Annotated in this window: 51 protein-coding genes (1 of these 51 running past the window's edge); 29 read left to right on the top strand and 22 right to left on the bottom strand. The window is 48.7% G+C overall.

The window, feature by feature from the left end:
- The 13 genes from ACSHX2_RS00255 to ACSHX2_RS00195 all read left to right on the top strand — a co-directional run.
- A protein-coding gene (locus tag ACSHX2_RS00255; RefSeq protein ID WP_435689426.1) for a hypothetical protein crosses the window boundary here: on the top strand, positions 1 to 480 show its final stretch. 699 nt of this gene lie to the left of the window's left edge; 480 of the gene's 1,179 nt are visible here — the last part of the coding sequence; its start codon lies off the left edge, out of view; the stop codon is at positions 478 to 480.
- A gap of 234 nt (positions 481 to 714) precedes the next feature.
- Positions 715 to 1,920: a hypothetical protein gene (locus ACSHX2_RS00250; protein WP_435689424.1), complete on the top strand. Its 1,206-nt coding sequence runs from the start codon at positions 715 to 717 to the stop codon at positions 1,918 to 1,920.
- 124 nt (positions 1,921 to 2,044) lie between these two features.
- Entirely contained in the window at positions 2,045 to 3,346 is a 1,302-nt protein-coding gene (hflX, locus tag ACSHX2_RS00245; RefSeq protein WP_435689422.1) for a GTPase HflX, read from the top strand.
- A 60-nt stretch (positions 3,347 to 3,406) separates the two neighbouring features.
- Positions 3,407 to 4,633, top strand: a complete 1,227-nt coding sequence (locus tag ACSHX2_RS00240) for a L,D-transpeptidase family protein (RefSeq protein WP_435689420.1) — start codon at positions 3,407 to 3,409, stop codon at positions 4,631 to 4,633.
- A 364-nt stretch (positions 4,634 to 4,997) separates the two neighbouring features.
- Complete coding sequence (locus tag ACSHX2_RS00235; protein ID WP_435689418.1) at positions 4,998 to 8,645, top strand: hypothetical protein; 3,648 nt, start codon at positions 4,998 to 5,000, stop codon at positions 8,643 to 8,645.
- Positions 8,642 to 9,358, top strand: coding sequence for a hypothetical protein (locus ACSHX2_RS00230; protein ID WP_435689416.1), 717 nt, complete (start codon positions 8,642 to 8,644; stop codon positions 9,356 to 9,358). The genes ACSHX2_RS00235 and ACSHX2_RS00230 overlap by 4 nt, the downstream gene beginning before the upstream one ends.
- Positions 9,359 to 9,437: 79 nt before the next feature.
- A complete protein-coding gene (locus tag ACSHX2_RS00225) occupies positions 9,438 to 10,205 on the top strand; it encodes a 7-carboxy-7-deazaguanine synthase QueE (RefSeq protein WP_435689414.1) in 768 nt (255 codons plus the stop codon).
- A 79-nt stretch (positions 10,206 to 10,284) separates the two neighbouring features.
- Complete coding sequence (locus tag ACSHX2_RS00220; protein WP_435689412.1) at positions 10,285 to 10,689, top strand: hypothetical protein; 405 nt, start codon at positions 10,285 to 10,287, stop codon at positions 10,687 to 10,689.
- 111 nt (positions 10,690 to 10,800) lie between these two features.
- A complete protein-coding gene (locus ACSHX2_RS00215) occupies positions 10,801 to 11,388 on the top strand; it encodes an N-acetylmuramoyl-L-alanine amidase family protein (protein WP_435689410.1) in 588 nt (195 codons plus the stop codon).
- A gap of 44 nt (positions 11,389 to 11,432) precedes the next feature.
- Positions 11,433 to 12,866 carry a glycoside hydrolase family 10 protein gene (locus tag ACSHX2_RS00210; RefSeq protein WP_435689408.1) on the top strand — a complete coding sequence of 478 codons (1,434 nt, stop codon included), beginning with the start codon at positions 11,433 to 11,435 and terminating at the stop codon, positions 12,864 to 12,866.
- 159 nt (positions 12,867 to 13,025) lie between these two features.
- Entirely contained in the window at positions 13,026 to 13,223 is a 198-nt protein-coding gene (locus ACSHX2_RS00205; RefSeq protein ID WP_435689406.1) for a hypothetical protein, read from the top strand.
- Between the two features lie 230 nt (positions 13,224 to 13,453).
- Positions 13,454 to 14,464 (top strand): PEP-CTERM sorting domain-containing protein, encoded by a 1,011-nt coding sequence (locus ACSHX2_RS00200; RefSeq protein ID WP_435689404.1) that lies wholly within the window; start codon positions 13,454 to 13,456, stop codon positions 14,462 to 14,464.
- Between the two features lie 244 nt (positions 14,465 to 14,708).
- Entirely contained in the window at positions 14,709 to 15,602 is an 894-nt protein-coding gene (locus ACSHX2_RS00195) for a PEP-CTERM sorting domain-containing protein (RefSeq protein WP_435689402.1), read from the top strand.
- Between the two features lie 87 nt (positions 15,603 to 15,689).
- Here the strand turns inward: ACSHX2_RS00195 and pyrE are convergent, their stop codons facing one another.
- The 19 genes from pyrE to ACSHX2_RS00100 all read right to left on the bottom strand — a co-directional run bounded on the left by pyrE (position 15,690) and on the right by ACSHX2_RS00100 (position 36,044).
- A complete protein-coding gene (pyrE, locus tag ACSHX2_RS00190; protein ID WP_435689400.1) occupies positions 15,690 to 16,256 on the bottom strand; it encodes an orotate phosphoribosyltransferase in 567 nt (188 codons plus the stop codon).
- Positions 16,257 to 16,294: 38 nt separating this feature from the next.
- A complete protein-coding gene (locus tag ACSHX2_RS00185) occupies positions 16,295 to 17,209 on the bottom strand; it encodes an SPFH domain-containing protein (RefSeq protein WP_435689398.1) in 915 nt (304 codons plus the stop codon).
- A gap of 126 nt (positions 17,210 to 17,335) precedes the next feature.
- Positions 17,336 to 18,184 carry a cytochrome c oxidase subunit II gene (locus tag ACSHX2_RS00180; RefSeq protein WP_435689396.1) on the bottom strand — a complete coding sequence of 283 codons (849 nt, stop codon included), beginning with the start codon at positions 18,182 to 18,184 and terminating at the stop codon, positions 17,336 to 17,338.
- A gap of 34 nt (positions 18,185 to 18,218) precedes the next feature.
- A complete protein-coding gene (locus ACSHX2_RS00175; protein ID WP_435689394.1) occupies positions 18,219 to 18,422 on the bottom strand; it encodes a hypothetical protein in 204 nt (67 codons plus the stop codon).
- Positions 18,423 to 18,431: 9 nt separating this feature from the next.
- Positions 18,432 to 18,635 (bottom strand): hypothetical protein, encoded by a 204-nt coding sequence (locus ACSHX2_RS00170; protein WP_435689392.1) that lies wholly within the window; start codon positions 18,633 to 18,635, stop codon positions 18,432 to 18,434.
- Positions 18,636 to 18,654: 19 nt separating this feature from the next.
- Positions 18,655 to 19,020: a cytochrome C oxidase subunit IV family protein gene (locus ACSHX2_RS00165; RefSeq protein WP_435689390.1), complete on the bottom strand. Its 366-nt coding sequence runs from the start codon at positions 19,018 to 19,020 to the stop codon at positions 18,655 to 18,657.
- A 32-nt stretch (positions 19,021 to 19,052) separates the two neighbouring features.
- On the bottom strand, positions 19,053 to 20,744 hold the full coding sequence (locus ACSHX2_RS00160; RefSeq protein WP_435689388.1) for a cytochrome c oxidase subunit 3: 1,692 nt from the start codon (positions 20,742 to 20,744) through the stop codon (positions 19,053 to 19,055).
- Positions 20,745 to 20,789: 45 nt separating this feature from the next.
- Positions 20,790 to 22,634, bottom strand: coding sequence for a cytochrome c oxidase subunit I (locus ACSHX2_RS00155; RefSeq protein ID WP_435689386.1), 1,845 nt, complete (start codon positions 22,632 to 22,634; stop codon positions 20,790 to 20,792).
- 46 nt (positions 22,635 to 22,680) lie between these two features.
- Positions 22,681 to 23,457 (bottom strand): c-type cytochrome, encoded by a 777-nt coding sequence (locus ACSHX2_RS00150; RefSeq protein ID WP_435689384.1) that lies wholly within the window; start codon positions 23,455 to 23,457, stop codon positions 22,681 to 22,683.
- 72 nt (positions 23,458 to 23,529) lie between these two features.
- A complete protein-coding gene (locus tag ACSHX2_RS00145; RefSeq protein WP_435689382.1) occupies positions 23,530 to 24,288 on the bottom strand; it encodes a hypothetical protein in 759 nt (252 codons plus the stop codon).
- Between the two features lie 35 nt (positions 24,289 to 24,323).
- Positions 24,324 to 25,784 carry a cbb3-type cytochrome c oxidase subunit I gene (locus ACSHX2_RS00140; RefSeq protein ID WP_435689380.1) on the bottom strand — a complete coding sequence of 487 codons (1,461 nt, stop codon included), beginning with the start codon at positions 25,782 to 25,784 and terminating at the stop codon, positions 24,324 to 24,326.
- Positions 25,785 to 25,803: 19 nt separating this feature from the next.
- Positions 25,804 to 26,250, bottom strand: a complete 447-nt coding sequence (locus ACSHX2_RS00135) for a hypothetical protein (RefSeq protein ID WP_435689378.1) — start codon at positions 26,248 to 26,250, stop codon at positions 25,804 to 25,806.
- A gap of 35 nt (positions 26,251 to 26,285) precedes the next feature.
- A complete protein-coding gene (locus ACSHX2_RS00130; RefSeq protein ID WP_435689376.1) occupies positions 26,286 to 27,725 on the bottom strand; it encodes a hypothetical protein in 1,440 nt (479 codons plus the stop codon).
- A gap of 41 nt (positions 27,726 to 27,766) precedes the next feature.
- Complete coding sequence (locus tag ACSHX2_RS00125; RefSeq protein ID WP_435689374.1) at positions 27,767 to 28,438, bottom strand: c-type cytochrome; 672 nt, start codon at positions 28,436 to 28,438, stop codon at positions 27,767 to 27,769.
- Between the two features lie 22 nt (positions 28,439 to 28,460).
- Positions 28,461 to 29,015, bottom strand: a complete 555-nt coding sequence (locus tag ACSHX2_RS00120; RefSeq protein WP_435689372.1) for a DUF3341 domain-containing protein — start codon at positions 29,013 to 29,015, stop codon at positions 28,461 to 28,463.
- Positions 29,016 to 29,058: 43 nt separating this feature from the next.
- Complete coding sequence (gene nrfD, locus ACSHX2_RS00115) at positions 29,059 to 30,543, bottom strand: NrfD/PsrC family molybdoenzyme membrane anchor subunit (RefSeq protein WP_435689370.1); 1,485 nt, start codon at positions 30,541 to 30,543, stop codon at positions 29,059 to 29,061.
- Positions 30,544 to 30,590: 47 nt separating this feature from the next.
- Positions 30,591 to 34,013, bottom strand: coding sequence for a TAT-variant-translocated molybdopterin oxidoreductase (locus ACSHX2_RS00110; RefSeq protein ID WP_435689368.1), 3,423 nt, complete (start codon positions 34,011 to 34,013; stop codon positions 30,591 to 30,593).
- A gap of 35 nt (positions 34,014 to 34,048) precedes the next feature.
- Entirely contained in the window at positions 34,049 to 34,789 is a 741-nt protein-coding gene (locus ACSHX2_RS00105) for a cytochrome c3 family protein (RefSeq protein ID WP_435689366.1), read from the bottom strand.
- Between the two features lie 277 nt (positions 34,790 to 35,066).
- Positions 35,067 to 36,044, bottom strand: coding sequence for a 2-hydroxyacid dehydrogenase (locus ACSHX2_RS00100; protein WP_435689364.1), 978 nt, complete (start codon positions 36,042 to 36,044; stop codon positions 35,067 to 35,069).
- Between the two features lie 203 nt (positions 36,045 to 36,247).
- Here ACSHX2_RS00100 and ACSHX2_RS00095 point away from each other — a divergent pair, with 203 nt between their 5' ends.
- The 7 genes from ACSHX2_RS00095 (at position 36,248) to ACSHX2_RS00065 (ending at position 43,431) form a co-directional block, all read left to right on the top strand.
- Positions 36,248 to 37,339: an alpha-hydroxy acid oxidase gene (locus tag ACSHX2_RS00095; protein ID WP_435689362.1), complete on the top strand. Its 1,092-nt coding sequence runs from the start codon at positions 36,248 to 36,250 to the stop codon at positions 37,337 to 37,339.
- Positions 37,340 to 37,352: 13 nt separating this feature from the next.
- Positions 37,353 to 39,530, top strand: coding sequence for a TonB-dependent receptor (locus ACSHX2_RS00090; RefSeq protein WP_435689360.1), 2,178 nt, complete (start codon positions 37,353 to 37,355; stop codon positions 39,528 to 39,530).
- A gap of 111 nt (positions 39,531 to 39,641) precedes the next feature.
- The gene (locus ACSHX2_RS00085; protein WP_435689358.1) at positions 39,642 to 40,334 is read left to right on the top strand and encodes a Fe2+-dependent dioxygenase; all 693 of its coding nucleotides are present in this window, start codon (positions 39,642 to 39,644) and stop codon (positions 40,332 to 40,334) included.
- A 62-nt stretch (positions 40,335 to 40,396) separates the two neighbouring features.
- Positions 40,397 to 41,056 carry a PepSY-associated TM helix domain-containing protein gene (locus ACSHX2_RS00080; protein ID WP_435690212.1) on the top strand — a complete coding sequence of 220 codons (660 nt, stop codon included), beginning with the start codon at positions 40,397 to 40,399 and terminating at the stop codon, positions 41,054 to 41,056.
- Between the two features lie 7 nt (positions 41,057 to 41,063).
- Complete coding sequence (locus ACSHX2_RS00075) at positions 41,064 to 41,567, top strand: DUF2271 domain-containing protein (protein WP_435689356.1); 504 nt, start codon at positions 41,064 to 41,066, stop codon at positions 41,565 to 41,567.
- A 20-nt stretch (positions 41,568 to 41,587) separates the two neighbouring features.
- Entirely contained in the window at positions 41,588 to 42,409 is an 822-nt protein-coding gene (locus tag ACSHX2_RS00070; protein ID WP_435689354.1) for a DUF4198 domain-containing protein, read from the top strand.
- Positions 42,406 to 43,431: an FAD:protein FMN transferase gene (locus tag ACSHX2_RS00065; protein ID WP_435689352.1), complete on the top strand. Its 1,026-nt coding sequence runs from the start codon at positions 42,406 to 42,408 to the stop codon at positions 43,429 to 43,431. The genes ACSHX2_RS00070 and ACSHX2_RS00065 overlap by 4 nt, the downstream gene beginning before the upstream one ends.
- Before the next feature lie 14 nt (positions 43,432 to 43,445).
- Here ACSHX2_RS00065 and ACSHX2_RS00060 read toward each other — a convergent pair whose 3' ends face one another.
- Positions 43,446 to 45,485 carry a hypothetical protein gene (locus ACSHX2_RS00060; protein WP_435689350.1) on the bottom strand — a complete coding sequence of 680 codons (2,040 nt, stop codon included), beginning with the start codon at positions 45,483 to 45,485 and terminating at the stop codon, positions 43,446 to 43,448.
- A gap of 171 nt (positions 45,486 to 45,656) precedes the next feature.
- Here ACSHX2_RS00060 and pyrB point away from each other — a divergent pair, with 171 nt between their 5' ends.
- From pyrB to ACSHX2_RS00040, 4 genes are all read left to right on the top strand, one after another.
- Complete coding sequence (gene pyrB / locus ACSHX2_RS00055; protein ID WP_435689348.1) at positions 45,657 to 46,556, top strand: aspartate carbamoyltransferase; 900 nt, start codon at positions 45,657 to 45,659, stop codon at positions 46,554 to 46,556.
- 31 nt (positions 46,557 to 46,587) lie between these two features.
- On the top strand, positions 46,588 to 47,406 hold the full coding sequence (locus tag ACSHX2_RS00050) for a D-alanyl-D-alanine carboxypeptidase family protein (protein ID WP_435689346.1): 819 nt from the start codon (positions 46,588 to 46,590) through the stop codon (positions 47,404 to 47,406).
- Between the two features lie 92 nt (positions 47,407 to 47,498).
- Positions 47,499 to 48,650 carry an aminotransferase class I/II-fold pyridoxal phosphate-dependent enzyme gene (locus ACSHX2_RS00045; RefSeq protein ID WP_435689344.1) on the top strand — a complete coding sequence of 384 codons (1,152 nt, stop codon included), beginning with the start codon at positions 47,499 to 47,501 and terminating at the stop codon, positions 48,648 to 48,650.
- A gap of 58 nt (positions 48,651 to 48,708) precedes the next feature.
- Entirely contained in the window at positions 48,709 to 49,473 is a 765-nt protein-coding gene (locus ACSHX2_RS00040) for a dienelactone hydrolase family protein (RefSeq protein WP_435689342.1), read from the top strand.
- Here ACSHX2_RS00040 and lnt read toward each other — a convergent pair.
- Positions 49,466 to 51,325 (bottom strand): apolipoprotein N-acyltransferase, encoded by a 1,860-nt coding sequence (gene lnt / locus ACSHX2_RS00035; RefSeq protein WP_435689340.1) that lies wholly within the window; start codon positions 51,323 to 51,325, stop codon positions 49,466 to 49,468. The genes ACSHX2_RS00040 and lnt overlap by 8 nt on opposite strands.
- 321 nt (positions 51,326 to 51,646) lie before the next feature.
- The gene (locus tag ACSHX2_RS00030) at positions 51,647 to 53,602 is read right to left on the bottom strand and encodes a phospho-sugar mutase (RefSeq protein WP_435689338.1); all 1,956 of its coding nucleotides are present in this window, start codon (positions 53,600 to 53,602) and stop codon (positions 51,647 to 51,649) included.
- 79 nt (positions 53,603 to 53,681) lie between these two features.
- On the opposite strand from ACSHX2_RS00030, the gene ACSHX2_RS00025 reads away from it, so the two are divergent.
- The 5 genes from ACSHX2_RS00025 (at position 53,682) to ACSHX2_RS00005 (ending at position 57,533) form a co-directional block, all read left to right on the top strand.
- Positions 53,682 to 54,581, top strand: coding sequence for a class I SAM-dependent rRNA methyltransferase (locus tag ACSHX2_RS00025; RefSeq protein WP_435689336.1), 900 nt, complete (start codon positions 53,682 to 53,684; stop codon positions 54,579 to 54,581).
- A 62-nt stretch (positions 54,582 to 54,643) separates the two neighbouring features.
- A complete protein-coding gene (locus tag ACSHX2_RS00020; protein ID WP_435689334.1) occupies positions 54,644 to 55,327 on the top strand; it encodes an ABC transporter ATP-binding protein in 684 nt (227 codons plus the stop codon).
- A 530-nt stretch (positions 55,328 to 55,857) separates the two neighbouring features.
- Entirely contained in the window at positions 55,858 to 56,268 is a 411-nt protein-coding gene (locus tag ACSHX2_RS00015; protein WP_435689333.1) for a hypothetical protein, read from the top strand.
- 147 nt (positions 56,269 to 56,415) lie between these two features.
- Entirely contained in the window at positions 56,416 to 56,904 is a 489-nt protein-coding gene (locus ACSHX2_RS00010; RefSeq protein ID WP_435689331.1) for a hypothetical protein, read from the top strand.
- Positions 56,905 to 57,026: 122 nt separating this feature from the next.
- Positions 57,027 to 57,533 carry a hypothetical protein gene (locus tag ACSHX2_RS00005; RefSeq protein ID WP_435689329.1) on the top strand — a complete coding sequence of 169 codons (507 nt, stop codon included), beginning with the start codon at positions 57,027 to 57,029 and terminating at the stop codon, positions 57,531 to 57,533.
- The last annotated feature ends 138 nt before the right edge of the window (positions 57,534 to 57,671 follow it).

Raw genomic sequence — 57,671 nt, 5'->3', positions numbered from 1 at the left:
CCAAGTGGCTGGTTAGTACACTACAGCGGTGAACTTAAAGCAGCAAAGACTGGTCGTTACCGACTCGTTGGCCATGGCGATGATTATGTTGGCGCCGCGATCAACGGCAAGCCAGCTCTAGTAGGAGCATGGACATCAATTGCTAGTGCAGTAAAAATAGATGGGGCGAATGCAGAGAGCCAACCAAACCACCGAGGACCATTTAAGCAAAACCTGATCTATGGCCGTTGGTTTGACCTCAAAGAAGGCGAAACATTCAAAGTTGATGTAGCCATTGGCGAAAACCCAGGTGGCTGGGTAGGGTTTGTACTCCTAGTAGAAGAAGAAGGCGAAAAATACAAAAAAGACAAGCAAGGCAATCCCATCCTCCCACCATTTACATTTGGAGACCTTGTCGCTGAAGACAAAGAGAGCTTTGAAAAATTCGAAGGTTGGGAGTTTGACCTAAAGAATATACCTAGCTTCCAGAGTATAGACTAATCTCGCTCTTTTGCTGAATAGCAAATGAACCATCTTTGATGGTTTGAACTACAGACTCATTTTTAATTTGCCGTTCCAGGAATTTCTTGGAACGGTCTTCCTTTTCCTAGGAATGTGGAATATACATATCCACACGTGCATCACACTAAGTTGTATTTAAACACCTTAGATGTTTATAATGCAACACACCTAATCTCAAACTGAGTTCATTGGGTAAACACACAGCATTTATTTATGAGCCTTCATGCCAATATTTCAGCCGAAGCACAACAAGCTTTAGCAAGCCAGAAGAAGAAATCGACCCTCTACTCGATCGTTGTTTCGCTACTCGTCTGCGCTCTACTTGTCATTATTTTAAGTATCCTCGTTATGGCAACTGTGAACAAGAAAACTCCCGAATTGGTATCCTACAATATGGGGATTTCTGAGACCGAAAACATTGAAAAGCCTGAAATCGTAAATGAGGTAGCTCGCACACCATCTGCCCCATCACAAATGGCTAGCGTAATCGCCAGCACCTCGGCCTCAAGTATGTCCGTTCCCACAGTAGATTTCAGTCTTAATGAAGCTTCTATAGATTTCGGAGCAGGTGACGACTTTGGCCTAGGATTCGAAGGTGACGACTGGGGAAGCGGAGGAGCCACTGGTGCTGCCGGAGGTTTTGGCTCCAGTACTAAGGTCTTGGGCACTATCGAAGGACGTTTCTACGATTTCAAACAAAACGCAAAAGGAGAACCTAACACACGTTATAAACCAATGAGCTTGGCTTCGATGCGCAGGAAAGACGGAGGCAGCTATGGTTCCGTAGTGAAAAAAATCCGTAATAGTAATTTTTCATCCAGCTCGCTAAGAGAATTTTATAAAGCGGAGCGTCCACTCTACGCTCGCTACATTGCTATCCCGCCAAGTAGTGCAAACCTTGCCCCAAAACAGTTTGGACAAGAAGGTAAAGTAGAACCCAGTAACTGGCTCATTCATTACCAAGGGAAAATTAAAGCTCCCAAAGATGGCACATTCAGATTTGCAGGGCATGGTGACGATCTCATAACTGTTGATCTCAATGGTGAATCAGTCTTCACCTCTGCTCTCATCAACAGCCCACTCCCAGACACAGTCAAGGAGAGCGGTAAGTCTACAGGACCAAAAGTTCCGACCTGGCGTAAAGGGGCCGATCTCGATTACGGATCTTGGTTTAATGTTCGAGAGGGTGAGACTCTTGATATCGACCTGGTAATATCGGAAGCTCCTGGTGGCTCTATGTATTTCGGTCTCATGATCGAAGAAAAAGGTGCGAAGTATCGTAAAGGTCAAGGTGGCCGAGACATCCTCCCTCCGTTCACTGTTGGCCATCTTGAAACCGAAGATAAGGCCACACTCAAGAAATTCCCAGGCTGGGAATGGGAATTAGAGAATGTCCCTGTCTTCATGGCTGTTGATTAACAACAAACCATATAAAATATACATGCAAAGCCCGTGTTACTCCATAACTCGGGCTTTACTATTTCAGCTCCTGCATAAAAAACTCTGTACCTCTGCACCGTCTACACCTTATCTCCATAGATACATGTTCGAAGTTAGGGAAAAACCAAACATGGTCGAGCGCGCCTTGCTCGTCCGACTCACATTCAATCGCCGTGATCAAGACGAAGATATCAGCCTGCTCCAGGAGCTGGAAGAACTCGTCGACACTCTTGGGATCGGTGTCGTAGAGCTACAGCTTGGCCACTCTCGCGCAATGCACAGGAAGTACCTATGCGGTACTGGCAAAGCTGCTGAAATTGTAGCGCTTGCACACGCCCACGAATGTGACTGTATTGTCTTTGACAACCAGCTCGCTCCCTCGCAGCAACGCGAATGGGAAGAACTCGCTCAGATCTGCGTCATTGATCGAGAAGAAGTGATCCTTGATATCTTCGCCCAGCGTGCTCAGACCAAAGAAGCACGCCTCCAGGTAGAACTCGCTCGCATGCAATACGCCCTACCTCGTATGGCCCGTATGTGGGGGCACCTTGACCGTGAAGGTGGTGGCGGTGCTGGTGGCGGTGCTGGTGGCGGTGGAGCTGCCCGTGGTATGGGTGAACAGCAAATCGAGGTTGATCGCCGTCTCGCCCGCAAGCGCATTGACCGAACCAAGCGCGAACTTGAAGCCGTACGCACTCAGCGCGCCACACGCCGTAAGGATCGTGAAAAAAACGACACTCCTCATGCAGCCATCGTAGGCTATACCAACGCAGGAAAATCGACACTCCTCAACACTTTGTCTGGTTCCGATATCATGGCGAAAGACATGCTCTTCGCCACACTCGACACCACCACTCGCTCCATTGAGCTACCAGACGGTCAAACACTCCTACTCACGGATACAGTAGGCTTCGTACGTAACCTCCCCCACCGTCTTGTTGAAGCCTTTAAAGCCACTCTAGAAGAGGCTGTACTCGCAGACTTTCTCATCCACGTGCTCGACTCCAACGACCCGCGCGCCATCGAGTTTTTTGAAACAACAATGGGCGTGCTCAATGAGCTCGGAGCTGAAGGCAAGCCGATGGTCACTGTACTCAATAAAATTGACGCCGTCGAAGACACTAGCATCTTAGCTAGTTTGAGTGACCGCTTCCCGAACACCATTTGTGTCTCAGCCCGGGACGGCATAGGTGTCGACGAACTATTACACAAATGTGCCGAGATGCTTGGCGACCGTGTACGCCGCCGAACCTACCGCATACCACAAAGCAGAGGTGATCTCAGCTCTCTGCTCCACACAGAAGCGAAGGTCATTTCTACTGAATATGAAGGTAATGACGTTCTAGTGACAGCTATAGTTCCAAGTATCATCTCTGGTCGACTCGAGCAATTCATCGCAGAATAGCCAGACATGCTTGATTGTTAGGTAAAAGAGTGGAACCTTCTCCGCGTACTCCACTATATTATGCGCTTTCTGCTTTTCCTGCTACCGCTAGCTACTCTTGCCGCGGAGATTCCAGCTCTCAATTACGACTCCGTTCTTGTCGAAAGACAAGAACCACCAAGAGCTCTTTTCATCGATGAGATCACTGGTGAAGAAATCCTTATTCCAAAGGAGATTGAAGACGGTACTCGCTTACAAATCTATCTCGACAAGCTGAACTTCGGCCCTGGTGTGATCGACGGAAAACCCGGCCAGTACACCAAAATGGCCATCGCCTCATTCAACAAGAAATACGGCAGAGATGAAGACGATATCAGCGTTGTCCAAGATCTTGCAAACCAAGAGGTAACTCAGCTATACGTCACCGCCATCGTACCAGAAGCGGCGAACAAATATGTCGACGTTAATTTCCGCTGGGGCAGCGATAGAGCTTATCAAGCCAGCCGAAAGGACATGCCATACCGCTCAGTAAGCGAATTCATGGCAGAGCGTTACCATTGTTCTGAGGATTTACTCAAACAGCTTAACGGGTCGAAAAAAATCAACCGTCTCAAACCGCGCGATAGTATCCGCGTTCCAAATGTGGAGCCCTTCCTCATTGAAAAAATGGGCCATGGACGCGGCTACAAAGAAGACCCACTCCTTAGTTCGCGCTGGGCAGTGATCGACACAGACATGCATCAGATCCGCATATACGAAGCGATCAATCCACCTACTATCGTAGAAACTGTAGAAAGCCAAAGCTACACCAGCAGCGAAACACTGGCTCCTGTGGAAACCAACCCTGAGCTGCCCATTCGTGTTGCCCTTGCAGACACGAACCCTGGCGAGCCAGCGCGTGCCATGATCATTGAAGAAGAAGGCCCCGCTGTAGAACTCAGCGATCATGACGAAGCGCGAGCTATCATCATCGCAGCCTTTCCGATCACTCCGGGTCGCCCACAATTCATCCGCCGTGGCACATGGAAAATGGTAAACTCTGTTGAATTCCCAACATGGCGTTATGACGATTCACTGCTCAAACAAGGCGTCTACAGTAAAGTAAGTCTCACCATTCCAGCAGGCCCAAACAGCCCTGTTGGAGTTCATTGGCAAGGTCTCAGCCGCAGAGGCATAGGCATCCACGGCACAAGCAACCCAGAGAGCATCGGTCGCGGCCTCAGCGCAGGCTGCATTCGTCTCGCCAACTGGGATGTCGTGAAAATGCCTAAACTCATCCGCCCTGGAGCCACCGTGATTATCAAGTAAGGTAAGTCACCTCACATCTATTTTCTAAAAGCTCTGTAGCACTTCGCTACAGAGCTTTTTTATTTCCACCGCGAGGCTCCAGTCATCATTGGAAACCGTAGACTCCAATCACTGGCTCCACATATTCATATTTCACACAACGTGTAACCTATTGCGCAATTTGTGAAAACTATTGTCGCACCATGTGAACCCTCAATGATTGCCCTCACCCGGTATCCTCTGTAATTCATTAATCTATGATAATAGCAAAAGCGTATACCCTTCTACCTTCAGTGGTTGTAGTCGGCAGCACTGAGCGTGATCATCATTTCCCCCATACCACATACTCCAGCTGTATAACTATCCTGACACGAACTACTGCCCTATGAATCACCCATACCAAATACGGGTGATCTCCCCCCCGCTCACCGTCAAATCATTCACTCAGCCTAACGAGCGAGCTTCAAGGGGCTTTGCTCTCATCGCCACAATCTCAGTGATGTCGCTATTGATCATGGTCGGGATCGGCATGCTATCACTCGCTTCTGTCTCAAGAAAAAATGCTGCCCACGAACGTCCACGTGCAGAAGCGATGGCAAATGCTCGCATGGCTCTGACCATTGCACTCGCCCAACTCCAAGAAAGCTCTGGCCACGATCAAAGGATCACAGCCACTGGAGATTCTGTCATGGCCCCCAGTGCTACTTCTTCCTCGAGCACCTCAAGAAAAAATTGGGTCGGCGTATGGGATAGTAGCACATTCAACCCAAACCCAAATAGCTCAGACAATGAAAAATCTACTCATTTCCTCAGGTGGCTCGTCTCTTCTAGTGATGAAACAAACATCACTGACGCGGACCCGACTCTAGTCAGCTTAAAGGACCCTCTTACCATTTTTGATGGAGCCGGAGTAGCAGATGATGTCGAAGTCGATAAAATCTCTATTCTTGGAGAAAATGGAGAAGCGAACGGCAGTTATGCATTCTGGGTGCAGGACAATGGAGTCAAAGCCAGCACCGTTTGGTCCCTCAACGAAACTGGAACAGATGAGGAACAGCAAGCAGCTAGATTAATGGCTGCTGCCGGCCCCGACATCACCTCTTTTACGTCCTCCGGCTCTCCAGTCAATGAGGCTAACTTAGACACCTACCATCAAGGCATAGAAAAGCTCACTTCGATCGATGACCTCTACTTAGCATTTGGCTCAGATCACTCCTATTCATGGGTGAAAGAAAACCACCACGACCTTACCGTCTTCAGCCAAGCTGTACTTTCCGACACCAAGCTCGGCGGTCTGCAACGCGATCTCAGCCTAGCCTTCGAAATGGACGCAAATGAGGAAGCAGAGTCCGCCGACAAATTTAACAAACAAGAAGGCGAATTCGTTGCTGGGGGTGATCGACTCGAAGAAGGTGAACAAACTCCAAGCATGCCTGTAAAAGCAAGGCTGCCGTACAGGGATACTGCTGATTCAAATAGTCCATTTGCATCAGACATTTCTGTCAATGGCTCTGTCATGCGCGGCCCAACATGGTGGGCTCTTAGAGACTACGCTAACCTCTACAAGCAAGTTCAAACGACTTCAGAGAATGCCAAGTTAACCGCTCGTGCTTATTACCCCAATAATCAACAAAATATAAATCTAAGCTCACGTGTAGGGGTCTTCGGTGGTAAATCCCTCTTCTTCCAAGAAAACGATCATAGGACGAATGCATATATCTATAAGCCTGCGAAGTCCAATTACGCTCCCATGCTAATCGGTTCTTCGACAATGATTAGCTACGGGGTCTCAAATACAAATAAGTTTCAAATTTTCTTAGATCAGCTAATGTTCTTATGGAACCCTTATAATTGCGATATTGAGTGCGAAAATCTCGTATTAAGTATGGGTGATGGCCTTCCTGGAGACCTCGGCATATGGGTCACTAAAAATGGTGCAGGCTCACCCGTAACATATCACCAAAACCTAGCGAACACCATTCGACTCAATGTTAGTAACACTGTCAGTAATGGAATCAACTACCTCATCAAAGACGAAAATGGAGGGCCTATCACTCTCAAACCTGGTGAAATAGTGGTGGCTAGTACGAGTGGTCAGCAAGGATCTGCTAACTTAGGTTACAACTGGAATACTACTTCTGGTCTCGTCCTAAGCACATTCAAAGGAGTTGGACCTAATGGAGAAGATGGTGAACTCTCTGTCGATGATTCTGATGATATTGGCTACCTCTATAAGTATCTTCTAAGTCAAGGTAGTTCGTTAACTGGTGGCGCTAATGCCATGCGAAATCAGTGGACTACATACTTACCCAACAATGTAATATCTCCAAGTGACTTAACCGATAGCAGCGCATTTGGAGACGAACTCCAACATATTCATTACCCTCACCACGGAGAGCAATCTAGCGCAGCAAACACAGATATTAGAGAGTTTGTATCACCTGAAGCTCAAGGTAGTGGAAGCAGTTCCGTACCAATTAACAGTCTCACGGCTGGAGCTTTGAAAGGGTCTAAAGTCGCGATAGGTGTCGTGACAACCATGATGAAACCAGCCTATTGGGATGGAGAAAACCCTAATCCAGTGGAGGTCTTTTCACGATTCAATCCTATGCCAACTATTGTAAAACGTGACTACAACCGCGTTTGTGGACTCAATCAGCTCTATAACTTCATCACAGACGCTGACCCAACAAACTTGATGACAAACTATGGCATTAATTTTTCCGCCCAAACGGCACGTAGTGCTTTCTGGGGACTCAGTTCAAGTTCAAATTCATCCACTCGTTTTCCCTTAGTCAACATCCCTAGAGCTCCATTGCTATCCTTGGCTGCGCTCTCGCATGCGAACATTTCCATCACAGCCAATGAAGCATTTAGAGCTATTGGCAACTCATGGTCATCTCCCCTTATTGATGTAGATACTACTTACGGAAAAATACATGACCGAGGGGAATTTCAAGATACTCTAGCACAAGACCTCTCGTGGCACATGAATGACGCGCTATTTGACCGTTATTTCTTCTCCGGTTTTGCTGGAAACTCTCCAAATACCGTCATTACCTCATTTTACGACGGAAATCACGATGACGCCGAAGCCAGTCCGTCTCTCATACCTTATGTCCCTGAAGGTAAAGATGCCGATACTATATACGCCGACCTTAATATAGACGATAACGACGACGGATACAAAAGAACATCGGCATATGCTCTAGTCAACGGAGCGTTCAATATCAACTCGACCTCAGTCGAAGCTTGGTCATCCTTTCTCCGCTCGAATAGAAACTTAGAAATCCAATATGCCGAAGGAGGCAACGCCTCCACCACCAATGCTACTCCATTCCCAAGTGGCCCATTACCCTCGGAGAAAGGCAACGGTGCGCAAGAGCATTGGTCTGGATTCGGTGAACTTTCTGACGATCAAATCGCAGCACTCGCAACTATCCTGGTAGAAAAAATTAAAGAACGTTGTGCCGAAAATGGCCCCTTTATGAGTCTCTCTGACTTCATCAACAGAAGAATGGGTGATCACCAAGGAATCCTTCAGGAAGCCATTGATGAAGCCGGCGTCAATGCTGTGGCACGTGATGACGTAGAATCACAAAACGGCATTCCCCTCACTCCCATATACGAAGCGAATGGAACTTCAGATTACTTCCAATTCGAGCAAGACAATGGCACACCAAGATCTACTGCCACGGGCATCCCTGGAGAAATTAATCAAGCTGACCTACTTTTACCTATCGCTCCTCGCCTACGTCCTAGGAGTGATACCTTCACTATCCGCGCTTATGGTGAATCACTAGACTCCAACGGGAACAAGCTAGCGGAGGCATATTGCGAGGCTGTCGTTCAGCGTGTTCCAGAATACGTAGATTCACACCTCAATGATCCTTGGGACGAACCCTCAGACACCCCAAACGAGTTTCCTAAACAGAAGCCAGAAACATCCACCGTCCTCCTAGGCATCAATAAAACTCTAGGTAGGAAATACAAAACCCTTTCCTTCCGTTGGCTCAACTCAGACGAAATATGAAAACCCCAATAAAACTCCTTATCTGTCTCTTCTCGCTCCTCTGCTCTGTTTATGCACAAAGTGAGCAAGCTGACGCATTCGAAAAGAAAGCAAAGTCTACCTTCTCCTGCGTGATTTGGGACAAGCTCGAAACTGAGCAATTATTCTTCCAATATAAAAAGCAATTCCACCCCTTGAAATTGCGTAAAGGGACTCGCTCGAAATCCTTTCCAATTGAAAAAAGTGATTTTTTTACACTCTACACGAAACAAGAAGTGGATGGGAAAACTCAATACCAGCCGTACGCACAGTGCAAAATGCCAAGCTTTAAGCAACGTGCACTTTTCTTACTTATTCCCGACTCTACATCTACTGAACGCCCACTCCGAATAACTGGAGTCGACGACTCATTAGGGAGCTTCCCTCCTGGGTCCTATAAATTCTTTAACCTTACAAAAACCCCACTCCAAACCCTCATTAATGGACAAAAATCTAGAGTTTCTGCAGGTAGCATTAAAGTCGTTGATGCCAACGTTCCAGTAAAAGGAGGCATGCTACCTTTCATCATTGGAGCCAATAATAAAATCATTTTTGAGACCCGTCTATTCAGCCAACCAAAGGAGCGTAAGATGGTCTTCGTCTTTCCTGAAACCTCTAAGAACAAGGCGCGCCCTATCCAACTCAAGTTCCTTTCCCAGCTCGTAAACCCGAGTGAGCTTATGGCTCAAAAATAAACCACTCCCGAGTACATCGGAGGCCAATTCTCGCTCTTGCGCTCTTTCTTGAAAGCTGCCACCTTGCTGAAAATTTGATATGGCCACTCCGAAACTAAAGCTCGCTGTTCTCAACGGAAAACCTGAAATCTTTCATACCCTCCAAGGCGAAGGAGTGAGCATGGGTGTGCCTTCGATCTTCGTACGCTCCTCCCTCTGTAACCTCCACTGTACTTGGTGCGATACCGACTACACGTGGAATTGGGAAGGGACTCCGTGGCCGCATGAAAACGATAAAGTCGAAGGTTATAAGAAATTTAAAAAGTCAGAGTACATTCTCGATTGCTCGATCGAAGAGGTCGCCGAGCAAGTTCAGCAGTTTCCCTGTAAAAACCTCATTCTCACTGGTGGAGAACCTCTCCTCCAGCAACCAGCTTGGCTCGCTCTCATCAAGCACTTAAGAGATCAAGATTCTAGCTATCGTTTCGAAGTAGAAACCAATGGAACCCAGCTGCCCGCCCCTGAAATGGCAGTCGCCATCGACCAATTTAATGTCTCTACGAAGCTTAGTAATTCAGGGAACTCCGAGAAACTGCGTGACTGTCAAAAAGCGATGCAATGGTTTGCTCAATCGCCCAAGGCTTGGTTCAAGTTTGTCATCCAAGACCCCGCTGACCTAGCTGAAATGCAGGGCCTTGAAAAAAAGTATGCGATCCCACGCGAACGTATATTGCTTATGCCTGAGGGTCGCGATGAAGCCACACTGCATTCTCGGAGGCTCTGGCTAGCAGACCTCTGCCGGGATCACGGCTACAGATTCTCAGACCGACTCCACATCCAACTCTGGGGTTCCAAACGTGGCGTTTGATTTTTTCTAGAAAAATTTGTAACTTCTGTGCAACTTTTTCCAAGGCCATCGGTTTCACCTACCGAACCCACCCACTATTATGAATCACAACGAAAACAACGACCCAGTCTGGAAGCTGCTTGACCATGCCTCTGAGCAAAAAGCCAGCTCACTGTTTTCGCGTGATGTCATGCGGGATATCCGCTTAGAAGAGCAAGAGTCTCAGTCCTGGTGGAAAAAGCTTCTCAGCCCAGCTCCTATAGTTGGCACACTCGCTACAGCAGCGGCATGTATAGCTCTCGTCCTTAGCTCTCAAGCCCCAGAGGCTCTCACTCCAACTCCAGTAGCGCATGCTGAGACCATGTCTTCAGAGCAAGGCTTCGATGCTCTTGCTGATACAGTCGCAGCGAACGATGACCTCAGCTATCTCATTGATCCGCTTTCACTTGTAGCTAGCTATGATGTCGACCTTATTGCCGACTATGAAATGCTCATGGATCTTTAGGCGACTACCGTAAAAGTTTTTATAAAGTTCTCTTAATAATTAAGGAGTTTTAAAATAAATTTGACAGCTGAGAGGTTTTTTATAAAAACTTAGAGCAGTTAGATTAAATTTATGAACCTCCTACGCATCATTCTTTTCATCGCTTTAAGTAGCAGCCTGCTCAGTGCTGGCAGCTTTAAGCGCGTGGTGATTGATCCAGGACATGGAGGTAAGGACAAAGGCGCTATCTGGGGAGGAGTCCGCGAATCCGACCTCAACCTAAAAGTCGCGAATAAGCTGGCGAACATTCTTAGAGCAAACGGACTCGATGTCACCCTCACTCGCAATAGTGATCACTATGTTTCACTGAGCCGCCGCGCAGAACTATCTAACCGCTACAGAGACACTATTTTTGTTAGCATTCACTTCAATGCCAGTACTCACACTTATGTTCGAGGTGTTGAAACATTCTATGCGAGTAGCAGTGGCAAACGTCTCGCTGACTCCATCCAGTCTCGGATGGTGCAGCGTCTCAATCTTAAGAACCGTAGAATTCGTCTCGGAAGCCAGTACGCGGTACTTAATAAAACCAACTGCACAGCAGTTCTGGTAGAATGTGGCTACATCAGTAACTGGACTGAGCGACAAAATTGTAATCGCTCATGGTACCAGTCGCTTACAGCAAGCGCTATTGCAGATGGAATTCTCCATTATCGCTAGAATTTTTCAGTGCGTCTTTAGCAGATTACTGTTAGTGCTACTGCGTGATCCGCACTCTCCTTTTTCTTTTCGCATTAGTTAGCACCCTTCATGCTCAAAACTACGTCCCCAGTGGTGAGCGCCCTCCTGCATTCCCCCGTGAATTCCGCGCAGCATGGGTAGCAACAGTCTACAATATCGACTGGCCAAGCCGCCAAGGACTCAGCGCCTCGACACAGAAGTCCGAGCTTATTGCCATTTTAAATAAAGCGCAGAAGCTCAACCTCAATGCTCTCATTTTCCAAGTCCGCCCAAATGCAGACGCTCTTTACAGCTCCAACCTTGAACCATGGAGCCACTGGCTCACGGGTACGATGGGGAAATCCCCAGGCTACGACCCGCTCCAGTACTGTATCGAGCAAGCCCATGCCCGTGGAATCGAAGTCCATGCCTGGTTCAATCCATTCCGCGCTCTGCCTAATAAATCAATGGCTACCTCGAGCAATCACGTCAGTCGCACTCACCCTCAGCACACCAAGACCTACAAAAACTATAAATGGCTCAACCCTGCCGATAGCTTCACACAGAAGCGCGCGCTCGGAGTTATCATGGATGTAGTGAAGCGCTATGACATCGATGGAGTTCATATCGATGACTACTTTTACCCCTATCCTACCATCGTGGGAGGCCGCCCTTCGCCTGACTTCCCAGACGGAAAATCTCCTGCACAGCGCCGCGCCTATGTGGATGGCTTTGTGAAAAGCATGTACAGCTCTATCAAGGCGAAGAAACCATGGGTGCGCGTAGGGATTAGCCCATTTGGTATTTGGCGCCCGGGTGTGCCTAGCGGAATCGAAGCAGGAATAGATGCCTATGAGCACCTGAGTGCAGACTCTCGCAAATGGCTCAAAAATGGTTGGTGTGACTACTTGTCCCCTCAGCTCTACTGGCGCATTTCTCCAGCGAAACAATCCTACACGAACTTACTCAGCTGGTGGCGTCAGCAAGGTTCACGCCCAGTCTGGCCAGGCATAGCAACGGCACGCATTCAGAGTTCTGATGATCCAGGGCGCCCTGCCTCAGAAATTATCAAACAAATAGAGCTCTCACGAACTATTGGCCGTAACTGGGCTGGTTCACTTCAGTGGAGTATGAAGTCGCTTATGCAGAACCGTGGTGGAATATCCTCCAGTTTAGAAAAAGGACTCTTCTCTGTGCCAGCTCTGGTCCCGCCCATGACCTGGATCTCTAAGAAGTCTCCAGCTGCACCAAGCCTTTCTGCTACTTCTTCTGGCGGGAGCACTTCACTCCGAATTGGTAGAGTCCCAGGTGTCCAGCGATATGCTGTACAGGCCCGTTACGGGAAATCATGGAGCTCTATCGCAGTCACGGCCCAACCTAGTATCACACTTAGGGGAACACCTGATGCCATTGCTGTCACAGCTGTCGATCGTTATGGCAATGCCAGTGGACCCAGAGTGCTAGGTAAAAAACCATAGTGTCGATTCTTGCCGAGTGACTTATCCCTCTTGACAAAATGACTCACTCCAGCCAATGCCTGCGTCCTTGCTCATGCCATTTCTATCTTTACTTCAGATAAAAAAGCTGAGCATATAATCAAGAAATCTTAATAGCTCGCCCCTCAGCTCTCTACACTTATGAAGATTAAACTCTTTCTATCCGCCTCACTTGCAGTTCTTGGGCTCTGGCTCGCAGCAGCCTTTCTTCACACAGTAGACGTAGCTAGCTATCATACTCAGAGCTCCTCTATTGAAGCTGTCAAAAACGAGGGGAATGCTCAAGCTCGTGAATTTACCGATGAGCCATCCATCGAGACGGCCTCTCTGAGTGAGTAAATAGAACCTTCTCATACCTCTATTCATCCCGCCCTTTGCGTCGTATCGCGAAGGGCTTTTTTTGTACACTTGTTTGAACTATCTTTTGTACGTTCTTGCTGAATACGACTGCACCTATTGATTAATAGTGCCTTATAGGTTATTCTCTCTCTCATCGGCAATAATAGATACTCCCCCTGAGATCTATGAAGGCTGATCGCTTCGGCGACACACACACACACAAGACACATATGACTTTTCTAAACATTTTTAATGGTTTAGTTAGTAGGGGTATCTGCGTAGTTGCATTAACCTGTATTATAACACCAGCCAACGGGGCTATCGTTTCGTACGAGAGAGACCTCGTGGGTGCTATCTTTGATCCTAACTCTAGTGATCATATGTTCGCACAAAACGGAGCAGACTTATCTCTCAATTCTGGGACCCTCACCTTCGATACTGATACAGGGAGATACATGATAGATTCAACATCCTATCAAGTTCCTGCTGAATTTAACTACTATGATAAGACAGAGACGAGCGACTATGCTGTCTTCAATTTTTCATCAATCAACCTTGAATCTAACGTCAACATTACGGTGACAGGAAGTCGTGGGTTAGCACTGCTCTCTCAGAGTGACTTCTATCTTGGAACAGATCTAGACTATAGTGGGCAAGCTAGTGGAACCAATGGGGGCAACATTTCACTTGTTTCTGACGGGACCCTCACGATCAGCTCAAAAGTATCATCCAATGGTGCCAACGGCGCAAATGGTGGTTCTATTTTTCTTTTTGGAGGCCCTGGGTCTGCTGGGGGTAACGCAGGGAACATTTCAATCGGTGCTGCACAATTCATCCTAGAGGGTTCAATCGAGGCCACTGGAGGCAATGGCGGTGATGCAGGATTCGGATTATTCAATGATGCTTCTGGCGGCAATGGCGCAGACGGAGGGCCTGTAGAGATTATTGCAGATGCTTACGATGTAACAAGCGGCAGTATTGCTAACAATGCGGGCACAGGTGGTCAGAATGATGGCGTAGGTAATGCAGCTAATGGCAACACTTCGGCAGCTCCGTTTTCTAACGGTTCGGAGCTAGGAACTGGATTTGGTGGTGATGGTAGAGGTATAAACACCACACCTATTTACATTTCATCTCTTCAAGGGCCTACTATAACAGCTGTACCTGAGCCAAGTAGCTCCGCCATGTTAATCCTCTCAGCTTTTAGTTTTCTTGCACGCCGTAAACGGACGAGCGCATAGCAACATTTCTATTCTCCCCCCGAACAAAAAAATAGCTTTGCAAACTAGGCTTCGCTTCAGTCCTTCGATTAGCATCATTTTGGGATTTATGTAGGGCCTCCTGAGTTTCTTAAACCTTATTAAGGAATACTCCAAATCATATTAAATATGCAAACAGTCATCATATGCAGTTATAGTGAATATCTATAATTTCAATTTCCCTGAAGTCAACCTCCCTTACATAGGGCAACACACACATACCACCATGAAACTCATTATTCCATTTCTTTCCTGTTTTATAGCAGGCTATGCACATAGTGCAGCAGTAATCACGGAGGCAATTTTCGATCCTGGTGCAGTTGAATTCACCAACCATGGGAATCTCGAACTGACCGGTTCTCAAACTCTCACATTCAATATGGTAAGTGGTGCACTGAGTTACACTGGACAAACCACGGCTTACACCGCGACCACTGTAGCTACAAATTATTCAAGCTCACCCCAGGACAGCTACTTCGCATTCGTTTTTGAAAATTTTGTCATAGGTAAAAACGTCACCATTGATGTGATTTGGGGGAATACTCCACCACCAGCAGGTTTAGCCATTCTTGCTACAGGCAATTTCACACTTGAGGCAGAGTTATCCTATTCCGACCCAGCCCAAGCTCAGGCATATGATGGAGGAAATATATCGTTAGTCTCCAGAGGCGATATGATCCTCAATTCCGTCATTTCTTCAGATGGAGCTGTCGGTAAAGGTTCTAATAAAAATGGCCGAAATGGTGGGATCATCACTATTGCGACTGGCTCTAACCTTGATGCCAGTGGCGCTGCCATTAGCAGTAACGGCGGCGATGGAGCTAAAACGAATAGCAATGACGGCGGTAATGGTGGTGTAATTGATATTTACGCTAAGAGCATCACTGGCATCTATGATGATATTGCAATCAGTGCGGAGGGAGGCACAGGGAAGACTAACGGTAACATAGGCAGTGAAGATGATTTCACTGGCATCAGTTTCCCCTCGAACGATCTAGACTACCTTACGACCAATTTCAACAACTCAACAACCACCGCCATTCCTGAACCAAGTAGCTCCGCCATGTTAATGCTCGGTGGTTTGGGATTTCTCTCACGCCGTAAACGTAAGAGTACATAATAGTTTCCAATACTCCCCCCGAACAAAAAAAAGCTCTGACCGTATGAACAGTCAGAGCTTTTTACTTAGATGTATTAATATACTATATTAGCCCAGCAGCGTACTGCGGCTGTAGAGGGATACCACAGGGATACCACGCGCTTCGATCGCAGCGCGGCCACCCTCTTCACGGTCGACTAGAACTAAAGCAAATTTGACTGTTCCACCGGCGCGCTCAATCGCTTCGATCGCCTGGATAGTGGAACCTCCTGTAGTGATCACATCGTCAACGACTACGACCTGGTCACCTTCCTTGAAATTACCTTCGATCTGCTTTCCTCTTCCGTGGCCTTTTGGCTCTTTACGGATATTGAAGACCTGAATCATTTCGTCAGGAGTCTCCATGGCAGAAGTCATACCAACAGCGAGAGATATAGGGTCAGCCCCCATAGTCATACCACCAATAGCGTCGATATCTAGCCCTTCGGCTTGAATACGTTCGCGCACAGCCTTCCAGCCGAGCTTACCAATGAGCTGCGCGCCTACTGGGTCGAGCGCAGTCACGCGGCAGTCGATGTAGAGGTCTGATTTAGCACCAGATGCGAGGGTGAATTCGCCAGTACGTACTGACTTTTCTAACAAAATTGATTTCAATGAGTCGTAGATCTCAGACATGGCGTGAGCATTTACTTCTGGATTAAAAATGTAAAACCTTATTGTCCTTTCACTTCTTCAGAAAGATCAATGAAAGGCACCATATTGTCCCCTAGAGTCACACGAGGCACAGTACCACTCCACTTCTCAACAGCGCGAAGCTTAATGAGGTCAGGGCTCTCACGTAGAGCTTCACCTTCAATCTTGATTGACTCAGCTCGAGCCTTAGCCTCTGAAACGATCTCATACGCCCTAGCATCAGCGAGCAGGCGACGCTGAAGAGCTTCTTGCTCAGAAGCAGTTTTCTCTGCTTCAGCTTGTGCGATTTTTTGCTGTTGCTCAGTTTTGAAGCGTTCGAACTCAGCCTTTTGTTGCTCAGCCTTCTGCTCTTGACGCTTTTTCTCGTGAACACCCTCAACAATGGTACGAGGAAGATCGACTCGGCGCATCAGCACGTCATCAACTAGGATCCCCTTTGCAATCAACTCTTGCAGACCAACCTTGATCTGCTTCTGCATACTCGTTTGTACTTCATTTTGATAGAAATCTTCAGCACGAATCACACTCTTACCCGCCTCACGCACGAGTGAACGCACCTTTGGAACAAGATGGACTGCCTTGAGCTTATCCGCATCTCCAGTTTCAGTGAATGCTTCAGCAGCATACTCTGGGTTCACTCTCCATTTGACCGTGATATCTACCTCAGTAGAAAGCTGATCCTGAGAAGGCACACCAAGATCACTAAACGTTTCTTCCTGATTACGGCAATCAACTCTATACACCTTCTTTAGAGGATTGATGAGATGGAACCCCTCCCCTAGTTCTTCATTATCTACCTTGCCAAAAAGAGTAGCGACACCGACGTGACCCGACGGAATAGTAGTGAATGGTGCGAAGATCGCGAGAAAGACAACTGCTCCTACTAGGACCAGCATTACTCCGAGTAATTTTCCTGTAGCTTGTGGATTTGACATGTGCGCAGACTGTCTAGACCCAGCTGAATCTGCAATGGTAATACGAGGCTCTTTTTGGAATTACCAAAAAAATTGCCCGTTGGTAAACCAACGGGCAATTGTAAAAAAGATAGTTAAACTAGCAGGTTAGTGGTGGGCACTTGGGCTCACTTCAGCAGCTGCTGCTTGGCGCTTATCATAGGCCGCCTTATTTTCTTCATAAGCTGCTACGCTCATGTCGTTTGACCATGTGGAGAAAGTCTTTTCAGATTCAACCACCATAGTACCTACCATGTCAGCATGGCCTTCACCACAGAGCTGACCACAGACTACGGAAGTCTCGAGTTCCTTGATTGGAGTGAACCACATTGGAATGTCCTTACCTGGGATAGCATCCTGCTGGATACGCATTGGGATGATAGAGAAGTTATGAATCACATCAGTGGAAGTAACCTGAACGATTGCGGGACGGTCTACTGGAAGTTTGAGAGTAGATGCTAAGAAATCATCAAAACCATTCGGATCGTTAGGGTCTATACACGGGTCACCTTGGTAGCTCACAAGATCACGATCGATAAAGCCGAACTTACCGTCGTTGCCAGCATAGTGGTATTTCCACCCGAACTGATAGCCGATAGCACGAACACGCACAGGGTTTTCTTCCATAACCTTGTCGTAACTATCTGTACGTTTCCCCCAGAGAGGAAGAGCAAATCCGAGAAGAAGTACAGCTTCAACAATGATCACGCCGACTTCAAGGTGAGTAGAAACGTGGTTCTTCACACCGTGATATTGAGCTTTCTTGTTTTTTTTCTGGTTGAACTTAAACAAACAAACAAAGAAGAAGATAGTCCAACCGACGAAGAGTGCGATCATGAACCAGTTGATTACGTCCATCAAGTGACCGACTTGGTCACCGTGAGCGGAGTAACTCTTAGGAAGGCCGAGCCAGTCAGAAGGAGAAAAGAGAGAAGCGAGTGTGATGTTGCTGAACATAGTTTTTGTTAGAGCAAGTAGTTAGGGAAATGAATTAGACCTCGGTTGGGTCTTGGTATTGAGTATCGAAATGGATTTTGGAGCGTCGGGAAATACGAAAAATAACAAACCCGAGAGTTCCAAGAATAGGAACCAGAAGTATCAGCATAAAGAGAATCGCATAACCAGCTGCGTTATCTCCAGCATGTTCGAATGCTTGAGCGCAGGTAATACATGCAATGTTTAATGTACTGCTCATAACTGATAATTAGAGGTAAAGCTTCTTAGCCTTCTTAATGAAGAATACGCCGTAAACTGGAGTGATTAGCGAAACTACAAGACAAACCCAACCCACGTTCATCCAGAAAGAAGCGTCCTGTGAGACTCCACCAGTGAATGCCCATCCAGCAAAAAATGCAAAGAAGAGTGTGACAACCGTGATGAATACAATGTGAAATCCTTTGAGAGACATGAGATTGGTTTGTTAAGAATTAGTGAGATGGATTAGCATCACCATAACCTGGTGGCATTAATGCGTCAAAGGTGATAGGATCATAAAATGCGCCCGCGAAGAGTGCTATGAGAGTCGCTGCAAAGAAAAGAGATCCGAAGAAGATCCAGTAAATCCCCTTTTTCTCGTGATTAAGGTGCATGAAAATGAAGCCAACGAAAAACATCTTAGTCAATGCGATCGAAAGACCTAGGAGCATGTCCCAGATATCGAATCCGTGAGCACCAATATCTAGTGCTTCAACAGTTGCAACAAGAACAGTGACTACGGTTCCTACGAAGAGTCCAGCTCCAACAAGTCCGTAAACTTTGAAGTGTGACTTAATTTCTTCAGGTGTATCTGCCATTTTGAGTATAAGTTAAAAGTGAATGATAGAAATTACATAAGGTAGAAGACCGGGAATACGAGGATCCAAACAAGGTCAACAAAGTGCCAGAAGAGGCCGCCGACTTCAACCCGGTTCGCAAGCCAATCAGGATTGCTAAGGTACATTTTGCGGCCAAAGAAGAGGTAGTAACCGAGAACAATGGCACCACCGATAACGTGAAGTCCGTGAAGACCAGTGATCGTGAAGTAGATTGCGTAATAGTTGTTCATCTTTGGTGAGAACATTGAGTCAAAGCGTACTTCTGGACGATCTACGTGAACGTGTTGTGGGAAAGTAGCTTTATGCTCATCTTGCACACCAATGACGTCATAGATCATATGTGGCTTGTGGTCATCTTTAACCTTCGACCAATTTTCCGCTGTGACAGCATCCTTGAGTGGGGAGTCTGCGGCGATCTCGCCAGACTCGACCATCTCTTTGTGAAGCTTGTCGTAACCAACCATCTGCTGCCAAGTAATACGGTAAAGGTCGATTTCAGTAGGTGTACGACCTTCGCCAGTGAGCATATCCTTTTTCTCTTTAAGATGCTCAGCGAGGTAACCACGCCAAACTTTATGTGCTTCCCAAAGTGAGCGGATCTTATCTCCACCTGGACCGTGTAAATGAAGGACTGGTGATTCTTCGATAAGAACATCAGCATCTAGACCTTTGCTTTCAGCTTTCATTACGAGGTGACGGAAATCAATGCCATCAACGTAGTGATAGACAATTGCAGAATCACCCGCTGTTCCACTGATAACCGAACCATCGAGAAGAGAGACGTTGGTGGACTCACCTTCCTCAGAGTTAGAAATGCGTCCCCATCCAGTGTTGAAGGTAAGATCAGCCCCGTTTGCGTCGAACATCATGTTACCATTCGCAAGTAGGAACTCATTATTCTCTTCGGCTTTCTTTACAAGAGCAGTATGAACGTCAGCTACAGTAGATTTAACCTTTGAGTCGTAATCCTTAAGACCTGAAAGTTCAGGGTACTTTCCTGAGCGAACTTCTAGCCACGCATCTTTAAGTAGCTGTGTGCGGAGGTCCTGATTGTGCGTACGAGCATTAATATACTCCGTAGCAGCTGTATCAATAACCTCTTGGGAAAGTGAAGTCCCAACTGGGAAAAGAACCTTTTGAGTGAAGTGACCATCAGAAATCTCACGCACTTGGTATGCTTCTTTTAGAACAGGAGCAGATTCAGTTTGTGAAAGGATGGAAGCAACATAGTTAGGAGCTGCACTCTCAAGCTTGAGATTGATCGTATCTGCTTCAATAGCGTAGACGTTCGGGTGCTCTTTATCGAGGTGCCCTTCGACCCAAGCATAGTCATCAGTCTGAGTACCATGGTGGTGGAACTTGCCATTGTACTCCATGCCTTTGAAGACCATGAAAACAGCAGCACAAACAATAGTGAATGCCATGTTACCTACGAACATGTTCCACTTACGCATTTTAAGACCAGCCCATGCGAACACTACTGTCACGGAAGATGCGATCAGGATGAATGTGTTGATTAGACCTGGTAGCACTGGCAGTGCACGCTCTGGCCATGGGTAATCTGCAAAAACGCGGAGGAAGATGTAGGAGGAGAAGAGGCCACCAAAGAGCATTACCTCTGAGGCAAGAAACAACCAGATCGCGATCTTAGAGTTGTTAAGACCTGTGTCCTTGCGTGGATTGACGATGTAAGGAATTTCCATTTGAAAAATAGTCGTTAGATAGTTTTGAAGTGAGCTTCGTCCTTATTAAGCCTCAGCGCCATCGTTTGATTTAGAAGCCACCTTCTTAGGTTCTTCCCACTGGGTGTAGAAGTCCGTATCATGGTCTGGACGAGAGTACTCGTAAGGTCCGCGGTAAACTGCTACGTCGAATTCGAAATTACCATGTCCTGGAGGCGTAGGTGTTGCCCACTCAAGAGTTGTTGCATCCCAAGGGTTATCAGTAGCTTTCTTACCTGCGAACCAGGATGTGAAGAGGTTAATGATGAATGGAAGCTGAGCCGCTGCGAGTACGAATACCGCAATAGACATAGTGTAGTTAAGATCGATGTTATCACGAACGATCTGACCGAAAACGTTTTCAGAGTCAGCGTCTACGACGTAGGCGTCACCACCATTGTACCAGCGACGGTGGAAACCAGCCATACCCTGCATAAGCATTGGGAAGAACACGAAGTTGATCGCGATCAGTGATGGCCAGAAGTGAAGGTGTCCAAGGAAGGTGTTCATGTGGCGGCCAAACATCTTAGGATACCAGTGATAGATACCAGCGAAGAGACCGAAGAGAATACCAGGTGCTACCACATAGTGGAAGTGACCGATCACGTAATAGGTGTCGTGAAGGTGAAGACCTACCAGGTTGAATGCGAGCGGGAGACCAGTGAGACCACCGATACCGAACATCGGAAGGAAAGCACAGGCCCAGATCATCGGCATCGTGAAGCGGATAGAACCACCCCAGAGTGAAATGATAAGCGAGGTAATCAGAACCACAGACGGTACAGAGATAAGTACTGTAGTGATCTGGAAGAAGGTAGAGATACTAGATCCCATTCCAGTGATGTACATGTGGTGCGCCCATACGATGAAGGAAAGGAAGCCGAGCACCATCACAGCGTAGACCATAGACTTATAGCCCCAAAGTGGTTTACGTGTGTTGACTGGAATAATCTCCGCAACAGCTGCGATGGAAGGAAGGAGCAGTACGTACACCTCTGGGTGACCAAGGAACCAGAACAAGTGCTGGAACAGAAGCGGTGAACCACCACCAGCTTGCTCGATAACACCTGATGCAGATGTGTAGAGGCCAGATGGCTGGAAGAAGGATGAGCCGAAGAAACGGTCAACAACCTGCATGATACCAGCTACTTCGAGTGGTGGGAATGCAAGAAGAAGAAGGAAAGCTGTGACGAGCATAGCCCAAACTAGGAATGGCATACGCATCCAAGTCATACCCTTCGCTCGAAGGTTGATAATGGTAGTGATCACATTGACCGACCCTAACAAGGATGAGGAAATAAGGAACACGAGGCCTAGCAACCACTGTGTCTGACCAGTAAAGAACTGATTAGGATGCTGCGAATCTGCGATTGCAGAAAGTGGTGGGTAGTTTGTCCAACCAGACTTTGCTGTACCAGACTCGAGGAAGAACGAGCCACACATCATCAAGCCACCAACAACATAAATCCAGTAGGACATCATGTTAAGCTTAGGAAATGCCATATCAACAGCGCCCACCTGAAGAGGTGTTACGTAGTTACCAAAAGCACCGAACCCGAGAGGTACAACGCCGAGGAAAACCATGATTGTTCCGTGCATAGCACCAAACATGTTATAAGTTTCACCTGTCACTTTACCGTCGGTAAGCCAGCGGCCTTTCCAGGTATCAGTGAAAACCCAGCTGAGCCACTCCGGAAGTGGTTCATTCGGGAAAGCGATGCTCCAGCGCATCACCATCATAAGGAAGAAACCGAATAGAAGGAATAGTAAGGCGGTCAGGCCATACTGAATACCAATGATCTTATGATCAGTGGAAAAGATATATTTCTGAAGGAAACTCGGGTTGTGGTGATCGTGGTCGTGGTCACTCATAATATTACGTCACTAGTTGTGAAAGGTTGCGTGGGGTCTAGATGAATTACTGGTCTGCGTCAACGACTTCTCCAGTCTTGATGTTTAGCAGAGTCTCAGGGGTGAGAGGCTTCGCTGTGAATTCAGCGCTGAGATGCGTTTCGAGATCTGCAGAACTAAATGGTTTCTTACCGTAGTCTTTCGAAATCGTACGAATCTCTGCGATTTGTTCAGCTGAGAATATTTCACCAACATTATTACCGAAGTTATTCTGAAGGTAATAGGTGAGAGCTGCGATATCGAAGTCACTCCAGCCGTCTGCCATTGGAGGCATCGCGCCGTTGTAGTCATTACCTTTTACTGAGATAGGTCCAGAAACACCGTGAATCATCACGAGCGCAGGGACTTTACCAGAACCAGTCACCCACTCAGAACCTGCGAGCGGAGGATAAACTCCGGCTACACCAGCACCGCCAGTACCGTGACAGGAGGCACAGTTTTTATAGAGAGCTGCACCTCTTTTGAGGTAGGCATCACCTGCAAGTGCCGTTGGGATAGTAGAACCACCTGTTTCAAACTCACCGCGGACATAACCGTCCTTAGTGAAAGTTTCGTAGTCGAAAAGATTCTCGGAAGAAAGGAGTACGGAACCACCGACGACAGCGACGATGAAACCAGCGATCATGATCCAGATAGAAACTGGTTCGAGACCGTTCTCACGGAGTTGTTGTTCACGGGAAGCCGCTGCAGCACTACGCGTCACTTCTTCGTGCGCTTGTGCTACATTTGTGGATTCTTCAAGATCCGGCTTAGTTGGATCTACTGGTGCTTGATCAGTTGACATCTGAATGAGTGCGGTTGGTGAGTTGAAATTGGATTAGCTGCAAGCTCTTTCTAACGCGCAGCTGGATATTCTTTACTTAGCGGATGCTTTTTTCTTAGCGCGAGCGAAGTTGAGTGCGTATGGCACTTCGGAGTCACGCTTGAGATTGAGAAGGTAGGAAGTGAGCGCAAGCGCCTTTGGCTTAGCAATGATTTGCTCGTCACCTGAGGATGCAAGTGCATTTTCATAGCCTTGACCGTACACTGGCACAACTTTGAACATGTGCTGATTGGACGGACAAACTGAATCATCATTGTCGGAACGTGGATTGTAGAGATGAGCGAATACTGCTTTCTCAGTATTGTACTTCTGCTCTGCTTTGAGCTCTTCCACTTTCACTCCGAGCGCAGTAGCGATCTTAGTATTCTCTTCGGCTGCTTGGATCTCCATGCGGCGACCGTAGTTACCGAGGTCAGGACCAATGCGTGTTTCACCAATCCAAGCGAACTCTTCACCAGTGTAATCCCAAAGGAGGGACTCGCGGCGAGTGTCACCGAGGTTAGGATCCTTCTGGATACCGGCTAGATTAGGGCGACCGAGGTCGTTACCTGCGTAGGTCGGACGGGAAAGCTGGCTGTGGCATTGCGCACAACCCTCAGCTCCGTAGATAGCGGAACCATTACCAGTACGACCTGCTTTTACAGGAGCGTAGGAGCCGGTCTTGCCGTCATCCACTTCGTCAAATTGTGGAATCTCGACATTACGCATCGTTGCGTATGGGACAGCTACCATCACGAGCCAAGGAAGCGCGAAGCTGGCTGCGAGGCCGATGAAGAATGTTTTAACAGTCATGATTTCGGGAAGCGTATATTAGATAGAAAAATTGATTAGGCAGTTGGGAGTGATGGCTCTTCGTGCTCAAGAAGTGTTGGGTGACTGCTGCGGCGACCAAGTCGTAGCCACATGAGAAGAAGGTGAAAACAGAAGAATACGTTTGCGAGAGCTACAAAGCCCCACCCTATTGTCACGCCTACTGCGTATGGGAACACACGGGCCTGAGCTGATGCATCTGGCACTGTGAGTTCTTCGAGACTGTAACCGTGCATGAACGCACCTAGGATACAGCAGAACAGAGCAATGAACACCACACCGTAGAGTGATAACCAGAAGTGTTGGCGAATAAGCCCACCAGAAATCCACTCACGGTTAGTCACACGTGGTACGATGAAGTAGATTGCACCGAACATGCTCATTGAGTAGAATCCGTAGAGACCTAGCACCTCGTAACCGTAGGTGCCACCAAATGCGAACTGAGTAAACTTAAGAGCACCAGGAAGAGCGAGTAGGCCACCCGTTACTGTCGTGACGAGAAGACCAATCACACCAGCGATCGTAAAACGAAGTGATGGTGAATGCGCAACCGTTCCGGACTTACCAGATGTTGTCTTAAGAATATTCACGGCAACACAGAGTGCTGGGATGATGATAAGTACTGCCGCGCCAGCTCCAAAAAACTGAAGGAATGCTGGAAGTGGTGAGCCCATTACCTTCTGCATTCCAGCCCAAGGACCAATAATCGCAAGGCCCCAGAACCCAAGAAGCGCTAGCTTATAAGAATACACTGGGCGACCAGTCACCTTAGGAGTGATGTAGTAGGCTGCTGCAATAGCAACCGGCGTGAAGAACAGGAAGAAGAGAGCCGAGCGGAACCAAGAGTTGATCCCAGCTGCCATTACTCCATTGCCTTCAGCGGCGAAGACATCGATAAAGAAGTAACCAGAAAGCATTACCCATGGGAACCAGAAGAGTGCCGCGAGAAGGTACCACTGAGAAACGTAGACGTGACCACCACGGCGAACGCGGAATGAAATCACAGACCAAATGCCGATACCGAAGTAACATGCTACGAGTACTGGGAACACCCAGTTAGGGAAATACATCCACGGCTTACCTGTGCCCTGGCCAAGGAGGATTCCTAGAAGGCCAGCAGAAACCACCACATTCCAAACGTGGCCCACTGCTAGAATGATACCCGCTTTTTTTGACTCTTGGCGGGAAAGACGCGCCATCAACCAGATGATTACACCAAATGCGGATTGAGCTCCCCATCCATAGATAAATGCTGCCATATGCGCGTTCATTACGCGGCCTGCATTGAGAAGTGAACACTCACCAAGGAACCCTGGTGCGTAGTATTTTGCGGAAGCGACCACCCCGAGGATGAGCGCAACAGCCAGCCAGGCTGCACCACTAGTGAAGAAGAACATCACTGGGTGACGGAGAGAGCGGTCAATTTGCGCTCTTAGCTTTTTGTCTTCTACTAGCTGGCTTGTGATTTCTGATGCCATAGATCTGTTTCTTTAGAAATTATTGTTTAGCTGGAGTTTCCTCTGCACCCTGATCGGCTGCAGTCGGCTCTTCTTGAGTAGCTGGAACTTCAGCTGCTTCGGTTTGTGCTGGAGCTTCCTCAGCTGCAGGCTCTTGACCGAATGTGCGATTGTGTTTCATCTCGGATGGTTTTGGACCATCGAGAAGACCCATTTGTTTACCAAGACCGAATACGTCTTTAGGCTCTACTTGAACTTTGCTGTCACCTACTTCTTTATAAGTATTAAGATCAGCAGCCTGCTCAGCATCGACTTTACGCTTAGTATCAATGCGTGGTTTTGCTAGCTCGGATTCGTAATCCACAACATCGTCGGCGACGAAGTTCTTAACAACTACTGCCGAGAGCGCGAACGCCGCGAAGAGTGCTAGTCCCCACCAAAAGGTGTTGAAGCGGCGCAGTGGTGTGTCTCTAAGATTAGGTTCCATGAATGAATTTCAGTTAAATGGGAATTGAGTCGGGATTAGTTGTGAAGATTTGCAGACTCGAGAATACGTGGGTCGCGGTTCGGGTAGGTGTTTGCACTACCTAGGTTGCGAAGGAAGATAAAGGTGAAAAATGCACCAACTGTAATGAATGCTACGGCGTCTCCAAGATATGCTGCATATGGAGCAGTGAGAAGAATCTCACCTTCATGTCCAGCAAACTTACCCATAACGGAAAGTGAAGGGCCACGCTCAGGGATCACTGCGATGTAGAGATCGAGAATGTGCATTACTAGAAGGTAAATACAGATTGGCACAACGAACTTCACAGTCTTCTTCATGTAGTGTGGAAGAAGAAGTACGAAAGGCAGCGCGAAGTGCAGGAACACGAGAAGTGTGCTCCAGAGGTTCCAGTTAGTTGAGCCGTCTGAAGAGTTACGTAGAAGGAAGTAACAAGTCTCTTCGGTTATGTTTGCATACCAGATTAGCATGAACTGGGAGAAGGATACGTATGCCCAGAAGATCACGAAGGCATGCATTAGCTTACCCATGATGTGGTAGTGCTCTTTTGAAGTCACCGTCAAGAGATAGCCTTTGGAGCGCAACCATGTGAGCACTAGGATGAGGACAGCCATTGAGTTGAGCGCACAACCAGCGAAGAACCAGACACCATACATTGTGGAGAACCACTTGTAGTCTAAGCCCATCACGAAGTCGAAAGCGATGAAGGTCGCAATAACTGCGAAGAATGGCATCACTGCACAAGATAACTTACGTGCTAAGATGAGGCGTCGTGTCGTTGGATTCGGATCAGTATCTTGATCGATAGAGATCTTACGAAGCCCCCAGATACCTGCACCGAGGATCACGAAGAAGCATACCACACGGATGAGCCAATTCTCGATAGTCATGTACCAATGCTTATTTGCAAGAAGATGGTCGTGTGGATCGTGTGTTGAATGAAGTTGGTCGATTGATGGAGACTTGTAACCATTACCAGGTGCGTGTGGGTCAACATCGCTAGCTGCAGGAGCTGCACCACCGTGCTCAGCACCATGTGCGTCATGAGACACTTCAGGAACTGTCTGAACGACTTCGCGGTGACGGTTCATCCACTCGTAAAGGTCATCTTGTACAGATGGAACCATAAGTGGGATGGCGATCACAGCCATGAATGGGAACACAAAACCGAGGTTCTCCATGATACGGCGGATACTCACACCCCAACCAGAGTTGGTCACGTGGTGAAGAGTGGTCCAGAAGACTCCACCCAGAGTAAGTGTGATGAAGAAGATGAAGGCAAAGAGCCATGAGTAAGCATAGCCTGCTCCCCACGTATCGTTCGTGAAGAGATAAAAGCTTAATGCGGCTCCAACAACAAAGACGATGAGTGAAACCATCTTAAGAAGACCGAGGTCTTTCTTAGCGATTTTTTCGCCGTTTGCTGGGATGTCCTGTGATGTGACGTGATGTGCCATGGGACTAGTAAGTGTTAGGAAATGATAGAGTTAGATGAAAATTACTTAGCTTGTGCAGCGATGCCTGCATCGAAAGCTTCTTTTACTTGGTCGAGAGGAACCTCGCGGGAATACTTCAACGCTTGAAGGTAGGCAACTATGGCCCAACGATCTTTCACGTCGACTTGATAACCGAATGCGGACATACCACCGCGGCCGTTGACTATGATGTCGTAGATAGCACCGTCTGGAAGCACTGAAGTCTGGAGGTTAGCAACACCAGGGATGCCGTAGCCAGCTACCACGCCCTTACCGTTTCCGGAAATACCGTGGCATGCGGAGCAGTTTGCATTGAAGGCAGTCTGACCACGCTTAATAAACGCTGGTAGGCTCTCTTCAGTAAGACCAAGCTCCTTCACTGGCAGACCATTACCGAACACATCTTCGTTGAGAAGACCAGTGTGGTAGTAGTCATTGTTATTAGTGAATGACTTGCTGGATGAATCAGCAAGATCAGCTGGTTCATAACCCTGTGGAAGAGTTTCAGCCACTGGCTGACGTGCTCCCAAGCCGTCCTTGAAGAAATCTGAACCCTCTTGAGGGTCGATACGATCCTGTTCATCCATATCTGGGAACAAGCGGAATGGTGTGTGTGTGAATTTTTCGCCTCGGAAACCACCGACGCTGATCACAAGAACAGCGAGAAGAGCGTAAACAATAAAGAAATAGCGCATGAGTCTAAATAGGTAAAATGGTTTAGTCTTCTTCCTCGACGAGTTCGATGTTTGAGCCCCCTGCTTCTTCAAGCAGAGCCTTTGTTTCTTCAGCTGAGAAGCTCGGGTCGCGAGCTTCAATAGCGATGAAGAAGCCATCGTCAGTCACACGGTGGAACTGGCGGCTAGCAAAAAGCGGGTGATTTAGTCGTGGAAGACCCATGAGACCGAGCACACAGAACAACACAGTAAAACCTGAGAAGAGAATAGTGAGCTCGAACATGATCGGGAAGAATGCCGCAGTGGTGAAAATGTTCGCCGGCTTAGACTGAACTACGGTTGGGTAGATCAGAACCTGAGTAATGAAAGCCAGACTGAAACCGGTAAGTAGACCGGTAGATCCACCAAAGAAGACGAAGTATGGAAGAATGGAACGACGTACGCCCATTGCATCATCCAGTCCGTGAATAGGATAAGAGGAATAGCAATCCCACTTTTTGAATCCTGCATCACGCACCTTCTCTGCACCTTTATAGAGTGCTGATGCGCTTTCGAATTCGGCAAGGTAGCCGTAGACGCGTTTTACTGATGTGCTCACTGTTCTGTGATTAGGTAAATGTTAAAGGATGGTGTTAGCTGGATTAGCACTCAACGTTAGGATTCTTGTTGATCTCGTATTGGTAAGCGGGCTCGCTTGCAATACCTTTATCAGGATGAGCCTTCTTATCATCGAAATGAGCGTCAGCTTCAAGGAGTGTCCATTTCACTTCAGCAATGTTGATACATGGAAGGAAACGAAGGAAAAGAAGGAAGAGTGTAAGGAACATGCCGATAGTACCGACAAATGTCATAACATCCACTGGGCTCGCCTCGTAGTACTTCCAGTCACCTGGGAGCCACATACGTGGAAGCGTGGTAACGATGATTACGAAACGCTCAAACCACATGCCGATGTTCACGAGCATACAAGTACCCATAACGATCCAGAGATTCTCACGACATTTCTTAAACCAGAAGATCTGTGGTGCTATCACGTTACAGAACATCATGGTTACGTATGCCCACCAGTATGGCCCGACGATACGAATCTTGAAGGCTTCCATTTCATACTTAGCACCGGAGTAGTAAGCAACGAAGAGCTCCATGATGTAGGCGTAACCAACGATGGTTCCTGTCGCGAGGACGATCTTACACATGTTTTCAATGTGCTTCATGGTGATCACATCGTGCAGTCCGTAGATAGAACGCGCTGGGATCATGATGGTCATCACCATTGCGAATCCACCGAAGATCGCACCTGCCACGAAGTATGGAGGGAAGATAGTCGTGTGCCAACCCGGGACAGTAGATGTCGCGAAGTCAAAGGAAACGATGGAGTGAACGGAAAGAACGAGCGGTGTAGAGAGCGCTGCAAGAAGAAGATACATCATCTCGTAGTGGCTCCACTGACGGTTTCCACCGCGCCAACCGAGCGAGAACACGCCGTAAAGGAACTTACGGATGCCTGGTTTTGCGCGATCGCGGATAGTTGCAAGGTCAGGGACCATGCCCATGTACCAGAAGATCAAGGAAATCGTGAAGTATGTAGATACCGCAAATACGTCCCAAAGAAGTGGTGATTTAAAGTTCTGCCAGATCGCATTCGCATTTGGAATAGGAGCTAGGAACCAAGCCATCCATACACGACCAACGTGGAACGCAGGGAAAATACCCGCACAGCAAACCGCGAAAATCGTCATCGCTTCCGCCGCTCGGTTAATCGAGGTTCGCCAATTCTGACGCGTCAGGAAGAGAATCGCTGAAATCAAAGTACCAGCGTGACCAATACCAATCCAGAAAACGAAGTTAACAATAGGCCAACCCCACATTGTGCGGTTCGTATTACCCCATACACCAACACCAGTGGATACGAGATAGGTAAGACCACCGCCTACACCAATGAGTGCTATAAGTGCACATGGGATGAAGAGTATCCACCAAAGAAGTGGTTGCGGTTTCTCCACGATACCGGCGATACGGTCGGTAATCCATCCGTAGGAGCGGTTGTTAAGGATAAGTTTTTCACGCTCCAGTACGGGTAGCTTGAAGTTCTTATCTTCAGTGTTTGCGGGTGCTGAATCAGCCATGATAGGTGTTCTTAATTAGATTTGGTAGAGTAATTCGTTCGCTCAGATTAGTGCATGTGGACAGTGGCTTTACCGACTGTCTTTGCTCCAGGCATTAACGTGTTAGGATTCTTCACACGTGCTAGGTAAGAAGTACGTGGGCGAGTTCCGATGTAGTTGAGAAGGTCGTATGCGCGATCATTGAGGACCTCGTTGTTCGAACTCTTGATGCGGCGAATCGTAGACTTAGGATCGAGAAGGTTACCGAAGACAATCGCTCCAGCACCACAAGCATCCTGACATGCTACACGCACACCATCAGTCTTAGGCATAAGATCCTTAGCGGTGATCGTCGCTTCTGTAGAACCGCCAGCCACGCCAACAGCTTCTTTCTTAGCAAGACGCTTAGCATCGATCTTAGCGGACTGAAGACGCTGCACACAGTATGTACATTTCTCCATCACACCACGCATACGAACAGAAACGTTCGGGTTGCGCTGAAGTGACTTCGCATCGCCTACCTGAGTCTCACCTAATGGACCTTTATAAAGGTTTTTGTGGATGAGCGGGTTGCGCTTATTGTAGTCAAAGAAGTTAAAGCGACGCGCTTTGTATGGACAGTTGTTCGCGCAGTAACGTGTACCGATACAGCGGTTGTATGCCATTGCGTTTAGGCCATCTTCAGTATGAACAGTAGCATTTACTGGGCAAACGGTCTCACATGGAGCGGACTCACACTGCACACAAGCAACTGGCTGAGGGATCATCTCTGGAGATTTCTCCCAAGCATCAGTACCTTCAGCATAGGTATCAGGCGCAGCGAAGTAGCGGTCCATACGGATCCAGTGCATTTCGCGACCCATTGCCACCTGAGTCTTGCCGACTACAGGGATGTTGTTCTCAGCCTGACATGCCACGAGGCATGCATTACAGCCGTTACAGACATTGAGGTCGATTGTCATCGCCCACTGCTGGGACTTATCAGAAAGAAGTGGTTTACCCTCGCGGTCGTCTGGCTTGTAAAGGCTCATGTTCATTGGAGCATGGGAATCCATGCCCTGCTTCTGAACGCCTTTAAGCTGAGCTGCGTAATCTTTGTGATACTTCTCATCTTCCGCAGTTGAGATCTCACGAGCAAGTGCACGTCCATACATGGCGTGATGCTCTTGTGTGCGCGCCATCTTGTATGTTGTACCATTTTCAGCACGAGCGATTGTAGCGCCCTGTGTGAAGTAGTCAGACTCACCACGTAGTGGGTAAGCATTGAAACCTGTATTGAGGCCGACAACAGAAACGTTGTTCTTGCCTGCTTGAGAGTATTCGATACCGCCGTTTTTGAACTCGCTTGCGAAGTTTTCATCGTAGCCTTGGCCGTAACCGAGGGAGACAGAAATCACGTTTTGAGCCATACCGAAGCCAATGATTACAGGAGCTTCGAGAGTCTTGCCATTGATCGTAATCTTAGCAATTGGAGAGAAAAGGCTTGGACCTTCACCATATTCAGACACGTCAGTCTTCTTGATCATTGTATCTTTCTCGATACCAAGAGCAGCCCACCAAGCGGCCCCTTCTTGCTCAAGCTTTACTAGCTCGTCATAGATACCGAGATCTTTTGCCGTTTCAGGCGCTAGGTAGATTGCGTTATCCCAACAAACCTTAGAGATCGGATCTGGAGCTTCCTGGAGCCATGCGTTGTCAAGGTAACGACCATCAAACACTGAACCGTCAGTCGTATAAACGATATCAAGCTTCTTCGCATTTGGTTCTGGCTGAGCCTTAAGAGTTGGTACTGCAGGAGCTGTAGCACGAGCTTTCTTATATGCTGACTTGAAGAAACCTTCACGAAGAAGCTTCATCCAAGCTGCCTGAGTTGCTTTCGCTCCAGACGTTTTAGCGACACCAGTTTCGAAAGTCTTGCGTACAGCTTTGTACGCAGGTGAAGTTTCAGATCCGTTAGAATCATGAAGCTTGCCGTCGAGAATAGCAGAAAGAAGTTCCAGCTCAGAAACCCCGCCGTATAACGGAAGAATCATTGGCTGAACGATAGTGTACACACCGCTTGATGTGTAAGAGTCGTTCCAGCTCTCAAGGTAGTGAGCTGCAGGAATGTGAAGGTCAGCAGCATTTGCTGTCGCATCAAGACGAAGACCGAGTTGCACAGTCTTTACTTTCTTAAGCGCAGCTGCGATTGACTCATTTTCATATACTGGGTTCGCAGGAGTAAGAAGAACCACTGTGTCGAGCTGACCGCCATCGATGTCTGCGAGAAGTTGCTTCACAGAACCAAGACCAGCCTTCTTTGTTTTAACAGGATTGAGAGTCTTCCCGAAAGATCCAAGCTTTTGGTTAATGAGGTGAGTGAGATCGTGGAGATCCTTATCGTAACGAGAACCCAGAAGCACTACAGCTTCACCACGGTGCTTGAGGAGATCCTTCGCACACTCGTTGATCCACTTCGCTTTTACACCAGTAAATCCACCACCTGGTACAGTCACTGCCACACCGAGTGCTTTAGCGAGCTGGGCGAGGAAGCGGCCCACTTGAGATGGTGCCACTGGAGCGCGGTGATCAGCCATACCACCCGTAAGTGAATATGTCGGCTCAGCGATATAGAGACGGTTAAGGTTCTTCTGATTCTTCAGTGCGTCCTTATCGTAATTACGACCATTCACATGGCGGCGATCGTAGTAACCTTTTATAGGACCTTGCTTATCGAGCTCGAGGAAATCGGAATCGATAGAAAGAATGCAGGAAGCTTTTGAATAATCAGCAACAACATCAGCGCCTGGGCCGAAGATTGCTTCGTTAGACTCTTTACGACCAGCACCTGAAAGTGCTTCGTAACTATAGAATTTAGCACCTGAAAGTTTAGCTCCGAGCTGCTTGCGAAGACTCGTGCGAGTAGCTGAATCATCTTCACCGAAAACAAAACCAACTTTACCAGACTGAGTAAGCTCAGCGAGCTCCTTCACTGCGGCATCACGAGAAACTTTATTACCTTTATTAAGGAAATCGCGGGAACGTGCTGGATTGTAGAGATCGAGTACCGAAGCCTGATTGAAAGCACTATGACCATCGTTATCAGGGTGAATACGGTTAGGCTCGAGCTTCGTAGGACGACCTTGGTAGTTCGTCACCACTGCTGGCACTGCACCACCTGCTGTAGGGATAGAAGAAGCGTAATAAAGTGGCTTACCAGGAATCACCCACTCAGGAGCGTTTACGTAAGGAACGATAAGCTCTTCTGGTCGACGACATGCAGCGAGACCGAAACCGGCGAGAGCTGTTGAAGCCCCCATCACTTTAAGGAAATCACGACGTGTAGACTCACGGTCAACTTCGTCGATCATCGTTTCAGCTGCACGTGGAAATTCACGCTCTAACCACTGACGGAGCCCAGAAGTATCTTCGAGTTCACCAGCGCTGCGCCACACTTTGGTCGTGGGCTCATCAGCAGGAATTTCAGGATGTTGCCATTTGCGTTTGCTCATATTAGGCAGAAAGGTTGGTAGTTAGATGGTGGAAATTAACGGTGACAAGTTGAGCAGCTCTCTTTCGGCTGAACGTCCCAGTGGTTCTTAAGGAAAGTACCCACTTCTTTTTGAACTTCTTCTTCAGATGCAGTAGCGTCGTACTCTTCGCCAAACACTGCGCTCTGGAACTCAGGATGAGTTTCTACATAGTTCTTTGCTGTGTACTGGAGATTGAATACTTCTTCGAGCGGGCGAAGATGCTCTTCAGGGCTGCGGTGACAGTCGAGACAGAAACCCATGCTGTGATCCTTTGCTTGATATACCGTGCGCATCTCATCCACGTTACCGTGACAGCTCACACAGGAAACACCGCGATTAAGGTGAGCGGAGTGATCAAAGAAAACGTAATCAGGTGACTTGTGAACGCGAACCCACTTCACAGGCTGACCTGTGTAGCCTTCATAAGACTTATCAATCGCAGCACGAAGCGGAGTAAGCTTCTCAGAATCAGTCTTCACATGTTGGTGACAAGTCCAGCAGCGATCAGCTGTCGGCACATTCGCGTGACCTGATTCTTCAACAAATGAGTGACAGAATCGGCAATCAAGACCGAGCTGTTTCACATGAAGCTCATGATCATAAGGAATCGGCTGATCCGGCATATACCCCACGCGCTGAGTCTTAGGCGTAGCGTAGTATGTGAATGCGGCGACGATACCAAGAGCGAGTGATCCTACACAGATCGCGATCTTGAGAGGTAGTAAGTTGGTCCAGCGAGGAAAAATGTTAGCCATGACGTGTCGGTGCTTGTATGTGCTTGTGAAATTTTTCACAAGGCTTTTTTGAGAACTATTTTGGCGGCGCGAGTATCAACATGAAACCTCATCTGGCAACCCGAAAAACCGGCATAAAATATATTTTTTCTAAATCGCTCATTCTCTGCCTAGCAAAATGCTAAATATGCGTAGTCTTGGATTTTTAATTAGTTAACTTATCTTAGATACCCACTATATAATAAATAGTCCAAGGTCACTGACCTGTGACCTACTCGCATGACTATAGCGCCAAGCTCTAACTCACTTTATTCACTAATTCCTTTCCATCGGAAAACGCTCGAAGGTTCTCCAGGGTTGTATCCAGGATTCCTTCTAGCGCTTCTCTCGTGAAGAAACCTTGGTGCCCAGTGATCAGAACATTTGGAAAAGTCATCAGACGCATTAGCACATCATCCTGAATAATCCCTGAGGATTGATCATTAAAGAAGTAATCCTTTTCTTCTTCGTACACATCCATAGCTAAATAACCTAGCTGGCCAGACTTGAGAGCCTCGATCGCAGCCTTCGCATCAACCAACGCCCCACGTCCGGTATTAATAAGCGTAAAACCCTTCTTTGACTTCGCGAGGGTCTCCGCATTGTAAAGATGTTGAGTCTCCTTCATCAAAGGACAGTGTAAACTTACGACATCTGACTCAGCAAATAGAGTCTCCTTGTCCACCAAGCGATAGAGTTTTGCCTCTTCGGAGGGATAGGGGTCATAGACAATAACCTCGCATCCGAAACCTTTCATAATGCGTGCAAATATTAACCCTATCTTCCCCGTCCCAAAAACACCCACCGTCTTTCCTACAAGATCGAAGCCAAGCAAGCCATTTAGCTCAAAATTCCCCTCACGCACGCGGTTATACGCACGGTGCGTTTTCCTGTTCAACGTGAGCAACATTGCCACGGCGTGTTCCGCCACCGCATTCGGCGAGTAGGCCGGAACCCTAGCGACCTCAATACCTAGCGCATCCGCCGCTTCTATATCAACATTATTGAAGCCTGCGCAACGCAGCACGACAATACGCACTCCCCCCTTGTGGAGCGCCTCTAACACGACACGGTTTAGCTCATCGTTCACAAAGACACAGACGGCATCATACCCATGAGCCAGTGCCGCAGTTTCCTCGCGCAGGTGATTCTTTAAAAATAAAAAATTAAACTCATCAGAGTGCGTACCAAACAACTCCTGATCGTACTCCTTAGCCGAATAAAATGCCACCTTCATAACAGCTCCTAATAAACAGATTTCGCGCCAACCATCGAGCCTAATCCTCTAGGTTTCATAAATCCCCCAACAACCACCAAGACCCAAAATCCTTCCATACTCCTAGAAATGTCATTCAAGCACCAATCAAAATCAACGCACCGTTAGCAACAATCTTCTAAACAGGCATATAAGACCGTCCATCAGCAAAACCGCCGGTCACAATGCTAAGCCCTATTCCACATGATGCAGTCTCTCTAGCAGACTACCAAAGGCTCTCTAACCAGATCCTCGACTCATCTTCACTTGCCTACCTTAACGGAGGTGCTGCAGATCAGCACACCCTCACAGCTAACAGCAAAGCATGGTCATCCGCACAGCTTTGGCCGCGTGTCCTTAGTGACAAGCACGCGACTGATACCAAGGTAACACTATTTGGTAATCAATATGAAAGCCCAGTCCTGATAGCCCCCACAGCATATCACAAACTTTTCCACCCTGAGGGCGAACTAGCCACAGCCGCTGCAGCCGCTGCGCTGAATATTCCCTTCATCGTAAGCACCCAAGCGAGCTCGGGCATCGAAGAAATCGCAGCTTGCGCCCCCGGAGCTCCCCAGTGGTTCCAGCTTTACATCCAACACGATCGCGAGTTCACAGCTCGTCTCGTTGAGCGAGCCACCTCTGCCAACTACCAAGCTATCGTACTCACTGTAGACGCGCCGATTAATGGCATTCGCAATGCAGAGCAACGAGCTGGCTTCAAACTGCCTCAAGGCGTCGAAGCTATTAATCTTCGCGGAATGCGTACTCCCCCAGCGCCATGTTCAGCCCTCGATCCACATTTTACAGCAGGGCTCCCTAGCTGGAAAGACATCGCTTGGCTCAAGTCGCTAACGCATTTGCCTATCATTTTAAAAGGGATTCTTCACCCACTCGATGCGCAACTCGCCATCGATCACGGCGCCGACGCCATCATCGTATCAAACCACGGTGGACGAACTCTCGACCAAGTGCCTTCGACACAGAACGCCCTTCCGCACATTGCGAAACAAGTCAATGGCCAACTTCCCATCCTAGTAGACGGAGGCATCCGCCGCGGTACCGACGTCCTCCACGCGCTCGCGCTCGGCGCTGACGCAGTATTGATAGGCCGCCCCATTATCCACGGTCTCAGTGTTGCTGGCGCCACTGGAGTCGCACACGTCCTCAAACTTATTCAGCACGAACTAGAAGTTGCCATGCTCCTTGGCGCCTGCACTCGACTAGCAGACGCAAAACATCTCTTCCCCGAAGAATTCTCCCAACCATTCAACTAACTACATACACAATATGACTCAACTATCAGTTAAGCATTCAAACAACCTCCGCGCTGCGAGCCTATTTAGCACCCGCGCCACCATGACGACAGTAGCAGGCGCCATGCTCATCGGCGGTAACGCGATCGCACAAGACACCAACACCGCAGAGCCGAAGAACAAGTCCACCGAAACTCTCGACACTACAGTCTTGACCGGTCTTGAAAGCGCTCCTTTCAAAGCTGAAAAACTTTCATCCCCACGCTATGACACGATTCTAACCGACATCCCACGCACCGTCACAGTCGTGCCTAAAGAGCTGCTTAAAGCCCAAGGCGCTACAACAATCGTCGACGCTCTCCGCAACGTCCCAGGCATTTCTCTTCAAGCTGGAGAAGGTGGAACACCTGCAGGTGACCAGCTCACAATGCGTGGATTCAGCGCAATCAACGACTTCTTTGTCGATGGCATCCGTGACATCGGCGGTTACACCCGTGACCCATTTAACTACGAGCAAGTAGAAGTGGCTAAAGGCCCTAACTCCGTAGATTCTGGCCGTGGTTCAGTCGGCGGCTCTATCAACCTAGTCACCAAAACTCCGCACCTCGAAAAAAGCCTCGAGGCCACTTTAGGCTTTGGCACAGATAGCTTCGGACGTGGCACAATCGATTACAATGCCCCTATCGAAGCTCTCGATGGAGCTGCTTTCCGTCTCAACCTGATGGGAAACACCGAGTACATCCCTGGGCGTGATTACGTGAAAAATCAACGCTGGGCTTTCGCTCCCTCCTTAGCCTTTGGCCTCGGATCAGACACAGTCACCACCATCACTTACATGTACCAAAGTCAAAGCGGTCAACCTGATTACGGAATCCCTTGGCTCACACTTCCATCCGGTAAAGGTGTGGCTCCTGATGTGAACTTCGACAATTACTACGGCCTCCTCGAACGCGATTATGAACACATCGACATCAACCTCCTAACAGGTGAGGTGCGCCATAAGTACAATGAGAATACTGACCTCAGACTCGCGGCCCGTTACGGCAACGTCATGCGGGACTCTTTTATCACTGCACCACGTTTTGAATCTGGCTCTACCGACACTATTCGCCGCACTGATTTCAAGACTCGCGACCAAACGAACGAAATCATGTCCGTTGTGCTGGACTCAAATATTCGCTTTGAAACTGGATCTTTGGAACACACCTTCGTCTCAGGTATAGACTACACTCGCGAACGCAATAAGAACGTAGCCAGATCGGATGCAAACATAGCTAACGCTCCCAGCACATCCCTCTACGACCCATACGCAGGAGGCACCTACACCATGGATATCGTAGAAGGAGCTACTAGCGTCGGCCGAGTAAACACACTAGGTATATTCGCTTACGACTCCATCGCCTTCAATGAACAATGGACACTCAATGGTGGAGTTCGCTACGACAACATCCATTCCACATACGCCGAAACCGGAGAAGATAACCTTTCCAACAATGATGACCTACTCAGTTGGCGTGGAGCACTGAGCTATAAGCCTCTTAAAAATGGCGCTATTTACATCGCCTACGGAACCTCAGCAAACCCATCCATAGCAGATCGCGTATCGCTTAGCGAAGACACAGCTTCGTTAGACCCCGAAGAAACTGAAACATTTGAACTTGGTACAAAGTGGGATCTTCTCGACCAACGCCTTGGTCTAACCGCTGCGGTTTTCCACACCGACAAGACGAATGGCCGTACCAGCGCTGGGCGTGGCTATGAAACCGTTCTCACTGGGGAACAAAGAGTCCAAGGTTTCGAACTAGGCCTCACTGGTCAGATCAATGATGATTGGAGCGTCTTCGGTGGGTACACCTACCTCAACAGCGAAATTAAATCCTCTGAGAACCCTGACGAAGTAGGCAATCCACTTCCGAACACACCTGAACACAGCTTCTCTATCTGGACTAACTACCAGATTTCCGAACTCTTCAATGTTGGTGGCGGAGCGCGCTACGTTGGCAAGCGATACAGCAATGGTTCTAACACGCGTGAAGCAGATTCGTTCATCACCTTCGATGCTGCACTCACGTACCAAATCACAGAAACAATTGCGGCACAGTTGAATGTCTACAACCTCGCTGATGAGCGCTACATCGATTATGTTGGTGGCGGTCACTTCATCCCCGGTGAAAGTCGTTCAGCTTCCGTTTCTCTCCAATTCGCGTTCTAACATCACCTTTTTTCGGAGTAATTCATAACATGACATGCGCCTACGTTGGAGAGGATATTAAACGCCCCTCCGCGTAGGCGCTCTCATTCCTCACACAAGCTAGATATTACTATGACCATCGAGATCCCATCCGTCCTCACAAAAGAACAAGTCGCTAAAGTACGTCAAGAGCTCGATGCCACCGACTGGGTAGACGGGAGCACAACCGCGGGCGGACAAGCAGCAAAAACAAAAGATAACCTCCAACTTCCTACTGACAATCCAATCGGCGAGCAAATCGGAGCCAGCATTATAAAAATCCTCACCACCCACCCACTCTTTGTCTCCGCAGCTCTCCCGCTCCATTTCCTCCCACCGATGTTCAACAAGTACGCAGGAGGAGGCTCCTTTGGCACCCATGTTGACAATGCCATCCGCCACATTCCACAAACGGGTCAGCGTATCCGGACTGACCTCAGCGCCACACTCTTCCTCTCCGAACCTGACGAATATGAAGGTGGAGTTCTGAATATCGAAGACACCTACGGCACCCAGGAAGTAAAACTCCCAGCTGGCCACCTCATACTCTATCCCTCAACCAGCCTCCACCACGTCACACCCGTCACCAGCGGAGCTCGTGTCAGTTCCTTTTTTTGGATCCAGAGCATGATCCGTGATAACGCTCAGCGCAGTCTTCTCTTCGACCTCGATTGCTCGATTCAGCGTTTGAGCCAAGAACTCGACGGAATCGAAGCAGCCGAACAATCCTCAGTTCAACTCACTGGAGTCTACCACAACCTCATCCGCCAATGGGCTGAAATGTAAGCCGTTGCTTGCCGACCATCAAAACGAACAAGCTCACGCTCATCGCCTCACACACAACAAGAATGAATGACACCAAGGAAAGGCCATTAAAGCGCTCTCCCGCCAAACGCCGCAAAGCATTTTGGACAAAGCAATTCTACTTATGGCACTGGGTAAGCTCGGCAATCTGCCTAGCTGCTATGCTATTATTTACCATCACAGGTGTCACCCTCAACCACGCGGAAGACATCTCTGCAGAGCCTATCGTCATCTCAAAAACACTCCAGCTCCCAGCAGAGCAACTCAGCCACATCAGCTATAACGGAGAAGACGACAAAAAAGCTCCTCTCCCAGCAGAGCTCCACCAGTGGATCGCTAACCAGCTTGAGACTCGCTTTAAGAAAGGTAACGCGGAATGGAGTGAATATGAAATCTATCTCAGCCTACCACGCCCCGGCGGTGACGCATGGCTCGCTATCAATCGCGAAACCGGAGAACTCACCTACGAGAGTACCTCTAGAGGAACTATTTCTTTCCTCAATGACCTGCACAAAGGCCGCCACACAGGCACCGCATGGGTCTGGTTCATCGATATTTTCTCCTTTGCTTGCATTATCTTCTGCCTGACTGGCCTGGGCCTCCTCTTCGTCCATGCAAAGCGCCGCCCATCTACATGGCCTGTGGTAATCGCCGGACTCGTCATCCCCTTCATCCTCATACTTTCCATAATCTTCATCCATTAAAATTCACATGAAAGCACCCATCGCAGCTCTCCTCGCGACACCACTAATTAGTCAAACGTACGCCGCTGAAATTCAGGTCAACATCGAGATCCCGCGTCTCAACGTCGCTGAATACCATCGTCCCTACGTTGCCGCCTGGATCGAAGGCCCCGACCGCTCAAACAAGCTCAACATCTCCGTCTGGTATGACACTGAAATGAAAAAGGACGGTGGCGAAAAATGGCTAAAAGACCTCCGTCAATGGTGGCGAAAGTCTGGCCGCGCGCTCGACATGCCCGTTGAAGGCGTCAGTAGCCCGACAAAACCTGCCGGCACACATAAAGTCACTATCTCAGCCGACCAGCTCCCACCGCTCAAGGACGGACAATACACTCTCGTTGTCGAAGCATCACGTGAAGTCGGCGGCCGCGAAATCATCAGCATACCATTCACTTGGGACGGCACGAACGTAGTCACCCAAGAACAAGCCGGCGAACGCGAGCTCGGAAAAATTACTCTCAAAATTCAATAAGCATCAACCAGTATTAAATCATGAAAATTCTATCCACTTCCACCATCGCAGCGTTCGCTCTAGTCGTCAGTTCCACACACACACTGCAAGCGCACCGTGCTTGGATTCTGCCATCCACCACGGTTCTTTCAGGAGAAAGCCCTTGGGTTACCTTTGACGCGGCCGCATCTAACAACCTCTTCTTCCCGAACCACAGAGCTCTCAGCCCAGAAGCACTCATAGCGATCGGACCAGATGGCAAGCCAGTCACTCTCCAAAATGCTAAGCAAGCGGAACTCCGCACCACCTTCGACCTAGAGCTGACTCAGCCAGGAACCTACAAGATCTTCACTTCCCGACTCTCCTTTGGCGCTTCATGGAAAGAAGGAGAAGAACGTAAACGCTGGCGCGGAACGAAAGAGGAATTCGCCAAGCAAGAACTGACGAAAAAGACCGATATTTCTACTACCTCGAGCTTCTCGCGCATCGAAACCTTCGTCACCTCTGGCGCACCGACCACGAACATATTGAAACCAACCGGTAAAGGGCTCGAACTTCTCTTCGACAAAACCCACCCAAACGACTTATTCTCGGGCGAAGCCGCTACCTTCACTCTCCATCAAGATGGCAAGCCAGCAGCCAACACTGAAGTCTCCATCACCAAAGGAAATGACCGTTTTCGTAACGAAGAAGGAACCATCACTGTCACCACCGACGACAAAGGAACCTTCACCGTCACTTGGCCAAGCGCAGGCCGCTACTGGCTCAACTCCGAAAGCTCACAAGATCTCGGCGCGCCAGATGGAGTCCCTTTATCCAAGCGAGCTTCCTACACCGCTGTTTTCGAAGTACTTCCAGAGTGAACCACTCTAGCAACAGACGAGTAATCATCCCTACGGAAATTACTCCAAATGCATTCCGAGGGGCCGGCTCTGGCCTCTCGGTTTCTCGGTTACAAGGCCGCACGATGGGCACCTACTGGAAAATACACGCCCAAATCCCTCCCTCCGTCCAGCACTCTCAGCTCCAACAAACACTCGAACAGAGTTTTGCCACCATCATCCAGCAAATGAGCCACTGGGATCCCAGCTCCGAGCTCTCCCAGTTTAACCAAGCCCCTCCGAATTCTTGGCACACCCTCTCACCCGAGTTCTTCTTCGTCCTCAAGCGTGCCCTTGAAATCGCCAAACTTACTAACGGCGCCTACGATCCAACAGTGGGAAAACTCGTGGACCTCTACGGCTTCGGACCCAGCTCAGTTGAAGACACTCTCCCGACTGAAGAAAGCATCCAAAAGGCCCACCTCCACAGTGGTTGGTCTCATATCAAACTCGACCCGCACCACAACAAAGCCTTCCAACCTGGCGCTTGGTCCATTGATCTTTCCTCGATAGCAAAAGGCTTCGCCATCGATCACGCCGCCTCAAAACTCGAATCACTAGGTCTCACCGACTTCCTCCTCGAAATCGGTGGAGAGTTCCGCGGCAAAGGTTGCAAACCCAGCGCCCAACCGTGGTGGGTTCTCCTCGAACCCTACCTCCGCCACGGCAAAAACCCTCTCCCAGAAAACCTCGTCGCACTTTGCGATCTCTCCCTCGCCACATCAGGAAATGGAGTACGTCAGCGCCAATGTGCCGACAGCACACTCAGCCACATTATCTCCCCGAAAACTACACACTCCGTCCACTCCTCCATCGTCAGCGTCTCAGTCCTTGCTACCGACTGCATGGAAGCTGACGCATGGGCCACCGCCCTCTTCACCTGCGACCCAGACCTAGCACTTCAACTCGCAGAACAGGAATCTCTAACCGCCCATTTCACCACTCTAAAAAACGACACACTCAACGAATTCTGGAGTTCCCAATTCGCACGCCTATTCGAATAAGCGTGAGAAAACACCTACTCTGCCACCAGCGGTTGAACTTTCCAATTCCCAATCATTCCCCCATTAGTACCAATGGTCACTCTATAGCCATCCTCCCTCTGTGGTGAAATTGCCATTGAGTACACAGATAATCCGTTGCCGAAGTCAATCGAACGCATCTGAAATTCTTTTGATTTTGAGTCATAGGTCATTCGAATCAGACCACCATGCGAACCCGCCATAAAAAAGTCCGTGAGCTCTCCCTTTTTGCCCGGCAGAGCTTCGATCAGATACGTGTAACCCTTAAACTCTTTCAATGAACGCTTCGCAACCAACTCTCTCGTTTGCGTGTCGTATACCGCCAGCTGAGCACCCGTCTTCTTACCGTAGCACAAAGCGATGATCAGCTCCCCCTCTTGAATAAAATCATAATCCGACACCTTCCCTAAACCGTCTTTCTCTACATCGATGATTAACTCAGGCTCCGCTTCTAGATTACTGAGGTCTATACGTCTTATCCCCTTCTCGGCATAGTACATCCACTTCCCTTCCCCTGAGAAATTACGCAAATCCCCTATATAAAACCCCGCTTTCTTAATATGCACTAGCGACCTAAATTCAGCCCCCTCTGCTTGCCATTCACACACATCCAAACCTCGAATAGGCACCTTCCCTTTATAATTGTAGGCTTTCTCAACAGCGTGGCTTGAAAAAAGAAATCTCCCATCAGCACTAAAGCGAAGCTGGATCGATTTCCTCGGAGGCACTAAAAAAACCTTCACCTCCCGAAAACCCTGCTCACCTAATTCACAGATATAGATCAAGCTTTCTGACCTCTTTTCCTGCGCATCATAAGAACTCGAAATAGCTATAAACTTACCGTCTGGGCTCACTGCAAATTCCTTCAGCACTCTACCATCCTTCGAGTTATAGGAATGCCCTCGTTCATCTAAATCCGCCCCAATCACAGCAACGCCCTTTCTCCCAGCATTGACCACATAGCTCTCTCCATCGGGCATCCAAGCAAGTTCATACACGTGATCCACCCCTTGATGTGGATCCGGCTTTATATAGTTCACCCTTTCAAGCTCGCTCTCATAGAGAGTCGACAACTGCAATATCCGACCAAACGGACTCTCATTTGAAAAATTCTCAAATGCCTCTTCAGAAGCCCCCTCCAAGAGTTCCACACCCTCCTCTAGTTCATCATGCTTTGAGGCAAACATCATAAATTTCTCCATCGATTCATAAGCTTTGGGGTGCTCTTGGAAAAGCAACTCTGCTCCAGTTTTCATCGCCTCCCAATCCACCTCCTCGGGCGAATAAGTCCCTATGTGGTGGGCCTTCTTCGTTAATAAAATCTGCGTATAAACCAACTCTCCTAGCGAGCCAGGCATGAGGTCTATCAAGGAACGATAAAAGCGGTATTCATCAACATTGGGATCAAACCAACTTACACGCAACCAGTCGCCATAGGCGGAGATCAGCATGCTATTCCGAGGCTCTTGCTCAATTCCAGGAAGAAAAACCTCTCTTTTGGCCCTCTCCTCCTCCCATCCAGAATATCGCGCCATACGCATCGCAGTAAAATAAAACCACGGGTCATCCACACCACCTTCAGCTTTCTCCTCGTAGAGCTCCATTGCTTTCGCTAAGCGCTTTCCCCGCTCAGCTCGATCATCTACTTCCCAAGAAAACCGATACCAAAAATTCATTTTTAGCACATGTGCGAGTTCCTTATCTTCTGTCGTTGCCTCCCATTTCTTAATTCGCTCTAACCAAGCCAGCCATTTCTCATCCCCATCGGCGTCTTCCAGGTGATTTTCAGGTTGTAACATCGGATAGATAAACATCAGCTGGAGCTCTCCATTGTCAGAACACAATCGCTTTGCCTTGCACACTTTGATCCATTTGGAGACCTCTTCCCACTTACTATTTTTCGCCAACCTCAGCGCTCGCTTCTTCAGCTTCACCTCATCTGGAGTATTATTGCGAAAGTCTACTTTAGCCTGAACACTCCCCATACCAAGTATCACACACAGGCAAAACAGAAAGATCCGCATCATCGAAAACATGCCGCACACGCTACTTTTGCTTAGCCAAAGTACACAAGGAAATAATCTACCTCAGACCGCCACCAAGATTACTACCGCACCTAATTCAGAATCACCCCCAAACATTCAACATTCAACATTCAACATTCAACATTCGACAATCTAAATCCATTCCTCCACACTTCCGCCCGTATGCGCCACGTCCTTACCGCTGACCAATTCACCCGTCCTGATCTCGACCGCATCATGCAGCGCGCTGCAGAGATGGAAATCATCCTCAAAAAAGGTGGATCAAAAATGTGCGACGGCAAAATTCTCGGAGCTCTCTTCTATGAGCCCTCCACCCGTACTCGCCTTTCCTTCGAAACGGCGATGATGCGCCTAGGCGGCAACGTCATTTCTGAAACCGATGTCACTTTCTCATCTCAAACTAAGGGAGAAGTCATCGAAGACACCATCCGTATCGTCGGTGGATACGCAGATATCATCGCCATCCGCACCAAGATCAAAGGCGAGGCCAAGATCGCAGCCCACTACTCACCCGTTCCAGTTCTGAATGGCGGAGATGGTAGCGGTGAGCACCCGACTCAATCACTTCTAGACCTCTACACCATCGTTAAGCACCACAGAATTGGTGAAGAGAAACTCAAAGTCGCTTTCGTAGGTGACCTTAAATACGGCCGCACCGTCCACTCACTTGCAAAAGTGCTTCACAAGTTCGACGGCGTAGAACTCCTTTTTGTCGCTCCCGAAGTCATCCAAATGCCCGCCGAATACATCAATCCAGGTGACAGCATCTACCACGAACTTACCGACGAGATTCTCCAGACTGTAGATGTCATCTACGACACGCGCATGCAGAAGGAGCGCTTCGAGGACATCGAACAATTCAACCAAGTCAAAAACGCCTTCATCTTCACTCCCGAAATGGTCAACCAGATGAAGCCTGATGCCACACTCATGCACCCGCTCCCACGCGTGAACGAAATCATGCAGCGCGTGGACGATCTCCCACAAGCACGCTACTTTGAACAAGCTCTCAACGGTGTCCCAATTCGTATGGCACTCATCGCTGAAGCACTCGAAATTTGACACTTACATATTTTCACCCAAGACTCACACCATGACCCGGCGCCTTTTCCACCTTCGTGCATTCAAATGCATCGCTTTCCTTTCCATTCTAACTGCAGGCTGGGCATCAGCCGCTAGCGCTCCTCCCAGCATCGGAGCTAAGCGCGCTATCGTCATCGACTACGACAGCGGACGTATCCTTTTCCAAAAAAACGCCCACGATAAGTGCGCAGTAGCATCCACTCAGAAGCTACTCACCGCACTCTGCGTACTCGATGCTGGTTCGCTCAAAGACAGCGTCACTGTTGCAAAGACTGACACCTACGTTGAGCCAACTAAAGTCTACATCAAACCAGGTGAAACCTACACTCGCTACGACCTGCTTAAAGCGCTCATGGTCAAATCGGGTAACGATGTCGCCCGTGCACTTGCCCGCGACGTCTCTGGTAGTCAGGTCAATTTCGCCAACTACATGAACCAAAAGGCTGCTCAGATGGGTATGAAAAACTCGCATTTCTGCAATCCTCATGGACTCACAGAAAAAGGCCAATACTCCACCGCATACGACGTAGCAGTCCTCGCCCGCAATGCCTACTCCCGCCGCACAATCCGCGACATGGTCAGCACAGAAGGCTATTACTTCCAGCACCCTGGCGGCCCGCGTAAATACCTCAAAAGCACAAACCGCCTCCTCAAATCTCTCAGCTTCTGCAACGGAATGAAAACAGGCACCACCAATGCTTCAGGCCGCTGCCTAGTCAGCTCTGGAACCTACAAAGGCCGCACAGCTATCGTCGTAGTCCTTGGCGCCACATCTGCCACCGTCTGGACCGACTCCGAGAAACTCCTTCGCTGGGCACTCGGCGTTTAATTGGTAGGACTGCCCTGCCTCAAACACTGGTAGGGCGGGCTCGCCGAGCACGCCGCCTCACGGAACTCACCTCGAGATATCCCAATCACCCCATGCGCCAGCCCGAAGACGAACTCGCGGATCTCGAAGCCGCTTCGCTCAAACGCAGCCTGCGCTCAATCGACTCCCCCCAGCTTCCGCACTCCGAAATCAACGGTGATACCCTTCTCAACTTCGCCTCCAACGACTACCTCGGACTCGCCAACCACCCTTCCATCAAAGCGGCCTATCAGGACGCAGTAGAACAATGGGGTGCTGGCTCCGGATCTTCCCGCCTTATCTGCGGCTCACTTCCTCCCCACCGCGAACTCGAGCACTATCTAGCCCAAGCAAAAGGCTGCCAAGCCGCTCTCGTTTTTGCTAATGGCTACGCCACCTCTGTCGGCACCCTCTCCGCTCTCCTACAAAAAGGCGACACCGTCATCCTCGACAAGCTTTCCCACGCCTCACTTATCGACGGAGCTCGACTCAGCGGCGCCACTATCCGCGTCTTCCCCCACAACGATCTCAACAAGTTAGACAAGCTACTCCAGTCCACCACTGAAAAAGCAGATACTAACAGCCGCATCCTGATCGTCACCGAATCAGTCTTCAGCATGGACGGAGACATTGCACCGCTCGCTGAAATCGTTGCTCTCAAACAAAAATACAACACCCTCCTCCTAGTCGATGAAGCACACGGCCTCGGCATTTATGGAGACACCGGAATGGGGCTCAGCGAGCACCTCCATTGTAGCTCAGGAATCGACTTCCACATGGGCACTCTAGGAAAATCCGCAGGAGTTGCTGGCGGCTACATCGCTTGTTCTCAGCCATACCGTGAGCTCCTCATCAATCGAGCACGCTCCTTCATCTACTCCACCGCCCCCCCGCCGGCACAATCAGCCGCCGCACTCGCCGGTCTCAAACTCATCCGCAGTACCGAGGGCCAAACCCTCAGAGCCAAACTCTGGAGAAACGTCCAGCAGTTTTGCGAATTCACCGACACCCCACTCGCCCACAGCGCCATCATCCCATGGCACGTCGGTGACTCAGCAGCAGCTCTAGCATTTTCTAGCAGACTCCAGCGCGACCACAGAATCCTAGCTCCCGCCGTCCGCTACCCCACAGTCCCTCGCAACACCGCGCGACTCAGGATCACTCTCACCGCTGCCCACAGCGAACAAGACATAGCGGCACTTCAGCACGCACTCCTAACAGAGTAGCTCACACATTTACGGAGATTCGAGCGTGCACATTTTTTAGATGTGCTATAGTGCGCTCATGAAACTTGTATCCCTATTCAGTTTATTGACCGTTAGTCTTTGCTTTGGCGCAGAAATGTCAGTCACCTACGAAGACAACGGTGTCGAATGCGAAGGCTTCGTCGCCACTCCTGAAAATGCCAAAGACGCGCCTGCTGTTCTCGTCGTGCACCAATGGATGGGTCTCACTGATTATGAAAAAAATCGATGCCGCCAACTTGCCGATCTCGGTTACGTCGCATTCGCTGTCGACATTTACGGTAAAGGAGTGAGACCAGCGAATAAGGGTGAAGCTGGCAAGCAAGCTGGAAAATACAAAGGAGATCGCGAGCTCTACCGCAGCCGCCTCAATGCAGGCCTCGCCGAAGCTTTAAAAATCGAGGAAGTAGATGCTGACCGAGTCACCGCTATTGGCTACTGTTTTGGCGGTACTGGCGTGTTGGAATTAGCGCGCAGCGGAGCAGATGTCGATGGAGTCGTCAGCTTCCACGGTGGCCTCGGCTCACCAACACCCGAAGATGCTGCCAATATTAAAGGCCGCGTACTCGTTCTCCATGGCGCAGTCGACCCCATGGTCTCCGCCGAAGAACTCGCCGGATTCGAATCAGAAATGACCGACAATAAAGTCGACTGGGAACTCATCAAATACGGCGATGCCGTTCACGCATTCAGCCAATCCATGGCCGGCAATGACCCGAGCAAAGGTGTCGCCTACAATAAAAAAGCGGACGATCGTAGCTGGCAGCGTATGAAAAACTTCTTAGAAAACGTGAATTCTAAGTAGCTCTTCTTCTCGCCACCACTCCGCCTAGAATCACAATCAAAGCACAGAGCCCCGCGAACCAATCTCCCGCCACTGCATAAAGTGTCCACACTGGCTTAGTCGGCACTTTAACGACTCCATATAAACCATCTCTCACAAAGGGATTTTCCCGGGTGCCAATAGCATTCAGCCCCCCCGTTTGGTGATTCTCCATTGAACCAATCGTATCGACAATCCCGCTCACTCCCGTGTTAGCGGCACGCGCCATTGGTCGCCTGAGCTCCACACAGCGAAACTTAGCATTCGCCATATGTTGTTTCGCGGCCTCGCTCTCGCCAAACCAGCCATCATTCGTGATATTAACTAACATCTGAGGCGCATCGCGAACAAACTTACGAATCACCCGCCCTACTGTGTCCTCAAAACAAATGTTTGGCATCAGCTGCACATCCTCCCCCCGTAACTCCACGGTTAACGGCTCAAACGACCCACTACTGGAAAAGTTTTTCCCATAGGACATCCCGGAGAACATACTCGCTATACTACCTAGCAAAGGGACCTCTGGAATATATTCACCAAAAGGTACGAGGTGATTTTTCCCATGCGTATTAAGAGCCGTAGTTGGGTACAGCTCTTGCTCAGCTATCTCCGGGCCAGTCACCACAAAAGCATTATAGGCATCCCCCGCTTCTAGGTCGTAAAAAACTTCTCCATCAATCACAGTTCCAGCGATAAAGTTCGCCCCAAACACCGTCTTAAAATGGTTCTCTTGGTAGATCTGATCGACTAACAAGTCCTTGGTCAACATCGGCAGGTAAATACCTTCCGTATCAGGAAGATAAACCAAAGGCTGTGTAGTCGCAGATTCTGGCAACACGAGTAAATCAGGATACTCCAGTTCGATCTCCATACCCGTCTCTGCCGCGGCCTGCATCCGCTCTTGATTGAGCACCTCTAACTCCCCCAACTCTCTATCAATACTCTCAATATACGCGCTGTAGTGCTCCACCTCTAACTGCTCATCCCACTTTAAAGTCTGAGAGATATTCTCCTGAATAATGAGCGTTCTCACCGCATGAAAAGGAGCGTTACTGTGATAGGCCATGCGATTTACACCATAGGCAAAAACCGCCGCTATCATCCCCACTGCTATACCGATTTCAAAATGCGCCTGAAATTTACCAGCACGCAGTTCATCAATAAGTCGCTTCCCAGTCTGTAACATCACAGCAGCCATCATCATTGGAATAAATGCCACGCCAGTCACACCCACCAAGTCCGCCACCTGCATCACCACTGGCACTTCGTGAAATGCCACACCTAGCCCATTCCAGCCAAAACCTGTCAACAGCCAGCCGCGTGCCCACTCTAGCACCACCCATGCAGCAGCATTGATCAGCGCAAAACCTAACACCCGCATCGATGGCTTAAAACCTCCCACGCGCTTTGGTTTATCTAGCTTCGCTTCCATCTTCTCCGCGATCGCCGACTTTACTCTCTGCGTCTTAGCCCGCCACGGATTCCCAACCGATGCTGCGAACATCCCCCACAATCCGAAATAAAGCGCTAAGTAAACGCTCAGCATTAGCCACCCTGCGTACGCACCTAACACTGGAACAGTGGGTAAATCCCCCATCGCAGTCAGCCACTTCACATTTAGCATCCAGAACACTAGCCCCCCCACCAAGCCGACTTTAAAACCAAAGCGTTTTCTTTTCTTCTCCCCACCACCAAGCCAGAGTGCCGCCATCAGCGGAATAGACCAAATCCACACAAAGCTACCCGAAACTTCAAAGCCCGGGAAACATATCGCTAACAACACACCACTCAAGATGGCTGCTAGATAAGGAAGAAGTGGTCGTAGCTTGTTCATCAGTTATTTAAAATAAAACCCTAGAATCACAGTCAGCCCCTAGGTCGTGTGGACAAATTGATTTGCTGCACGATGAGAGCTCATTTCAATGATAGTAAGGCGGCAAAGGGAGAGTTGATAAACATCAATGACCCCCTTGCCAACGCTGCTATAGTTGAAATGCGCCTCAAGGCTTTTTATCAACGCATTCAGGCCGCCAATTTCATATCAAATACAATCCGGTCGTGCGGTGAAGTAATTTTTTCATACGGCCTAAGGAGAAAGTTCAATGCACTAGATCATAGACCTAACACATAAAATGTAAAACTATCGCAAGGCTAGCTATGCCATCCGTGCCTGCGCATCAGATTCGAGCCCAGCCCAGAGACTATCCAGACCGTCACGCACCTTCTGCTTACTCGCTTCGAGATCGTCGGAAGGCTCATCTTTTCCGAACAGGTAGAATTTGATCTTAGGCTCGGTGCCAGATGGTCGCACAGCAAAGGAACGTCCATCTTCCAGCTCCACTAAGAGCATACCCGCGTTAGGAATCGTATCCCCTTCACTGTCTTCAAACTGCTCTTTCGCAAAATCACGAACGCGACTCACAGCCACTCCGTCAACTTCTGTTGGAGGTGTGTTAGAATAAGAATCGTTGAGCGCTTTGATCTGCGCAGCGCCTTCAGCACCTTCCATCACCATCGACTTCCCTTGCTCTAGGTAGAATCCGAATTCTTTATAAATCGCATCTAACAAGCCAGCAATTGTCATGCCCTGGCTCTTCGCGTAGGCAGCGACCTCCGCAAACATCACAGCAGCCATGTTGCCGTCTTTATCACGTACGAAGTCAGCACCGAGGTAACCGTAAGACTCCTCACCGCCAAAGATGAAAAAGCGCGAGTACTCAAGACGCAACTTGCGCGTAACTTCTTCGCTGAGGTCACGGTAATCTCCTTCGTACTTATCCGCGGGAATCCCCTGCTCGTACTTCATCAACTTATCAGAAATAAATTTAAAGCCTGTGAGCGTATCCACCATATTCACCCCAAACTTCTCAGCAATTGCTGTTTGTAGCTCAGTCGTGACGAAAGTTTTAATCAACGCTGCGTGACCGCGGTTAGAGTCATTGAGAATCCCAAGATCGAACATCGTCTTCGTGCGGTACCACGCCATCAGTGAACCAATCTGGTTACCTGTAAGCAGCTGCATTTCGCCAGCGTCATTGCGCACAGCCACGCCCATGCGGTCGCAGTCTGGATCAGTACCGATCACGATCTCAGCATTTTCCTTTTCGGCTAACTCCATTGCCATTGCCAGCGCTGGTGCATTCTCAGGATTTGGCGAAGCCACAGTTGGGAAGCGGCCATCGCCTCCGTCTTGCTCAGCCACAGTCAACACCTCAAAGCCAAGCTCACGGAGGATCGGCACAGAAATGTGACCACCAGTGCCGTGGATGTTCGTAAACACCACCTTTGCGCCACCATTCTCGAGAAGATCTGGACGCAGAAGAAGCGTCTTTAGTTTGTCCATGTAGCGTCGATCCGCTTCCGCTCCTAGTACAGTGAGTGTGCCTTGCTCAGATACTGGGAGAGCCTCATACGCCTCTTCAGTGATATCTTGAAATTCATCTAACACGCCAGATGCGTGCGGTTCGACAAGCTGGGCTCCTTCATTAAAGTAAGCCTTAAATCCATTATCCTGCGCAGGGTTATGACTAGCAGTCAGCACCACGCCGGCATCGAGACGTAACTCGCGGATGAGAAAAGAAAGCTGCGGGGTCGCACGTGCATCTTCAAAAAGGTAAGCATCACAACCGAGTTCCACACAGACTTTCGCACAGAACTCAGCAAAATCACGTGAGTAGTGACGCGTGTCTTCAGCGAAGGCAAAACTTGGTTTGCGCTCGATCCCCTGACTCGCAAGATACTTCTTCACATACGCCACCATCCCGCGAATTGCGCGACCGACATTATAAAAATTCATCGAAGCCGTCCCCACACATGGATGCTCTGGACGACCTAGAGGCCCGCCTTCGCCTTCTTCCGCTACTGTCACAACTCGTCCGACTGTTCGGCCACGCAAACCACCTGTGCCAAATACTAATGTCTTAAAGAATCGATCATTCAGCTCAGCCCATTCACCAGACTCGGCTAGTTCAGTCACAACAGCTTCTGCTACTGGGCTGTTTGATCCTGCTAACAACGCTGAAATATTTTCGCGGGAAGATACTAACAAATCGCCGCGCTCCACGGCTCCATCGAGTAGGGGTAACAAGTCACTCATTATGCGCTGGATCATAAGAGCCAAACATGAGAAGGCAACCCCACAAATACGGATTTCTCATGAAATTACGTCACACATCTGTCATATAGGATCTATGAACGTCACTCAACTTTTCGAGCAAGCCATTGCCAAGCGCCAGCATCTGCTAGATGCGAACACCGATGCCGTCCGCCTTTTCGACGGCTCAGGTGATGGACTCGCTGACACATTCCTCGAATGCTTCGCTAGCAGATGGGTGCTTTCCACCAGAGACAAACACATTTCTAACGACGTCCGCGCGTTCTTTCTAAACTGCGGAAAAACGGTCTACTGGAAACAGCTCGACCAACATCAAAAAACCGACCCTAGCCACCTCGCAGGGCCTGAGCAAAATCAACAGTTCATCGCGCGAGAGTCAGGCATCAATTACGAGATCTCCTTCCAGTCTGGCTACTCGCAAGGCATTTTCCTCGACCAGCGTGACAACCGCAAGCGCGTCCGTGACCGTGTCAGCTCGGGCGACCGCGTGCTCAACACCTTCGCCTACACCGGCGCATTCTCAGTCTCTGCTGCGATGGGCGGAGCCACCACCTCTACACTAGACCTATCCCAACCCTACCTCGACTGGGCGAAACAAAACCTCACTCACAATGAAATCGACCCGACTGAGCATTATTTCTGTAAAGGAGACACCTTCCACTGGCTCAGCCGATTCGTGAAACAAGGCCGCAAGTTCGACGGCATCATCCTCGATCCCCCCACATTTTCACGAGACGACAAGGGCAAGGTCTTCCGAGTCGAAAAAGACTACCATCGCCTGACTGATCTCGCAGCCCAGTGTGTCAACCCTGGCGGCTGGATTCTAGCCTCTACCAACTGTCGTAAAATGAGCGATCTAGACTTCCTTGCCGAAGCAGCCCGCCGCCTGCCTCGCCACCACAAGGCCACCGCGCTCCCTATGCCAGAAGAATACACTGGCGAGCGCTACCTCAAAACCCTCTGGTTCGATTTGTAATAAGTGATAAGTTTCCACAAGTTTGTCTTCACACTTCTAGCTTCACACTCCTAACTTCCACCATGAGCCTCATCACAGCGACTAACCTTCACCGCGGCTACTCCGTCGGCAAGAAGCGCATCGAAGTCCTCCACGGGATCAATCTTAACATCGAGAAAGGAGAGAAGATTTTCCTCTGCGGTCCATCTGGCGCAGGTAAAACGACTCTGATGTACACCCTCGCCGGCCTTGAAAAACCAGAGAAAGGCTCGGTTCACATCGATGGACAAGATCTCTACAAGCTTAGTAAAAAGCAACAGGCGAAGCTGCGCAACGCACGCATGTCCTACATTTTCCAAAACTACTACCTCATGCCCGAGCTCACCGCGCTTGAGAACGTACTCGTTCCAGCGATGATCGGCGGCAAGGGTGACGAAGCTGCTGCCAAATCAGCACTCGACCGCGTCGGTCTCGACCATCGCTACGACCACCTCCCAACCGAACTCTCAGGCGGTGAACAACAACGCGTCGCCATCGCCCGCGCTCTGGTCAACAAACCCGAAATCATTTTCGCAGACGAACCCACTGGCAACCTCGACTCCAAAAATGGCGATCAAGTCATGCAGCTCTTGTTAGAGCTCACCAGCCAAGACGACACCACACTAGTCGTCGTCACTCACGATCTCAACCTCGCCAAACACGGCGACCGCACCCTCATCGTGAAAGACGGTAATGTACAAGCCGAAACAGCCGAAGCTTCTCTCTAAAAAATCCAGTTTAGGGCACCTCCGGCAACTAGCGTTGGTGGTGCTGGAAAGGATTTCAAGCTAGGCTAGGCATGATAAGTGAGCGGATTTTCATCCGTGAATGAAGAATAACGAAGCCTCGCGCAGAAAGGCTTTCAAGCCCGAAGGTGGACCATCGTCAACAACGAGCTATGCTCGCAAATCTAAAGAATAAATAGCTCACACACCGACAGCGAGAGTTGCCGGAGGTGCCCTTTAGCGTATAATCAAGTTTTTATGATAAGTAAGGAGTTTTCTTACTCCTGAAGAACGATGTAGCGTGAATTCTAGCTTTTTTTATTTTACTCCTTCCCACTCGTATTTTACGTCTTAACTGTCGTTTACCCCTTATAAAATAACACCCCACCCATCATGGCTAACACTTCACACCAACTCCCTCTCTTTTTATTATCTTTCCACCGTGAATTTCTCCCTGATTATCTGTCCTTAGGTAAAATATAGACCTATTGAAGGAATTGCCATCGTATATATAACTAATAGTTAGCCTAAATATGCAAAGTCTACTCAAACTTCTTAGCTGTTTTCTACTTATCAGCTCTTCGTACGCTAAAGATGAACTCATCTACCAATACGGCACGTACACCTATAAAAACACGGATCACAGCCTGACATTAACTCTCAGCAAACCAGAGGACTCCAAACTCGCTCTCAAGGGAGTTTTTGATGGTTCTTTTACCGTCGGCACTGGTCAGAACTCTCCATTCACTGTCACTCCTAACAAATGGTTCGTATATTTTAACCCACCGAATGAAATCTGGACTTTCGACGGTGTATCAAAACTCCATTTATATGAAAAAACCTCCAAGCCATATGGTTTGAAAGCTTCATCAAGTGAAGTTCTCCCAAACCTCATCGAAAAGGCTCCTTTGATCGTTCAACAAGCAATCCGACCAACAAAGTAGCAAAAACTGCCTTTGGCTAACAAGACGCTGCACCCAACCTCGTACCGCGGTTGAGCGCGACTCACCTTTCACTACATTCACTCTTAAATCTTAATCCAAAGCTTTCTGGCCGAGTACTCGGTTGGTGTGCTTTACGTTATACTAAACATGAACACTACAATACACGTATCATGGGACGGCCCATATACGCTGGATCAAATCCACAAACTACAAAGTAATTGCGATTACGGAATCTATCAAATATATGGACCTAGCCCTACTTATGGGAAAGTCGAACTTTTATATATAGGGCAATCTAACAAACAAACATTTGGCATTCGAATTCCAGCTCATAGCGGCTGGATCAGTGGAACTAGAGACATGAGTCAAATTCAAATCTATATAGGTCGCCTAGCTGGAAACACTCCTGACACACTGACATGGGAATCACATATTGATGCTGCTGAAAGACTTTTAATATACGCACACTTCCCGCCATACAATACCCAGAAATGGACTCGTGGAGATGTCAGTAACTACCACGTTCTAAACTGGGGCAGATATAGAGATTTATTCCCTGAAGTTTCAGGTCAACGATGGACAGAAACTAACGAACCAGCAGAGCTATACGGAGATACTAAAATCGCCTTTGTATAACAAGACGCTGCACCCAATCCCCTCACCGCCGAGACGCGAACCATTTTCAATCTCCAAACATCAACCCAAAACCAAAGCACGCTGAGAGTTCGGTGATTGGTGTGCTTTACGTTAGCTTAAATATGCAACGCCCATCACTAGATAACCCATATATCAAAGATTTTAATTCTTCGTCCGACAAAATCATAGTTCGTCGTGAAAATATCGGTGAGATCGGAAGATGGGTCGAAGGCGATTACTGGCATTTAAATCAGTCCTTTAATGATAGAAGTCTATTTTTTGGAAGTGGCATTGATGCATTCATAGACCCTTATGAGCAATTTCTCATTCTCAGAGATGCAGCTGTCATTCTTCTCTTCGACTACACTACAGGTCTATGCTGGAATTCAGAAGGACCTTGGAACCCTTCACTAACTCTTGGGGACTTCCCAAAGATTAACTACACTGCCGAATATATATTGCTTGGCACTTCACACATCAAAGTCCCGAGAGACGAGCTAACAAAATTCTTCACTCTAGGCTTAGGCCGCTCTAAAGACGGTTTTCTTACACATTGGAGACCTGAGTCTGGGCACTCGAATAAATACAGTCATAGACTTGAAGATGTCTCCAGCCTACTTCAAAACTGACTTAGCTAACAAGACGCTGCACCCAATCCCTTCACCGTCGAGACGCGAGCCATTTCCACAATCCAAACATTAACCCAAAAACAAAGCGCGCTGAGAGTTCAGTGATTGGTGTGCTTTACGTTAGCGTGAATCTGAAGA

The organism is Rubritalea sp., assembly GCF_051252225.1.
Classification (GTDB): Bacteria; Verrucomicrobiota; Verrucomicrobiia; order Verrucomicrobiales; family Akkermansiaceae; genus Rubritalea.
This window is presented reverse-complemented; position numbering and strand designations above follow the sequence as displayed.

Coding starts and splice junctions, on each gene's coding strand:
- ACSHX2_RS00015 (WP_435689333.1), top strand. CDS start 55,858: ATGCAAAGTCTACTCAAACTTCTTAGCTGTTTTCTACTTATCAGCTCT.
- ACSHX2_RS00125 (WP_435689374.1), bottom strand. CDS start 28,438: ATGCGCTATTTCTTTATTGTTTACGCTCTTCTCGCTGTTCTTGTGATC.
- ACSHX2_RS00240 (WP_435689420.1), top strand. CDS start 3,407: ATGCGCTTTCTGCTTTTCCTGCTACCGCTAGCTACTCTTGCCGCGGAG.
- ACSHX2_RS00005 (WP_435689329.1), top strand. CDS start 57,027: ATGCAACGCCCATCACTAGATAACCCATATATCAAAGATTTTAATTCT.
- ACSHX2_RS00075 (WP_435689356.1), top strand. CDS start 41,064: ATGAAAGCACCCATCGCAGCTCTCCTCGCGACACCACTAATTAGTCAA.
- ACSHX2_RS00160 (WP_435689388.1), bottom strand. CDS start 20,744: ATGGAAATTCCTTACATCGTCAATCCACGCAAGGACACAGGTCTTAAC.
- ACSHX2_RS00165 (WP_435689390.1), bottom strand. CDS start 19,020: ATGGCAGATACACCTGAAGAAATTAAGTCACACTTCAAAGTTTACGGA.
- nrfD (WP_435689370.1), bottom strand. CDS start 30,543: ATGGCTGATTCAGCACCCGCAAACACTGAAGATAAGAACTTCAAGCTA.
- ACSHX2_RS00145 (WP_435689382.1), bottom strand. CDS start 24,288: ATGACTGTTAAAACATTCTTCATCGGCCTCGCAGCCAGCTTCGCGCTT.
- ACSHX2_RS00050 (WP_435689346.1), top strand. CDS start 46,588: ATGACCCGGCGCCTTTTCCACCTTCGTGCATTCAAATGCATCGCTTTC.
- ACSHX2_RS00010 (WP_435689331.1), top strand. CDS start 56,416: ATGAACACTACAATACACGTATCATGGGACGGCCCATATACGCTGGAT.
- hflX (WP_435689422.1), top strand. CDS start 2,045: ATGTTCGAAGTTAGGGAAAAACCAAACATGGTCGAGCGCGCCTTGCTC.
- ACSHX2_RS00140 (WP_435689380.1), bottom strand. CDS start 25,784: ATGGCATCAGAAATCACAAGCCAGCTAGTAGAAGACAAAAAGCTAAGA.
- lnt (WP_435689340.1), bottom strand. CDS start 51,325: ATGAACAAGCTACGACCACTTCTTCCTTATCTAGCAGCCATCTTGAGT.
- ACSHX2_RS00195 (WP_435689402.1), top strand. CDS start 14,709: ATGAAACTCATTATTCCATTTCTTTCCTGTTTTATAGCAGGCTATGCA.
- ACSHX2_RS00230 (WP_435689416.1), top strand. CDS start 8,642: ATGAAAACCCCAATAAAACTCCTTATCTGTCTCTTCTCGCTCCTCTGC.
- ACSHX2_RS00205 (WP_435689406.1), top strand. CDS start 13,026: ATGAAGATTAAACTCTTTCTATCCGCCTCACTTGCAGTTCTTGGGCTC.
- ACSHX2_RS00105 (WP_435689366.1), bottom strand. CDS start 34,789: ATGGCTAACATTTTTCCTCGCTGGACCAACTTACTACCTCTCAAGATC.
- pyrE (WP_435689400.1), bottom strand. CDS start 16,256: ATGTCTGAGATCTACGACTCATTGAAATCAATTTTGTTAGAAAAGTCA.
- ACSHX2_RS00020 (WP_435689334.1), top strand. CDS start 54,644: ATGAGCCTCATCACAGCGACTAACCTTCACCGCGGCTACTCCGTCGGC.
- ACSHX2_RS00025 (WP_435689336.1), top strand. CDS start 53,682: ATGAACGTCACTCAACTTTTCGAGCAAGCCATTGCCAAGCGCCAGCAT.
- ACSHX2_RS00250 (WP_435689424.1), top strand. CDS start 715: ATGAGCCTTCATGCCAATATTTCAGCCGAAGCACAACAAGCTTTAGCA.
- ACSHX2_RS00215 (WP_435689410.1), top strand. CDS start 10,801: ATGAACCTCCTACGCATCATTCTTTTCATCGCTTTAAGTAGCAGCCTG.
- ACSHX2_RS00220 (WP_435689412.1), top strand. CDS start 10,285: ATGAATCACAACGAAAACAACGACCCAGTCTGGAAGCTGCTTGACCAT.
- ACSHX2_RS00110 (WP_435689368.1), bottom strand. CDS start 34,013: ATGAGCAAACGCAAATGGCAACATCCTGAAATTCCTGCTGATGAGCCC.
- ACSHX2_RS00045 (WP_435689344.1), top strand. CDS start 47,499: ATGCGCCAGCCCGAAGACGAACTCGCGGATCTCGAAGCCGCTTCGCTC.
- ACSHX2_RS00060 (WP_435689350.1), bottom strand. CDS start 45,485: ATGTTTTCGATGATGCGGATCTTTCTGTTTTGCCTGTGTGTGATACTT.
- ACSHX2_RS00095 (WP_435689362.1), top strand. CDS start 36,248: ATGCTAAGCCCTATTCCACATGATGCAGTCTCTCTAGCAGACTACCAA.
- ACSHX2_RS00150 (WP_435689384.1), bottom strand. CDS start 23,457: ATGTCAACTGATCAAGCACCAGTAGATCCAACTAAGCCGGATCTTGAA.
- ACSHX2_RS00175 (WP_435689394.1), bottom strand. CDS start 18,422: ATGAGCAGTACATTAAACATTGCATGTATTACCTGCGCTCAAGCATTC.
- ACSHX2_RS00130 (WP_435689376.1), bottom strand. CDS start 27,725: ATGGCACATCACGTCACATCACAGGACATCCCAGCAAACGGCGAAAAA.
- ACSHX2_RS00080 (WP_435690212.1), top strand. CDS start 40,397: ATGAATGACACCAAGGAAAGGCCATTAAAGCGCTCTCCCGCCAAACGC.
- ACSHX2_RS00180 (WP_435689396.1), bottom strand. CDS start 18,184: ATGTTCAGCAACATCACACTCGCTTCTCTCTTTTCTCCTTCTGACTGG.
- ACSHX2_RS00155 (WP_435689386.1), bottom strand. CDS start 22,634: ATGAGTGACCACGACCACGATCACCACAACCCGAGTTTCCTTCAGAAA.
- ACSHX2_RS00070 (WP_435689354.1), top strand. CDS start 41,588: ATGAAAATTCTATCCACTTCCACCATCGCAGCGTTCGCTCTAGTCGTC.
- ACSHX2_RS00030 (WP_435689338.1), bottom strand. CDS start 53,602: ATGATCCAGCGCATAATGAGTGACTTGTTACCCCTACTCGATGGAGCC.
- ACSHX2_RS00090 (WP_435689360.1), top strand. CDS start 37,353: ATGACTCAACTATCAGTTAAGCATTCAAACAACCTCCGCGCTGCGAGC.
- ACSHX2_RS00185 (WP_435689398.1), bottom strand. CDS start 17,209: ATGTCAAATCCACAAGCTACAGGAAAATTACTCGGAGTAATGCTGGTC.
- ACSHX2_RS00200 (WP_435689404.1), top strand. CDS start 13,454: ATGACTTTTCTAAACATTTTTAATGGTTTAGTTAGTAGGGGTATCTGC.
- ACSHX2_RS00040 (WP_435689342.1), top strand. CDS start 48,709: ATGAAACTTGTATCCCTATTCAGTTTATTGACCGTTAGTCTTTGCTTT.
- ACSHX2_RS00170 (WP_435689392.1), bottom strand. CDS start 18,635: ATGTCTCTCAAAGGATTTCACATTGTATTCATCACGGTTGTCACACTC.
- ACSHX2_RS00235 (WP_435689418.1), top strand. CDS start 4,998: ATGAATCACCCATACCAAATACGGGTGATCTCCCCCCCGCTCACCGTC.
- ACSHX2_RS00085 (WP_435689358.1), top strand. CDS start 39,642: ATGACCATCGAGATCCCATCCGTCCTCACAAAAGAACAAGTCGCTAAA.
- pyrB (WP_435689348.1), top strand. CDS start 45,657: ATGCGCCACGTCCTTACCGCTGACCAATTCACCCGTCCTGATCTCGAC.
- ACSHX2_RS00135 (WP_435689378.1), bottom strand. CDS start 26,250: ATGGAACCTAATCTTAGAGACACACCACTGCGCCGCTTCAACACCTTT.
- ACSHX2_RS00225 (WP_435689414.1), top strand. CDS start 9,438: ATGGCCACTCCGAAACTAAAGCTCGCTGTTCTCAACGGAAAACCTGAA.
- ACSHX2_RS00100 (WP_435689364.1), bottom strand. CDS start 36,044: ATGAAGGTGGCATTTTATTCGGCTAAGGAGTACGATCAGGAGTTGTTT.